The organism is Acidovorax sp. Root275 (genome assembly GCF_001428965.1).
GTDB classification, from domain to species: domain Bacteria; phylum Pseudomonadota; class Gammaproteobacteria; order Burkholderiales; family Burkholderiaceae_C; genus Acidovorax; species Acidovorax radicis.
In genome coordinates, this window is sequence record NZ_LMJH01000001.1 from 1221347 (window position 1) to 1277032 (window position 55686).

Here is a 55686-nt window from a genome sequence, read left to right on the forward strand (position 1 = left end):
CACGCGCGGCTGCAGCATGCTGTGGCCCAGGCGCACGGCCTCTTCGGCGTCGTTGCCCAGCAGGGGCACTTCAATGTCCATGAACGCCAGGCTGCGGTAGGCCGGGGGCACAAAGTCTTCGCGGCGCACCACGGCCAGCAGGTCGAGCACATCGGCGTCGAGCACGTTCCAGGGGCGGATCTGCTGCTCGATCATGTTGTAGCGGGCCTGCGCAATAGGATCGCTGATGTTGGCGGACGTGTTCAGGGGCATGTTCATGGAATTTCTCCGTGGGAGGCAGGTGTCGGGACGATCAGGACAAACCCTTGATTTTAGGCGCTGCCGGGGCCCGGCCGAACTTGCGCAGCGCCCACTGTGCCAAGTCGTCCATGTAGCAATACACCACCGGCACCACCACCAGCGTCAGCAAAGATGAGGTGATCACCCCGCCAATCACGGCCTGGCCCATGGGCGCGCGCTGCTCCGAGCCTTCCGATAGCGCAAAAGCAAGCGGCACCATGCCGAAGATCATGGCCAGCGTGGTCATGAGGATAGGGCGCAGGCGCACACGCGCGGCCAGCAGCAGGGCGTCCGCGCGGGGCAGGCCGGGCACGGTGCGGCCCTCGTCGTCCACATGTTCCTCGCGGGCACGGATCGCAAAGTCCACCAGCAGGATGGCGTTCTTGGTCACCAGGCCCATCAGCATCACCACGCCGATGATGGAGAACATCGACAGCGTGGAGCGGAACATCAGGAGCGCCAGCACCACGCCGATCAGCGTGAGCGGCAGCGAGGTCATGAGCGCCAGCGGCTGCAGGAAGCTCTTGAACTGGCTCGCCAGGATCATGTAGATGAAGATGATGGCCATGGCCAGCGCCGAGATGGCGTAGCCAAACGATTCCGCCATGTTCTTGGTGGAGCCGCTGAACTGGTAGCGGTAGCCGGGCGGAAAGCTCACGCTCTCCAGCGCCTTCTTGATGTCATTGGACACCTCGCCCGCCGAGCGCTGGGCCACATTGGCGTTCACGGCCACTTCGCGGGTCAGGTCGCGCCGGTTGATCTGGTTGGCACCAGTGGATTCGGTCACGCGGGCCACCTGGTTCAGGCGCACGATGCGGGTGGTGCCATCGGTGGCCGTCAGGGCAAAGGGCAGGCGCTCCAGGTCGGCCGGGGCGGTGCGGGCCTCGGGGGCCAGGCGCACATTCACGTCATAGGTCTGGTCGTCCGGAGCACGCCAGTTGCCCACCGTGGTGCCTGCCACCAAGGTGCGCAGCGATGCGGCCATGGGTGCCACGGAAAGGCCCAGGTCGGATGCCACTTCGCGCCGCACGTCGAGGGCGATCACGGGCTTATCGGGCTTTGCGCTGGTGTCCAGGTCCACCAGGCCGGGGATGTCGCGGATCTTTTCGGTGACCACCTTCGTCAGGCGCTCCAGCTCCTGCAGGTCAGACCCCTGCAGCGAAAACTCCACCTGCTTCTGGCCACCCACCGCATCGAGCAGGCCCACGTGGGTGATGGTGATGCCCGGTACCGTCTTGAGGCGCTCGCGCAGCACGTCAGACATCTGGTCCACGCTGCGGCTGCGGTCCTTGCGGTCCACCAGGCGCACATAGATATTGGCGTAGATCTTGCCCTGGGCATTGCCCGTGTTGATGGTGGCCAGCGTGTAGCGCACCTCGGGCATCTCGCGCAAGATACCTTCCACCTGCCGCGCTTTGGCCTCGGTGGTTTCGAGCGACGAGCCCACGGGGGTATAGAAATTGAGCGATGTTTCCGAGAAATCGGCCTTGGGCACGAACTCGGTGCCCAGCAGCGGCACCATGAAGACGCTCAGCACAAAAATGGCCAGCGCAATGCCCATCGTGGCCAGCTTGTGCACCAGCGACCAGCGCAGGATGCGCTGGTAGCCCTCTGCCAGCGCGTCGGTGGCTCGGTCGAACCAGCCGGTGACGCGGCCGATGGTCTTGTCGTAGAAGGTGACAGGCTCTGTCTTCTGGCCGTGGGCGTGGATGCTCGGGTCATGCCAGATGCTCGACAGCATGGGGTCGAGCGTGAAACTCACAAACATCGAGATCATCACAGCCGCGACGATGGTGATGCCGAACTCGTGGAAAAACTTGCCGATGATGCCGCCCATGAAGCCGATGGGCATGAACACCGCCACGATGGACAGCGTGGTGGCCAGCACCGCCAGGCCAATCTCCTGCGTTCCGTCCATGGCGGCGGCGTAGGCGCCTTTGCCCATCTGCACATGGCGCACGATGTTCTCGCGCACCACGATGGCATCGTCGATCAACAGGCCCACGCACAGCGAGAGCGCCATCAGCGTGATCATGTTGATGGTGAAGCCAAACATGTTCATGAACAAAAACGTGCCGATCAGTGCAATCGGCAGCGTCAGCCCGGTGATCACGGTGGAGCGCCAGGAGTTCAGGAACAGGAAGACGATCAACACCGTGAGGATGGCGCCCTCGATCAGCGTCTGGCGCACGTTGTTCACCGCCACGCGGATGGGGCGGGCGCTGTCGCCAATGGTCTCCAGCCGCACGCCAGGGGGCAGCTGGTTTTTCAGCTCCACCACGGCGGCGCTCAGGCCATCCACCACTTCAATGGTGTTTTCGCCCTGCGACTTCTGCACCGACAGCAGCAGCGTGCGCTGGCCGTTGTACAGGGCCAGGCTCTCGACCTCCTGCGCGCCATCGTTCACACGGGCGACCTGGTCCAGCCGCACAGGGGCCCCGTTTTTGCGGGCCACAATGATCTTGCCGAAATCTTCAGGGCGCTCCATGCGCGCATCGATCTGCACCACGCGCTCCTGCGCGAGAGACCGGATGGAGCCTACGGGCAGGTCCTGGTTCTCGTTGCGCACGGCGGTGGCCACCTGGTCGGGTGTCACGCCAAAGGCTTCGAGCGCCTGCGGGTTCAGGTAGATGTTGATCTCGCGCTTGGTGGCGCCCACCAGGTTCACGGCGCCCACGCCGCGCACGTTCTCCAGGCGTTTCTTCAAGATCTGCTCGGCCCAGGTGGTCAGTTCGACGGCGCTGCGCGGCTTGACACCCGCCGTGTCTTCTGGCAGCACGGCCAACGACCACACGGCCCTGCTGGCGGGGTCAAAGCGCAGCACACGCGGCTCCTTGACCTCGGTGCGCAGCAAGGGGCGCACGGTGGCGACCTTCTCGCGCACGTCTTCAGCGGCCTTGCGGCCATCGATGTGGAGCTGGAACTCGATGATGACAACGGCCGTGCCCTCATAGCTGCGCGAGGTGAGAGCGTTGATGCCCGCAATCGAGTTGACGCCTTCCTCGATCTTCTTGGTGACTTCGCTCTCGACGATTTCAGGCGACGCACCGGGGTAGTCCACGGTGACCACCACCACCGGGAAGTCGATGTTCGGAAACTGATCGACCTTGAGGCGCTGGTAGGAGAACAGGCCCAGCACGACGATGGCGAGCATCACCATCGTGGCGAACACGGGGTTTTTCAGGCTGACTTTGGTGAACCACATGGTGCGTCAGTGCTATCAGGGGGCTGCGCGGGATGCTGCTGGCAACGCCGTGGGGACCGCTGCGGCAGCCACCGCCACGGCCGTGCCCTCGCGCAATTGGCCGATCCGGCCCGCAATGACCACCGTGCCTTCGGGCACACCTTCCACCGCCACCAGGGTCTGGCCGCCCACCACGGCACGCGTGCCGGTCTTGACCTCTGCATAGGCCACGCGGCCATCCTTCAGTGTTTGCAGATAGGGCGCGGGCTTGTCGGTGCGCACGGCATCCAGCGGCACGGCCAGCACGTCGGCCCGCCCGGTATCCAGCGTGCCCTGCACGAACAGGCCTTGTCGCAGTGGCGTGGCGCCGGGGGCCTGCTCCACCCGCAGGTAGACGGGCACCGTGCGGCTGCCGGCCTGGGCGCTGGGGTTGATGCGCACCACGGTGGCAGGCACCGGGGCCGCGATGCCCTCGATGGTGAGTTGCGCCTTTTGGCCCACCCGCACCGCGACCGAATCCGCCGGATTGAGCAGTGCCTCGAGCTCCAGCCGCGACAGGTCCACCACCTCGATGATGCGGGCGTCCACCGCCACGCGCTCGCCCGGCTGGGCCAGGCGCTGCGCCACCAGCCCGCTGATGGGGCTCTTGAGCACCGTGTCCTCCAGCGCCTTGCGTGCCACGTCGGCCGCTGCCACGGTGGCCTGGTAGCTGGATTGGGCCGCCTCGAGGCTGGCCTGCGAGGTGACCAGTGCTGTGGCCGAGATAAATCCCTGGTCCACCAGTGCCCGGTTGTTGGTGTACTGGCGCTGGTTGATCTCCACCTGGGATTTGGCGGCGTCGGCCTGCTGCTGCGCCTGGCGCAACCGTGCGCGGGCTTCGGTGGGGTCGATGCGGGCCACTTCCTGCCCGGCCTTCACGCTGTCGCCCTCGCGCACCGTGAGACCTTGCAATTCACCGCCCACGCGGGCCTTGACCATGGCCGAATCCACCGCCCGCAAGGCCCCGGACACCGGCACCCCGAGAGAGAGGTTCTGCCGCCGCACTGGCAACACCTCGTCGGCGGCCACTTGCAGCGGCGCCTGGGCGCGCTGCGCCGTGGCTTCGGTCAGCGCCTTTTGCTGCGCCTGCCGCGCCGCCATGGCACGCCACACGCCGCCACCGAGCAAGACAACAACGACGGCTGCCGCCATCCAGAGAATCCAGCGTTTCATGGTCAGGTACCGCGTGAGGGCGGCAAAGAAGGAGAGGAAGGGGAGGGGATGGGAGGCGACGCCGGGGGCCGCACCAGCAGCCCATGCAGCACGTTGTCGATCTGCGCCTCGATATACAACTCAGGCCGCAGGCCCAGCGAGTCTGGAATGCAGGCCCCCACCGAGTGCTTCCACATCATGAGGAAGATCATGGGCGCCAGCACCACGTGCACGATGTAGTCCAGTGGCACGGGGCGGAACTCGCCGCGCTCGATGCCGCGCTCGACGATGCGGCGGATCAGCGCCTGCCCCGGCAAAATCACTTCCTGCTGGTAGAACTCGGTAATCTCCGGGAAATTCTGGGCCTCGCTGAACATCAGCTTGGTGATGCCCGAGGCCTTGGTGGCGCCGATGCGTTCCCACCACACCTGGTAGCAATACTGCAGCAGTTCGCTTGTGTTGCCCTCAAAGGACTCCAGCTCCCCACGCCACTCTTCAAAGCGGCCCGCGATGTTGTGGCGCACCACGGCTTTGAACAGCTCTTCCTTGCTGGGGAAATACAGAAACAGCGTGCCTTTGGACACCCCGGCCCGCGCCGCCACTTCATCCACCCGCGTCGCAGCAAACCCCTTTTCCACAAAAAGATCCAGCGCGGCCTCCAGCAGCTCACCCGGGCGGGCTTCCTTGCGGCGCTCGCGTTTGGTGCCAGCAGGGGCATTGGGTGGGGTGGATGTGGGGGACAAGGGGTGAATTTCGTTAATGACTGACCGGTTAGTAATGTAGCAAGCATGAACTGGAGCGTCAATTCATAATCTTCAGGTTTTGTACCCAAGGACCACCATGACTTTGCAAACCATCACCCTGGGCGGCGGCTGCTTCTGGTGCACCGAAGCCGTGTTCGACCGCGTGCGCGGCGTCACCGACGTGGAAAGCGGCTACACCAATGGCCACACCCTCAATCCCAGCTACGAACAGATCTGCCAGGGCGACACCGGCCACGCCGAGGTGGTGCGGCTGACGTTCGATGCCGATGAGATCAGCCTGGAGGAGATCCTGGAGATCTTCTTCCATACCCACGACCCGACCACCCTCAACCGCCAGGGCAACGACGTGGGCACGCAGTACCGCAGCGGTATCTATTACGAAACCCCCGAGCACGGCGACATCGCCAACGACATGGTCCGCCAGATGTCACAAGACAAGTTGTTTGGCGCGCCCATCACCACTGAGGTGAAGCCGCTGGCCAACTACAGCACGGCCGAGGCCTACCACCAGGATTACTTTGCCAACAACCCCAACGCAGGATATTGCGCGTTTGTGGTGGGGCCGAAGGTGGAGAAGTTCAGGAAGACGTTTGTGCGGTATTTGAAGGACCAATGACTGCACTGGTGGCAGCCGGCTGCTCCGCCACGCCCGCAGGGTGGCGACAACCATCCCTGGTTCCCAAGTGCAAACTGCATATCCAACAGCCAACAGCCAGTGGCATCGGCCAGCCATCTTGTCATCTGGCGTGCCGTGGCCTGCTAACAATCCGACTCAGGCACTGGCTGCCCGGCGCTCCCGCAGCAGGCCCACGGTCAACACCACGAAGACCGCGACTGCCATGGCGAAATAGAGCGAGACCGCTACCGGGCTGCCCGTGAGTTGGGCTCGGCGGGTGTCGTAGTCAATGACTCGCCGGCCACCGGATTCCAGCTGGTAAATGGTGTTGAGGTAGTCCGGCTCAAACCAGACCCTGACGCTTTGGCCGTTCAACTGCTGAAGCGATTCCCCGGCGGCATCCCCTTTGTTCACAAAGTATTGCGCCTGGGTAACCGTCCGGTCTTCGCCGCGAAGGGTGAGCCGCACCGCGTAGCTCGACTTCACGTTGTTCTCGATTCCTAGTTGCTCGACCTTTGCGTCCAGCACGGTGAGCCGGGCCAAGGGAGGAGGGCCGCTGAAAAAATGCAGCACTACGACAAGTACGGCCACCAGTCCGGAAAAGGCGGCGATGCGCCCCTTTTTGGATGCGCTATAGAGCAGAAACCAGGATTTCAAAACCATCTCGATCCGCCTCAAAGGATTGCCGCCTATACACCAAGGGCTGGGCAGTATATTGCTCCGAGAGGCCGGCGGACAAAGCCAGAGGACGCGATTCTTCGTGTCGACAGTCGCTCACCAGACCGCGGGGACCATGCGCGAACGTCAACTTGGCGCGTAGCGTACGTTCGTTCAATTGATTGGCTCCGCAGAGACCGGGTGGGTCCGGGCATAATGCAACCCAATTGCGTTACAGGCCTTGCCTGCTCGCTGCATCCCGCCATGCCCCTCGCCCCAACCTCTTCATCCCCACACCGCCAGCCCTGGTCGCTCCCGCCCGGTATGCGCGCCACCCGCGCCACGCGGGCGCTGGCGGCGCTGTACGAAGCGCGTCCTGACGCAGCGCTCTCCGAACCCGAGGTAGAGACCGCCCTCGCCATGGCTGGCGCCCCCATCAACAAGGTCACCGTGTACCGCATGCTCGACCGTTTTGCCGCTGCGGGCCTGCTTCACAAGCAGGTCGATGCCGCCCGCGTCACCCGATACGCACGGGCCCCCCAAGGTGAAGAGGGCGCCGCCCCACGTTTTGAATGCGACGACTGCCACCGCCAGTTCCGCCTGTCGCAGGGCTCCGCCAAGGTGCAGACCGCTCTCAAGCAGGTGCTGCAGGCGCTGGCCACGGCCGGGCATGAGAGCCTGGCCGTGGACATTGCGGTCCACGGGCGCTGTGCAGACTGCGCGCACCCTTCCGAGAGCGCCGCCGCATGATCCGCACCCGGGGCCTTGCTTATACCTACGCCACGGGCGGCGCTGCGCCGCTGCGCTTCCCCGACGTGGACTTGCGCCAAGGCGGCACCTTGCTGCTGCGCGGGCGTTCTGGCTCGGGCAAATCGACCTGGCTTTCGCTGATGGCCGGGCTGCGCGGTGCCAGCGGGGGCGACCTGTTTGTGGCGGGCACCCAGCTGGGCACGCAGCGCGGGGCCGAGATCGATGCCTGGCGCGCGCGCAACATTGGTTTTCTGCCGCAGAAGCTGTACCTCAGCAGCGCGCTTTCGGTGGCCGACAACCTGGCGCTGGTCTACTTTGCGGCCGGGTTGCCGCGCGACGATGCAGCCATCCGCCGCGCTCTGGCGCAGGTGGGCGTAGCCGAGCTGGCGGCACGCAAGCCGCACCAGCTTTCGGGCGGGCAGGCGCAGCGTGTGGCGCTGGCGCGGGCCGTGCTGCTGGCGCCACAACTGCTGCTGGCCGACGAGCCCACGGCCAGCCTGGACGACGAGGCCGCTGCCGACGCGCTAATGCTGCTGCAGCAAAGCGCTGCCGCCTGTGATGCCAGCCTGGTGATTGCCACGCACGACCAGCGTGTGGTGCAAGCCCTGGCCGATGTGCAGACGCTGGATTTGAATGAAATGGGCGTCCAGCGCTTGATAGATAAGCGCGAGCAGCTATGAATTCAGGAGTCTTCAAACTGGCGCGCCTGTCATGGCGCTACTTGTGGTCCCGCCCGCTGGCGGCGGTGCTGAACCTGCTGGTGCTCACGCTGGGCCTGGCCGCCATCACCCTGGTGCTGCTGGTGGCCACGCAGCTCGACAAGGCGTTCGAGCGCGACCTCTCGGGCATCGACCTGGTGGTGGGCGCCAAGGGCAGCCCGCTGCAGCTCATCCTGGCGGGCGTGTTCCACATCGACGTGCCCACGGGCAATATCCCGCTGCAGGAGGTGCAAGCGCTGCAGAAGAACCCGCTGGTGGCGCAGGTCATCCCCTTAAGCCTGGGCGACAGTTACCAGGGCTTTCGCATCGTGGGCACCACGCCCGACTATCTGTTGCACTACGAAGTCCAATTTGCCAAGGGCGCGTTGTGGCAGCAGCCCATGGATGCGGTGCTGGGCGCCATGGTGGCCCGCAGCATCGTCAAGGCCGACCATGGCGGTACGCCGCTGGTGGGGGCCCCGTTCGTCGGCAGCCATGGGCTGGGGGGAGGAGGGCATGCACACGGCGACCACCCCTACCGCGTGAGTGGCGTGCTGGCGCCCTGCGGCTGCGTGCTCGACCGGCTGATCCTCACCAGCACCGAATCCGTCTGGATGGTGCACGAGACGGCCACAGCCAACGACGCCGAGGACCTGGAGATCCTGAAAGAAGAGCGCGAAGTGACCGTGGCCCTGGTGCGCTACCGCACGCCCATGGCCGCCATCACACTGCCGCGCCAGATCAATGCCGACACCGCCATGCAGGCAGCGGCGCCCGCCATCGAGGTCACGCGCCTGCTGCGCTTGCTGGGCGTGGGCGCCGATGTGCTGCGCGCCTTCGGCGGCGTGCTGCTGGCCGTGGCCGCGCTGAGTGTGTTCATCGCCCTGTGGAACGCCGTGCGCGAGCGCCGGGCCGACCTGGCCATGCTGCGCATGCTGGGCGCTCCCCCGGGCCGCGTGGCGGGGCTGGTGCTGTGGGAGGCCCTGTGGTTGGCCGCAATGGCGTCTGTTTTGGGCCTGCTGCTGGGTCACGGCCTGGCCCATGGCCTGGGCTGGGCGCTGCAGGCGCAAGGGCTGCTGCCCGTCACTGGCTGGGTCTGGCTGCCTGCCGAGGCGGGTGTGCCCCTGCTGGCGGCGGGTGTGGCGGCGCTGGCAGCATTGTTGCCGGCCATGCAGGCGTACCGCACCGATGTTGCCGACCTGCTAGGCCAGCCCTGACACAACCATTGACTTCCGACCTCTAAAAACCATCCACCGACTCAACCTGAAAGCCTTCCATGAAAAAACTCCTCACCGCACTCGCCCTGGCCCCCATGCTCCTCGTCGGTGCCCTGGCGCACGCCCAGGCCCACAACGACAAAGAGACCAAAGAGGACATCGCCCGCCACCGCGCCATGGCCGCCGCGCACGAGGCTGCTGCCAAGTGCCTGGAATCCGGCAAGGGCGAGGACATCTGCCAGAAGGAACTCCAGACTGCCTGCAAGGGTCTTGGGATTGGCAAATACTGCGGCATGAAGCACGCGCACTGAGCACGACTTACAGGTCACGGCACAGGTCACTGAGGCGATAGGCCTCCCGGCCCGCTACCATTTCTGAGAACGCAACAGGTCAGGTTTACCGCCATGGCAATCCCCCGCATCCACCGTCACCCCGCCGCATCGCCCGATTCCGAAGCCAGCCGGCCCCGCGCTGCACGGCGCGCCTGGGCGATGGTGGTGCTGGCATGGGCCGGTGCGGCACTGGCCCAGCAGCAGCCCACCAAGCCGGAGCCCGGCGCTTTCGAGCGTGCCACGGGCAAGACCCCCGCTGCGGCCCCGGCCTCCACCACCGCACCCGCGCTCTCTTCACCCTTGCCTGCGGGCGCGGGCACCGCCATGCCATCGGGCTCCGGCGCGGGCTACCACAGCCCCAACAGCCCGATTGCCCCGCTGCCCCAGCGCAATGACGTGGTGCCTTGGTCCGTGCTGACCGACCTGACCAAAAAGACCACAAAGGATGGCATCCTGCCCGTGTTCAACGACGCACAAAAGGGCATGGACAAGACCACGCAGCGCATCCAGGGTTTCATGGTGCCGCTGGATGCCAAGGGCACGCAGACGCACTTTTTACTCACCTCCGTGCCGCTGACCTGCTCGTTCTGCCTGCCCGGCGGGCCCGAGAGCATGGTCGAGGTCAAGGCCAAGACCCCCGTGCGCTACTCGCTGGAGCCTGTGGTGGTGGAGGGCAAGTTCTCCGTGCTCACGAACGACCAATACGGCCTGTACTACCGCGTGGTGGAAGCCGTGCCGGTGAAGTAGCTCTCCTAGAGCCTGCTCAAAGTCTTTTTTCCACCCGTGAACCCGTTGCTCCCCCCCCGGCTGACCGCGCTGTGGCGCCGCTTGCGCCAGCAGCTGCCCGCGCAGGCGGCCCTGGCCTGGCTGCTGCTGGCCCTGGTCGTGGTGCCCACGCTGGGGCGCCTGCACCAGGTGGAGCATGCGGGGGCGCTGGAGCAGATGCGCGCAGGCCACGCGCTGCAGGGTGCGCAACAAGCCACCGTGCGCCACGGGCTCTCTGCCGTTTCCCTCGCAGAAGCGGCAACGCCCGCCGCTGCATCCCCAGAGACAGGCCACGCCCACGGGCTGCTCTCACTGCTCTTGGCGCCCCACGCCCCGGTGGATTGCCTTTTGCTCGACCAGCTTGCGCTGGGCGATGCCCTGCACAGCGCACCCCAGGCGCTGCCCGCACAGGTGCCCGCGCAGGCACCACCGGTACAACATGCCGGGCGCTCTACAGCCCCGCACGTTGCGCTGTTCCAGGCGCGTGGCCCGCCCACGGCCTGACAAAGCCGCATCCGAGTCCAGCGCCGGCTGGCCCCCCCTTTTCGCCGCCTTGCAGGGCTGCGTAAGGAGCCCGTGGCGCCTGCGGCGCATTGCGCACCCGCCCCTGAATTGCTCCTGAATTAATAGCTATCAGCGCTTTATGGAAAAGCGCTGGAAGTCATTTTCATTCCTATTTTTGCGCCCCGTGCGTGGAAACCATGTGCCTGCCTGGCCCCGCCAGCACCGGCCCATGCGCCACGCCCCACCCGACCCCATCGACGTACACGCACCCGTTGCGACACCGCACCATGACACACACCGCTCCCGATACCGCGCGCAATGCCACCCGCACCATCCGCACTTCCCGCCACCTGGCTGCAGTTCTTCGCGGCCGTCCCGCCCTCCACCCCGTGGCCCTGGCTGCCATGCTGGCGCTGTCTGGCACCGGCGTGGCGCACGCGCAGGCCGCACCGGGTGCCGCGCCTGCCGACAATAGTGCCGCCGCGCCCAGCCTGCCTCCCGTCACCGTCTCTGCCAGCGGCCTGCAACTGGGTGCCAACGACATGACCACCCCCGTCACCGTGCTGGAGGGCGACGAACTCGTGCGCCGCCGCGAGGCCACGCTGGGTGAGACGCTCAACAGCGAGCCCGGTATCACCAGCAGCCACTTCGGCGCGGGCGCCAGCCGCCCCATCATTCGCGGCATGGACGGCCCGCGCGTCAAGGTGCTGAGCGACGGTGCCGAGCTGCATGACGCCTCCACCATCAGCCCCGACCACGCCGTGGTGTCCGAGCCGCTGCTGGCCACGCAGATCGAAGTGCTGCGCGGCCCCTCGGCCCTGGTGTATGGCAACGGTGCCGTGGGCGGCGTGGTCAATGTGCTCGACGGAAAAATCCCCACCGCCATCCCCCAGAAGGGCTACGAGGGCAGTGCCGAGCTGCGCGCCAACACCGGCGCGGGTGAAAAAGCGGGCGCCTTCTCACTGACCGGCGGCACCGGCAACCTGGCCGTGCACGTGGAAGGCGTGGCGCGCGACGCCGGTGACTACCGCGTCGGCAAAGGCTGGGCGCCCGAGGGCGAACCCACCCGCAAGGTGCTGGGCAGCTTCAACCGCACAGACACCGGCAGCGTGGGCCTGTCGTGGGTGGGCGACCAGGGCTACCTGGGCGCCGCCTACACCCGCCAGACCGCCAAGTACGGCCTGCCGGGCCACAACCACAGCTTTGAAGGCTGCCACACGCACGGCGACCACCTGCACTGCGGTGCGCATGCAGGTGACGAGGAAGACGGCCACGACCACGGCGCCGAGGCGGGCGATGTGCCCGTGGTCGACCTGCGCAGCGAACGCTTTGACATCCGCGGCGAGCTGCGCAACCCGTTCGCTGGCTTTTCGGCCCTGCGCCTGCGCGCCGGCGTCACCGACTACGTGCACGACGAGGTCGAGGACGGCGCCATCAGCACCACCTTCAAGAACAAGGCCTACGACACCCGCATCGAGCTGCAGCACGAGCCCATTGGTGGCTTCAAGGGCCTGATCGGCCTGCAGACCTCGCAGCGCAAGTTCAGCGCCGAGGGCGAAGAGGCCTATGTGGAGCCCACCATCACCCGCAAGCTGGGCTTCTTTGCGCTGGAGGAATACCGCCTGGGCGACTGGCGCTTCGAAGCCGCCCTGCGCCACGACCGCCAGACGGCAGAAGCCCAAACCAGCAGCATCGAACGCAGCCACAACGGAACGTCCGCGTCGCTGGGCGCGGTGTGGAAGTTCACGCCCGGCTACCAGGTCGGCACCTCGTTCACCCGCGCCAGCCGCGCGCCGTCGGCCGAAGAGCTGTACGCCAACGGCCTGCACATGGCCACCAGCACGTACGAACGCGGCAACGCGGACCTGAAGTCCGAGATCTCGCAAAACATCGACTTGAGCCTGAAGAAAACGAGCGGCGACACCACCTTCGGCGTCAGCGTCTTCCGCAACCGCATCAACAACTACATCTACGGCCGCACGCTCGATGAAGTGGAGGGCCTGCAACTGCTGCAGTACAGCCAGGCGGACGCCACCTTCACCGGCATCGAAGGCCAGGTGCGCCAGCGCCTGAACCGCAACCTGGGAATCACCCTGTTCGGCGACACCGTGCGCGCCCGTCTGGTTGGCGGCGGGCTGCTGCCCCGCATCCCCGCCACCCGCGCCGGTCTCCGCCTGGACGGCAACTGGAACGCCTGGGAAGGCCAGGTCGAATGGGTGCAAGTGGCCCGCCAGAACCGCGTGGCAGAGTTTGAAACCGCCACACCCGGCTACGGCATGCTCAACCTGGGCGTCAGCTACAACGGCCAGTTCAGCAGTGGCACGCCGTGGCAGGTGTACCTGAAGGCCAACAACCTGACGGACCGCCTGGCGTATGCGCACACCTCCTTCATCAAGAATGCTGCGCCGTTGATGGGGCGGAATTTGACGGTGGGGGTGAAGGTGGCGTTTTGACGGGGATGCCGTCGTGATGTGAGCGAGCCAGCGGCGGAGGAGGGCGTTACTGGCTCGCACGCCTCCCGGCCCCAAACCACCCAAGCCACCGAGTCCAAAGGTGACTTGGATGCATGCCATACTCGCTTTGACGTGGTTGATTTTTCGATCCGCCAAGGCGACGCTGCCTCAGTCCCGGTGATGACGCGCACCCGATTCGGAAATGGGATTGGCACCGCAGCAGGCCGCCCAACGCCGGGTTGCGCGACGCGCGAAGGACTTGTTCGGCGCGGCCCTGCATGAATCTGACCCATTTGCAATAGCCCTGCATGCCCACCACTCCCACGCCGTCCGCAAAACTGCTGCAATTGTTACCCGAGGCGGTGGTGCAAACCGATGCGCTGTGGGAGATCACTTATCTGAATCCGGCGTGGCACAAGCTCACCGGCCATTCGGTGGCGTCGGCGCTTGGCAGATCATTGCTTGAATTCGTGCATCCCGACGACATCGGCACCATGCGCTCGGGCATGCCAGTATTCCGCTTGCGCTTTGCCGACGCGGACTATCGCTGGGTGCGTCTGCAGCTCCACCCGGAGACGGATGCGGCGGATCGGGTGATAAGCCGCCAGGGTGTCCTGATCGAGATCACCGAGGTCACCGAGCAGGTGCTGGTGGAAATTCGCCAGCGCTTTCTGCGCTTGCTGGAAACCATTGATGGCGTGGTGTGGGAAGCTGAAATCGGCGTGGGCAATACCTTCCTGAGCCCGCAGGTCGAACGGTTGTTCGGTTACTCCGTGGAGGAGTGGCGGTCTGACCCGGGCTTCTGGCGGGCGCATGTGCATCCCGATGATCTGGAGCAGGCCCTGCTGATCGACGATGCCGCATACAACGCCACGCACAGCCATGCCTACGAGATGAGTTATCGGCTGATTGCCAAGTCCGGCAAGGTCGTGTGGGTGCGTGATCTGTGCCGTGCAGTGGTCGAGCCGGGGCGGCCGAACCGCATGATCGGCCTGATGATCGACGTCACCCAGCAGAAGAACACCGAACTCGAGTTGTTGCGCTCCGAAAACCGCTATTCGCTGGCGACGCGCGGATCCAATGACGGCATCTGGGATTGGGACTTGCGAACGGACGCCCTGCATGTGTCCGGGCGTTTTCTCCAGATCGTCGGGCTGGGTAGCCGCGATCATGTGCATGACGGAGGCTGGCGCTTTCTCGAGCAGCTTATCGATCCCGAGGATCGCGTGCGCGTGCAGGAGGCCTACCGCAGGCACCTATCGGGGAACAGCCCGAACTTTTCGGTGGATTTCCGCGCGTTCCACGGGGCGGGGCGGCTGGTGTGGGTCAATTGGCGCGGGCTCGCCGAGTTCGAAGACGGCGTTGCGGTGCGCATGGCAGGGTCGTTGAGCGATCTGGCCGAACGTGGCAGTTCCTACGATGCGCTGACCAACTTGCCCGGCCGGCCGTTGTTCCGCGATCGCCTCGCGCATCTCATCGCACTGCACCAGAACGAGGTGGTGAACGGTGATGGCGTGCCGGCACGCGATGGAGCCACGATGTTCGCCGTGCTGCTGCTGGATCTCAACAGTTTCAAAGCCGTCAATGACAGCTACGGGCACCATGTGGGCGACCAGCTGTTGCAACAGGTGGCACGGCGGCTCGAATCCTGCGTGCGGGCGGTGGATCTGGTCGCCCGCATGGGTGGCGACGAGTTCAATGTGCTGTTGGAGTCCATTGATCCCGCTGAAGCCAGCCAACGCGCTGGGCAGATTGCCGCCGCCCTGGAAGTGCCTTACGTGATTGGCAGGCACACCGTGATCAGTGGTGCGAGTATCGGATTGGCCAGCAGCGCATCCAGGCTGGCGACGGTCGACGACTACCTGCGCGCTGCAGACACCGCCATGTACCGGGCCAAAAGTCAGTCATTGGGCGTGTGCGTGTTTCAATAAAGCGTGTCAGGGACAATTGCCTGCGAGGCTGTCGCATGGCTTGCCTTCCTCATCCCCTTCTGGTTTTCGGTGGTTTCGCTGGGGTGCTTCCAGTGCGCTTGTGCCTGGGACCAGGGGGTTATTGCTGGTCGATGGCTGCTGCCTCCATTGGATGCCGGTAATCGAACATGTTTTTGGACTTCTGCGCTTGTTCATCAAGCGCCATTAGCTATCGTAAACATAGCAAACAATAGTACCCCGGCTTTGCGTTGACCGTGGCAGGCCTTGACGGATGGGGCACGCTTGGCGCCAGTCAACCCAAGGGGCCTTGCCTTGATCAGAACAAAACGGGCTTCCAGAGTTTGGCGCGCTGACACCTGAATACCAGCACGTCTGTGACGAATTCAAAGATGCTGGTTGGAAGCCCGGTCACGATGCCCAGAGCAGAGGCGGGTCAAGCGGGATACGCCGAGCCCGAATCCGGAGGGGCACGCGCGCGGCCCGCACGGGTAACATATTGAGGCGCCGAGGCTGGCAGGGGCAGCGATCGGAGCAGTCAACGGGGACCAAGTACCCGGGGCGGCGCAACGTGCTCACAACCGTGGAAACCAAAAAATGTTCAAAAAAAGTGTCTGGAAGTGGCTGGGATCACTTGCTTGTTTGCTGGGCGCAGTGGGGGCTGCCCAAGCGCAGTCCACCACTTACGTGGCCACCGCTGCAGGCAACTACACGGGTTTCACCAACTTCACGGTGTGCGGCACGCCACCGTGCCAGAACTTCACCGCGGCGATGAGCACGTCTGGCTCGTTCACCACCACCGCGCCGCTGGCAGCCAACCTGGCGTCTGCGCAGTTGGGCGCCTTGGTGTCGGCCTTCAGTTTTTCAGATGGCCTGACCACATACACCCATACAGACCCGAATACCCGGGTCTGGAACTTCCGGGTCACGACCGATGCGAGCGGGGCAATTACGGGTGTGAACATTCTTATCCAGCGCTGGATTTCGGGCGCAGCGCCCCACAACATCGGCGACCGGTTTTCCTTCTTCGAGACCAGCACCACAGCTGCAAGGCACAACATGTTCTGCAGTGGGATCGCTGTTTCCACCGCCGGCGTGGCAGATTCATGCGGCTTCGCCGGCAGCGATACCAGCACCTCTTCTGCAATCCCTGTTTCGCTGGTGTGGTCTGCTGCGGTGGCAGCTTCCTCCATACCGACCCTTTCCGAGTGGGCGTTGATGGCCATGGCGGGGTGGATGGTGATAGTTGCATTTCAGCGGCTGCAGCGCCGTGACGGAAAGCGCTTGGCGCATGGACAGCACTGACAACAACAACAACAACACGGTGCTGGTCGCACATCCGTTCAGCGCACCTCTTTTGGCGGAGCTGGTGGCTCGACAGGTGCAAATCATCGAAGCTCGGCGGAGCGATCCCGCCGTACCTCGCCCAAAAACGCCATGTTTCGGAGAGGCTGTCCCGGCCTGTTAAGCGATCTCCCCCGTTCGTCCTCACCACCACCCATTTCCGCACATGACCGATCCACAGATCCCCACCCTCTATGAATGGCTTGGCGGCATGGAGGCACTCACCCGCTTGACCACCCGTTTCTACGAGCGTGTTCACGACGATGCGGTGCTGGCGCCGGTCTTCGCACACATGGGGGCCGAGCATCCGGCCCATGTGGCGGCATTTCTGGCGGAGGTGCTGGGTGGCCCGGCGGCCTATTCGGCGCACCACGGCGGGCACCCCCACATGATCCAGCAGCACCTGAACCGGCACCTCACGCAGGCGCAGCGGCGGCAATGGGTGGGCCTTCTGCTGGACACGGCAGACGAGTTGGGCATGCCGGAAGACCCGGAGTTCCGGTCCGCGCTGGTGGGCTACCTGGAATGGGGTTCGCGCTTGGCCGTGATCAATTCGCAGCCGGGCGCATCCGTCGACGAGAACGCCCCGATGCCCCGGTGGGGATGGGGCGAAGTCAAAGGACCCTACACCGGCTGAGCGGCGCGGCCTTGCAGACCGGGTGCGACGCAAGGAAGTGCTTTCCCGGGGACGGTTGGCGCAGATCGGCCGTTTCGTTCATGCGCCAGTGCCAAATTGCGGGACCGATGGAGTGGGTTTCCCCCACGGGCATGGCCTTTCGCACCCGCTCACTGCATGTTTTCGGAGTATTTGCGCCGATCTTTCGGATAACCAAGAGATGATCTGCAGTGAGGCGGCATGTTATATTCACACTGGTAACTATCTGTTTTATAAAATCAACAATGCTGATTGATAATTTTATATTAATGCGAATTGATATAAATATCGCATGAATATATGATTTTCTTCATTTCTTTCTTGTTGATTATATGGCCTTCGCAGCGTTGGGCCTCATGCTTTGCCAGGTCGCCGGCCGACGGTTTCTGGATTTTTATTGCAAGCGTGATGCTTCAGGTTGGCGCGCTTGCAAGCCTGACTTCCCTGGTTCACAAATTGAATCCAGCGGCGTGGATGCTGCTTCAAGTGCTTGTTTGTATTGCCACCTTGCAATTCACCAAGAGTATGGGCCGGCCCACGCTTCGTGGTTTTCTGGAGGCGTGGGGAGGGCAGCGCGCAAGGCTGGCAGCATTTTGGATGGGATTGTCACAGCGGGGAGTGATAACACTGGTTGCCATTTGCGCGATCCTCTTCGTGTCGCTGGTGATGCAGGCCGCAGCCCCTATTCAAAATTACGACGACAGGATGTACCACGCCTCACGGGTCATCTACTGGATTCAGCACCAGACGGTATTCCCGTTTGACACGCACAACATCCGGCAGACGATGATTCCCTTTGGCAGTGAGTTGTTTTTTCTGTGGCCGGTGCTGCTGACGAAAGCCGAGGCCGTGGGCCGCCTTGTGTTTTGGCTGGCATTCCCGCTGGCCGCAATGGGCCAATATTACCTATTGCGTGCGTTGAAATTAAGCCAGACGGTTGCTCTGGTGGGTGTGCTGATTTTGATATCCACGCCGCTTGTAGCATTCAGTGCAACGGGGCTCAAGCCAGAAATCTGGTCCATCGTCACCTTGCTGGGTGTTGCCTATTGGGTGGTTTCCATTTGCACCCAGCCTGACGGATCGAAGCTCAAGTATTTTTTCCTGGGGATTTTTACGGTATTGAGCATCAATGTCCGGTCTTTTCCTGTATCGATCATCCCCAGCTTGCTGCTGATCTTGTGGTGGGCACCGGGTCCATTTTCATTCACGGTGCGATTCAAGGCCCTCGCCGCAGGATGGGTGTGTGCGGGTGTTTTGAGTTCGCTGCTCATTCCATTGGCATTCAACACGGCGCTTTACCAGCATCCCCTGGGCCCCCAGGAAGTCCGGCGGGTTGTGCAGGCGGATATCACACCGCAGGTGATTTACACGCACGCCGTTCGTTTTGTATTCTTGCTCCTGGAATTGCCGGACGTTCCGGCTTCGTCCGAAACACGGTCCCGCATCAGCAGCGCAGCCAACCAATTCATTTATTCCGTGGGCGCAGGCGCCCCCCTGGCGGGTGAAAACAAGGGCTCGTGGCCAGGTAGTTTCGTGTATTCGTTGCCAGAGCACTCCACACGGTTTTCGTTGTGGGGGCTGCTGTGGATTCCTGTGTTGCTGATCGCCGCGCCGCTTCTGATTCGCAACGTGGTGACAACCTGGCCACACGTGAGGCTGACTGCGGTTTCAGCACAAACGCTGCTGGCCGTTCCGTTGCTGGGAGCCGTTCTTTTTGGCGCGCGGTGGATGGCCCAGTCTGAAGTGCCTGGGCGATTTCTCATCGGCCCTTATGCATTGCTGCTGCCCATCGGCATTGCCTTGGTCGCACCGCACCTTTCGACAAAGAAATTTGCCCAGGCCCTCGTTGCGATGGTGGTCGCCTATTCTGCATACCAACCCATGAGGGCTCTGGCTTACGACGCCGTACAGGCGATTGCAGCACCCGCGTCGGAAAAACTGCGCAGCGAGCCTTTCGAGGAAATTACCGGGTCGATGATGCCGACGGGCTCCCGCATTCTTTTCGTAGGAAACCAGGATGCCCGCGACTATTCACTCTTTTCACCAGAAACAGGTTTTTCCAATGCGGTGATCCCTTGGGGCACGGGGCCTTTTGATCCGGAACGAATGGGCCGGTTGATTGCAGCGGAAAAAGTGACCCACGTCTTGATCCAGAACGACAACCAAGTGTTCTTCGAGTGGTTCCCGACCGTCGATACCCGCGAAATGGTGAAGTGGCTGACCGTACAAGCCGGACTGAAGGCCATCCCCCTCAAGACACCCCGCATGCGGTTGTTCGAAGTCAGCGGCACCGCTTTGGTGAACGAGCGGCCCTTCCAGACGGCGGAAGCCCCCCCCGCTGCGCCATTGATCAGGATCGACGACGCCCTCAAAACCAAGGTGGGGATCGACCCAGCCTCACTGGAGACACCGTGGCCCATTGAGAATCTTGGGCGCAGAGAGCATGGGTTCCTGTGGATGGGGCAGGGGCATGCCGAGGGCATCGAGTTCGCGCTGTGGTCCCGGGAAGACCGCGATGTGGACATCCGGTTCGATGTATCCCCGGGCCACGGACTGACGGCGCCCGACCGCCGGGTCATGGTGCTGCATGGCGGCATCCCTGTGGGTGGTGAACACACCTTCCGGGGGAAGGCTTCCGTCGTGGCACGCACCCGTCTCCATGCGGGGCGGAACACCCTCAGTTTCTTTGCAACGGATACCGCCACGATCAAGCCGCTGCCCAATGGAGATACCCGGAACCTGGTGATCGGCCTTCACGAGATTCGCATCGAACAGGCGCAAGTTGCGGCCGCGGGCGCGACGCGGTCAACTTCGCCCGACAGAGGGGGGCAAGACCCCAGCCCCACGCGCCACGGCGAATTGGCACACAGCGCGCTCAAGGCGGTGGGCCTGATCAGCCGCCGCCAGCAGGTTGAAGGCTACTGGCTGACCTCCTACACCAGCGAAGAGCGCTTTGAAAAGACGAAGCTGGAGATGAACACCTACGTCACATCGATGGTGGTCGATGTTCTCGGCCCAAAGCCTGGCCCCGCCGGGCTGGGAGGAAGCCTGGAACGGGCACGCACCCATCTGCGCAACCAGATCGAGGCCAACGGACTCGTTCGGTACCACGGCCGGCCTGACGGCGCTGCCATGACCGCACACGGGCTGTGCCCCATCACGCCCGATTCCGACGATACCGCCCTGGTTTGGAGGCTGGCGCCCGGCGCCGATGCACTGCGATCACCCGCCCTGGCGGCGCTGATGCAGTACCGTACCGCCGAAGGCCTGTACAAAACCTGGCTGGGGCAACGCAATGAATACCGGTGCATCGACCCGGGCGTCGACCCGAATCCCACCGACGTGGCCATCCAGATGCATGTGCTGATGTGGCTGGCGCAGGCCGACCCACCGGCGGCCCAGTCGCTGTGCAGCGCACTTCGCCACGCCATCGACCAGGACCGCCTCTGGGTTTATTACCGAAGGGCTCCGCTGGTACCCGCCATGCGCCAGGCCGACATGAAAGCCGTTGGCTGTGATGTGCAACTGCCCCCATCGCGTTTGCAAACGGCCGTACCAGGGCAAGAAATCTGGTTGAACGCGGGCCACATGCTGCAGCGGCTGGAGGAAGGCACCGGCAAGGCACCCACGTCAGCGGAGGTTCTTGGGTTGTTGCAGGAGCTGTCGAAAAATGACTTCTCGCTGGTCAAGCTGAATCCACCCTTGCTGTACCACAACGATCTCACCGCCTCGGTACGCAGGTTCTATTGGTCGGAAGACGTGGGGTATGCGATCTGGCTGAGGCTGTATCTGGAAAGCGTGCGCCTGGGCCTTCTGGCCGCCAATGACAGCAACAACAACAGCAACGCAGCCGATGGCGAGCGCACGGTTCAGAAAACGCCATGATGGACAGTCCCAAAAGAGCCCGGTGGTTTTTGCGCTTGTTGTCGTGCATTCGATTCGACGAGGTGCTGGTGCTCCAGGGTGCGCCCTTGCTGGGCGCCGTGTTTGCCATGGGCCACTTCACGCACCAGAGCGCGGCGCTGCTGTTGCTGCTGGCTGCTGGAAACGCCTTCCTGGTGGCCCACGTCTTCATGCTCAACGATTGGTCTGGCGTTCACCAGGATCTTCGGGACCCGACCCGATCGGCAGGGGTTTTTCTGAATCGTGGTATCCGGCGCAATGAGATCGGGGCGTTGCTGCTCATCCTGCTCTTGCTGAGCCTGATGGCTTTCAACCAGTTGGGCCGTACAACGCTGGTGATTGGGCTGATGATCGCGGTCGCGAGCGCACTGTATTCCGTCCCCCATGTCTACATGAAGGGCATCCCGCTTGCGAACTCACTGCTCCATGTGGTCAGTGGGTTGCTGCACTTTTTGCTGGGCTACTCGGTATTTAAAAACCCTGACATGAATGGCCTGCAGATCGGATTATTTTTTGCCACCATATTCAGTGCAGGACACCTGACGCAAGAAGTACGCGACTGCGATGCAGATTTCCGCAACGGCATTCAAACCAATGCCGTGAAATTTGGCAAGAAACAGAGTTTCATTGCCAGCTTCGTGCTTTTCACGCTGGCCGATGCCCTGTTGATCGCGCTGGCCATGAAGGGGACGGTCCCGCAGTTGCTGGCCCTTCTTGTTGCAGCGATCTACCCCGTGCATTTGTATTGGATGCTGCAGGCGCTGCACGAAGGCCTCACGTTCGAGGCTGTGCGTCGCCTACAGGCGCGCTATCGCGTGCTTTACGCGGGCATCGGCATCGGCATGGTCGTTTTTGTGATTTTGGCGTAAAAAAATCGCTGCCATTTTTGGTAATGGCCTATTGTTGCCAATGAAAATAACGTGCAAACAAAAATAATCTCAAAAATGCAACGCATGCCTTCCTCGACGAAGCTGACGATTGTCATTCCGTGCTTTAACGAGAAAAACACAATTCGGGCCATTGTGGATGCGGTCCGCGCGGCACCTTTTCCGTTGAAAGAAATCATTGTTGTCGATGATTTTTCAACGGACGGAACCAGAGAGATACTTGCGAATGATTTGGCTGGCAAGATTGACAGGCTTGTCCTTCATGAAACCAATCAAGGCAAGGGGGCGGCGCTCAGGTCTGGCATCCAACATGCCACCGGGGATATCGTCATCATTCAGGATGCCGATCTTGAATACAACCCAGATGAATATCCTATTTTGATAGAACCCATTTTATCCAACAGGGCTGACGTAGTGTTCAGCTCGCGTTTCATCGGTGGAAATTGCCACCGCGTTTTGTACTTCTGGCATCGCGTGGGCAATGGGTTCCTGACATTGGCCTCCAACGTATTCACCAACTTGAATCTGACGGACATGGAGTCCTGCTACAAGGCTTTCCGACGCGAAATAATCCAATCCATCCGCATTGAAGAAAACAGATTCGGATTCGAGCCGGAGATCGTGGCCAAAGTCTCGAAATTGCGCTGCCGCATCTACGAGGTGGGAATTTCCTATTTCGGAAGAACCTACGATGAAGGCAAGAAAATCGGATGGAAGGACGGTGTAAGAGCCCTCTACTGCATCGTAAAATACAATATCTTTCGGTGATTGTGTTGATCAACGTCGATGATTAATCTTTCACTCCGAATATCTTTGGCGACCTTTCCCCAAACCAGCGTGGCCAAGAATAATTGGTTCGCCCGGCAATGCAGGATGTCGCGCTGATGGAGGGGTCTGTGGTGATCGGTGCGCAGAGTGCCAGGATTTCCCCCCACGGGGCTACGCGCCTTGTGCTTTTTGGAGGGCTCCCAGGTTCAGGCAAGTCTCATGCAGCCAGGCGCCTGGAGGCTCTGGGCTGGATGCTCTACGACGACTTTCAGGATCAGGCGGCGGGGGATTCTCCCCATTTCAGGGATTCCAGGCACTACACAGGCCTGGTCTCCAAGCTCCGCGCAGGCCATCGGTGCGTGGTCATCGACCTTCGCATGCTCCACAAGGCCTATCGCAAAGGGGCCGCCACCGCGCTGCTTCGAGATGCCGGGCACATCGCCTCTGAACTCCATCTTTTCGAAAACAACCCCGTGCAATGCGCCCAGAACGTCCGCCATGCGGGTGATGCATTGCGTGAAAGCCTGCGCCTGCGAGAGATCAGCCACTGGACAAAGCGCTTCTCCGCACCGTCCCATGCGGTGGTGCACCCGGTTTGGCGGCTACCAGATTCGGTGGTGTGACCCGAGAGTCTGGCCTCGGCGCACTGCGGCTTTCGACTTGCTTTCATCCCCCCTCGGTAAAAGCACAGTGGCCGGAGCCCGCCCGCAGGCGGCATGATCGCAGCATGAAACTGCTGTTGGTCGAAGACGATTTTGATCTGGCCGGTGCCTTGAGCCGCAGCCTGGTGGCGCGCGGTTTTGAAGTGCTGTGCTGTGCCGACGGCAAAGAGGCCCTGGCGGCGGCGCGGCGCACGGCTTTTGATGTGATCACGCTCGACCTGTCCTTGCCGGGCCTGGATGGTCTGGAGGTGCTGCGGCGCCTGCGCGATGGCGGCAGCACCACGCCCGTGCTGGCGCTGACGGCCCGCGCCGCGGTGACCGACCGTGTGGCGGGGCTGGAGGCGGGGGCCGACGACTATCTGGCCAAACCTTTTGATCTGGACGAGCTGGTGGCGCGCCTGCGGGCGCTCACGCGCCGGGTGGGGCGCGACGGGCAATTGCGCTGCGGCACGCTGTACCGCGACCCGGCCAGTGGCGTGTTCTACAACGATGCGCTGCCGCTGGAGCTGTCGCAGCGCGAGGCCGAATTGCTGCGGCTCCTGATGTCGCGCATCGACCGGGTCGTCAGCAAGGAAGAGCTGCGCACCCAGGTGTTTGCCAACACGGATGAGCAGGTGCAGGCCGATGCGGTGGAGGTGGTGGTGCACCGGCTGCGCAAGAAACTGGTGGGCACCAATGCCGAAATCGTCACGCTGCGCGGCGTGGGCTACCTGCTGTGCGATGCCGACAGCATGGCCGCGCAAAAAGGGGAGAAAAGCGACAAGGGCGACAAAGCCGAAAAAGGAGGGTCCCCCCGGTGAGCGTGCATTGGAGGCACTGGCACCCGCGTGGCGGCTCGCTGCAACGGCTGCTGCTGGTGTGGCTGCTGGGGCCGCTGTGGACGCTGGTGGCCCTGATCACCGCCGCGCACGTGGTGCAGCAGGTGCGGCATGGCGCCGCAGCGCAGGACGAAGCCCTGCGCACCGCATTGGCGCACTGGCCAGAGGTCTCGCCCGGTGCATCCGATGAATCCCTCCTGGGGCCGGCCCCTGCGGCGTGGTTTCGCGAAAGCCGCGTGGATGGCGAGCGCCTGGCCGGCAGCGCCGCCTTGCCGCGTGTGCCACCCACCGAGGCGGCGCAAGGGCAGGGCAGTGTGCATTTCTACCTTGCGCAAGTGGGGGATCAACTGGTGCGGGTGGCGGTCACGCTGCACCAGCCTGAGGCAACTGGGGACGGGCAGGGCGCCGACGAGCCCGTGGTGCGCCAGGTCGCCCGCCCATTGAGCGAACGGGTGCCCAGCGTGTCCCGCCTGCTGGGCGGCAGCGCCGGTTTGCGCACGGTGTACCTGCTGGCGCTGGCCATGACCGCCGTGGTGGTGGTGCTGGCACGCACGGCCTCGGGATGGTTGCGGCACGCGGATGTGTCACTGACCCAGCCGGGTGCAGGCAGCCCGGGCCATGGGTATGAAGGCCCGTCCGAACTTGCGCCGGCCGTGCAGCATTTTGGCGAGCTGCAGCAAAGCCAGAACCGCTGGATCGAGGAGCAGCGGCGCTTTCTGGCCGATGCCACGCACCAGCTGCGCACCCCCATGGCGGTGCTACGCACACAGCTGCAGTCGGCCATTTCTGGCGACATGCTGGTGGCCGATGCCCTGCACCAGATGCTGCACACGGTGGACCGGGCCTCGGGCCTGGCCAACCAGCTGCTGAGCCTGAGCAAGGTGGAGCAGCTCAAGCGCATGGGCGAGCTGCCCAGCGTGGACCTGAACGCCATTGCGCGCGAGGCCGTGATGGAGCTGGCGCCGCTGATCGCCGCCAAGCGGCTCGACTTTGCGCTGGAAGGCCCCGAACTGTCGGCCCCCGGCGATGCGGCCTTGCTGGGGGAGCTGATGCGCAACCTGCTGGCCAACGCCATCCACCACACGCCCGCGCACGGGCGGCTGGGGGTGCTGCTGCGCAATTGCACCGGCCGGCGGGAGGTGCTGGTGTGGGACGAAGGCCCTGGCATAGACGATGCCGTGCGGCAGCGGTTGTTCCAGCCGTTTTCTGCGGGCAAGGGCGGCGTGGGCCTGGGGCTGTCGATCTGTCGGCAGATCGCGGAGTCGATGGGTGCCGAGGTCACGCTGTTCAACCGCCTTGATGGAGGCCAGGTCATTGGCGTGGACGCGGTGGTGGCGTGGAACTAAGCCCCATTCACTCACAGAACCCATCCGCAGCATGCCGCCCCGCATTTCAAGTCCGTTTTTCATCCACCGCTTTTTACCCTTCCGTGTTTGACGCATTCACCGCGTGCCCCATGACGAACCCCGCTGCTTCCTACGGCATTGAATTCCAGGGCGTGTGCAAACGCTACGGCGCTTCTGAAAGCGACCCGCTGGTGGTGGACCACATCAGCTTCACGGTGCCGCGTGGCACGCTCACCACCATCCTGGGGCCGTCGGGCTGCGGCAAGACCACCACGTTGCGCATGATTGCCGGGCTCGAATCACCCACGGCGGGCCGCATCTTCATCGACGGCCAGGAGGTCACCACCCTCGGTCCGGCGCAACGCAATGTGAGCCTGGTGTTCCAGAGCTATGCACTGTTTCCGCACATGAATGTGATCGACAACGTGTGTTACGGGCTGCAAACGGCCCACTCCGACAAAGAGCAGGTGCGCGACAAGGCCCGCGCCATGCTCGACACCGTGGGCCTGCATGGCCTGGACCTGCGCAGGCCCCACGAACTGTCCGGCGGGCAGCAACAGCGCGTGGCGCTGGCGCGGGCACTGGCGCTGGAACCCGCCGTGCTGCTGTTTGACGAACCGCTGTCCAACCTGGACGCCCGGCTGCGGCGCTCCATGCGCGAGGAAATCCGCGCACTGCAGCAGCGCCTGCGGTTGACCGTGGCCTATGTCACCCACGACCAGAGCGAGGCGCTGGCGGTCAGCGACCAGATTGTGGTGATGAACAAGGGCGCCATCGCCCAGCGCGGCGCGCCCAGTGAGCTGTATGAGCAGCCTGCGTCCGAGTTTGTGGCGGGCTTCATGGGCGAGGCCATGCTGTTCGAGGGCCACAACCACGCGGCAGATACGGTAAACCCGGCAGGCGGCAGCTATGCCCAGCTCGGCCCCTTGCGCGTGCCGTCGTCCGCCGCGCTGGCGCCTGGCCCCGTCAAGATCGCGGTGCGGCCTGAGGCCTGGGTCATCGGGCCTGCCACGTCTACCGGGGTGGCGGCGCGGCTGACCAAACGCACCTACCTGGGCAGCATCATGGAATACACATTTGCCAGCGCGCTGGGCGAGATCTTCGTGGTCTCGCCCCAGGTGCAATTGGAGCTGGATGTGGGGGCCCCCGTGAGCCTGACGCTGGCCGACCACGGTGTCTCCGTGGTCGGCAGGTGAGGCGCAGTGCCATTCGTCCATTCCATTTTTCTATTGGAGCGCTATCCGCATGCACTACGCCGTTGCGATCTTTGACCTGGACAACTGCCTGCTCGACGCGCGGGCCGTGGGGCCGTTGTTCGAGCCTGCTTTTGAAGCCATCCGGCAGGCCAATCGGCACACGCTGACCCCCGCCGTGCTGGAGCAGGCCCTGCACCAATGCTGGTTCACGGCGTTTGACCTGGTGGCGGAGCGCTACCGCTTCACGCCGGCCATGCGCGCGGCGGGCTGGCAGCAGTTCAGCCAGATGCAGGTGCGCGCGCCGCTGCAGGGCTACCCCGACGTCGGTCTGCTGCCGCGGATTCCCTTGCGGCGCTACCTGGTCACCAGTGGATTTCGGCGCCTGCAGGACAGCAAGATCGATGCGCTCGGCATCCGGCCGTGGTTTGAACAGGTGCTCATCGACGCCATTGATGACCCCCTGGACAAAGTCGGTGCCCTGCACGGCAAACGGCCCCTCTTCGAGCAGATCCTGGCGCGCGAAGGCTGCACACCGCAGCAGGCCCTGGTGATTGGAGACAACCCTCTGTCCGAACTGGCAGCCGGACGCGCTCTGGGGGCCACCACCGTGCAGACCGTGCGGCCCGGTGTGCAGCCCTGGGAGCTGGCCGACCACCAGGTGGAAGGGCTGGAAGGCGTGTTGAAGCTGTTGTCGCCGGCCAGCCAACGGCAGGCGGACGCCTTGCCCGCGCGGGCCTGAACGCAGCGGCCATCGCGCAAACGCAGGCCCTGCCTCAGCCAAATTTGCGGACCAGCCGGGCCACCGTGCCCCAGGTGCGCGTGGTGGCGGGCAGGCCCAGCAGCTGTTCGGCAAACACGTTCGGGTTTCCCGGAGTCTTGCCGGTCAGGTGGCTCAGCGACAGCAGCTCGGCGTCGGTGTAGAGCAGCACCTGGACGTCTCTGCGGGCATTGCAGGTAGGCAGCGCGGGCAATACCTTCGCGTCGTCGTGCAGAAAGGTCACGTAGAAGTCGTAGATGGGCGGCGCCTTGTCCATGCCCACAAACGGATCGCGAGCCATCAGCGTGTGCAGGTAGGCCATGGTCCGCACAAATACGGGTTCGTCAAATCCATGCGCGTTGGCCAACGCCTGCTGCACCGTCCGTGCAATCTTGCGCGCGGGCCGTACGCCGCGCGCGCTGAAGGCGACCGTGCCATTGGTCTGGAACGAGGCGGCTTCATCGGCCCCGGCTTGCACAAATGCGCTTTCCAGCGCGGCACGCGACGGCGCATTGCCATGGCCCAGGTTCAGATTGCGGAAGAAGGCGGCGAACTTCATGGGCGGAAGGAACAGGGCGGTGTTTCAGAATACCTCACAGCGCCACATCGGCTGCCATCGGTGCAAGTGCCAGCGGGTCCTGCTTCCAGTTCGAAGAGGATTGGATTGGATTGAATTGGAAGAAAATAGCCGCCCAGCGCTTTATGGTATTGCGCCAATAGCTATTAAAATAATAGCAAATGGAGGCGGTGCTTCGCCAGTCAAGCCACAATAGGGGCCCGCCCATTGTTCGCCTGCCGGTTTGTACCTTGAACTCCGCTGTCTTCACCTCGCTGATCCCCGTCATCCTGTTCATCGCCATCGGCTTTTACGTGGGACGGCGCGGCTGGATCCGGGCGGCGGCGGTGAAGGACCTGGCCAACCTGGTGTTCATGGTGCTCACACCCGCGCTGCTGTTTCGCACCATGAGCACGGTGCACATCCAGGACCTCGACTTCGGCCCTGTGGGCATCTACTTTGTGGCATTTGGCATGGTGTACGCGGCCACGCTGGCACTGCAGGGCTTTAACACGCTGGCAGCGGCGCGAGCGCTGGCCAACACCTTCAGCAACACGCTGATGATCGGCGTGCCGCTGGTGGGCCTGGTGTTTGGCGACGCGGGGCTGGTCACGCTGTTCACGCTGATCTCGGTGCACTCGCTCATCCTGCTGACCGCTGCCACCGTGGTGTTTGAACTGGCCGCCGCACGCGAACATGCAGGCCGCGAGGGCGGGGCGCAGCAGCCCCTGTGGCGGACCGTGCTGCAGGCCATGCGCAACGGCATCGTGCACCCGGTGCCACTTCCCATCATTGCGGGCCTGCTGTTTGCACAGACCGGTCTGGTCGTGCCACAGGTGGTGGACAAACCCTTGCTGCTGCTGGGCCAGGCGCTGGGGCCGATTGCACTGCTGCTGGTGGGGGTGACGCTGGCGTTTACCAAGGTCGGCCACCACTTCAAGGCCGCCCTGCGCATTGCACTCGTCAAATGCGTCCTGCACCCCATCGTGCTGGCCGCGCTGGGCTGGGCACTGGGCCTGTCAGGCATGCCGCTGGCGGTCATGATCGTGGCGGCCTCGCTGCCGGTGGGGGCCAACGTGTTCCTGTTTGCGCAGCGTTACGCGGTGGCCGAGGATGAAGTGACGGCGAGTGTGGCGGTGTCTACGGCATTGGGGCTGGTGACGATGCCGGTGGTGATCTTGGCAGTGACGCGCTGGGTAGCGAACTGAATTTGAGGGGATGATCTGCACGGCGGTTTTCCGCTGCCCCTTGCCTCCGGGAAACTCTGCGCATTCAGGCGGTTCATGCTGCCCTCACTTTTGCGGCAGCAGGAGGTCCATCAGGCGCTGAAACCACAGCAGGCCGCACGAATGCGGCTGGACGCTCCGGTCACCAGCGCCCATTTCCCGATGTTGCTGGTTGAGCAGGTACCCAAAGCCTTCTCCTTGTCGTGTAGAACGGCCCAGGAATCCAACGGCCTGCCAGCGCAGTCGGGAACGCTGGATGCGATGCTCAACCTGCGAGCGTCGGATAGTCCGTGTAGCCCTTGGCACCGGGCGTGTAGAACGAGGCGGGGTCGGGTGCGTTCAAAGGCGCGTCTTGGCGCATGCGTTCGACCAGGTCTGGGTTGGCGATAAAAGGCCTGCCCATGGCGACAAGGTCTGCGCGGCCCTCGTGCAGAGACTGTTGTGCGCTCGCCTTGTCCTGTCCGCCTGCGAGGATGAAAGGGCCGTCGAACGCAGCCCTCAAATTGGCCTTTAGCTGCGACGGAACCGGCGGGGCACCCATGGCCGAATGGTCCAGAACGTGAACGTACATGAGGCCGAGGGCGGAGAGTTGCTTGGCCAGCGCCAGGTACTGCTCGTCCACGCCCTCGAATGCGCCAGTGCTATTGACCACACCATGGGGCGAAAGGCGGATGCCGACGCGCTCAGCACCGATCTCCTTCACGGCCGCGTGGGCGACCTCCAGCACCAGCCGGTTGCGCCCTTCGGCCGTGCCGCCGTAACCATCGGTGCGGCGGTTGACATTGGCGTTCAGGAATTGCTCCAGCAGATAGCCGTTGGCTGCGTGCAATTCGATGCCGTCGAAGCCAGCCTGGATGGCAAGGCGCGCGGCCGTGGCGTACTCGCCGACCACGGTCTGAATGTCGGCCTCTGTCATGGCGCGCGGCGGCGTGTGTGGCTGGCTGCCTTGCGCATCGGTCCACATTTCGCCAGGGCAGGTTTCGGGCGATGGTCCAAGCACCTCGGCACCTGCCGGCAGGTTGGCCTGATGCGACACCCGGCCGGTGTGCATCAGCTGCACGACGATCTTGCCGCCCTTTGCATGAACCGCATCGGTCACCAACTTCCAGCCTTGTACCTGGGCGTCATTGAACAGCCCCGGTATGCGGGCATAGCCCAAGCCGTTGGGTGACGGTGAGGTTCCTTCCGTGATGATGAGGCCAGCGCTTGCACGCTGGGCGTAGTAGGTGGCCATCAGGCTATTGGCTGTGTTGCTGTCGCTCGCGCGGCTGCGCGTGAGTGGCGACATCACCGTGCGATTGCTGAGCGGGGTGGCACGCAGGGAGAAGGCTTCAAAAAGCATGGGCTGTCCTTGGAAAATGCAAAGAGCGGAAGGGAGAGAGAAGGGGAAAAGCAGCCAGCGGTCAGTTCGCTGGCATCAAGCGATCTGGTAACGAGGGGCGGGCTTTCCAGCTTGGGTGCCAGCAAACAGTGCGGAGCGAGCGGCCTCGTACTTTTCCCACAGACTGGCATCGGCGACGGATGGCCAGGTGATCGTTTCGCCCTGGTCCAGGCCCGCGAGCGCCGCATCGACCATGTGTTCGGTCGTCATCAAGGTCTCCTTGTTGAGGGCAGCCAGCGGGACGCCTGAAAGATCCCAGATCTCGGTGGCTGTCGATGCGGGCAGGAGCAACTGAACCTTCACTCCAGTTTCCGCCAGTTCTTGCTGCAGGCCTCTGCTGTATTGCAATACGAAGGCCTTGGTGCCGCTGTAGATGGCGCTGATCGGTAGCGCGTGGACGGCGAGGGCGGATGCGATATTGATGATCAGGCCCTGCTTCCTCGCCACGAAGGCAGGCACCGCAGCTTGCGTCAGGCGCGTCAGGGCTGTGATGTTGAGGGCAATTTGGGACAGCACGTCGTTTGCCTCCATCTGGGCGGCCGGTGCCAGGCGCGCAAGGCCGGCGTTGTTCACCAGGATTTGCACATCCCCATTGGTGGCCAGAACCGTTTCGATGCGCGCCACATCGTGATCTTGGGTCAGATCGGCCACGATGGGCTCGGCCGTGACGCCATGCGCCTTTGCGATCTGGGCGCAGAGGGCTTCCAGGCGGTCGGCGCGCCGGGCGACAAGAATGAGGTCGTATCCACGCGCGGCGAGGCGGTCTGCATAGACGGCCCCGATGCCGGAGGAGGCCCCGGTGACAAGGGCGAATTTTCTAGGATGGTGATTTGTCATTGATAGCTTTCCAATTGAATTGATTTGATTTGAGCGTTTGACCAGCGAATGCTTCGATCTGATCTATCGGGCAAGGAATTCGAGCGAGCTGGATACGAAGTCAGCATGGAACTGGAAGACCCCTCCATGACCCGCGTCTGGATAGATGATCAGTTGGCTGTTCGGTAGGCGCCGGGCCAGGTCGTGCGAGTTGATCGTCGGGACCATCCGGTCGTTGTCTCCGTTGGCGACGAGCACCGGCTGTCTGATCCGGGAGAGATCGGCGGGCGCCTTCTTGCCCCAGGCGCTCAGGGCCTGTAACTGGGCCACGTAGGCACTCACCGTGATGTCCTTGTCACGATCGTCTATGCGCTCCGACAGCCGTTTCAGGAATGCCTTGCCGGCTTCGATGCCGCCCGGCGTGCGGGTGAAGAACAGGAACTGTTTGGGATCTTGGCCCGTGAGAAGGCCTCGCAAGAGATCCAGATTGGCGACCCCCGCAACGGAGCTGATGCCTTCACCACCCGCTGGGCCCGTGCCGGCGAGGATCATCTTGCGAACCAGATCTGGCTCCTTCAAGGCAATCTCCTGGGCAATCATTCCGCCCATCGAGAAACCGAACAGATCGACCTGCTGGTAGCCCTTGGCCTTGATGAAGGTGATCGCATCGTCGGCCATCTGCTCCACGGTGGTCGATGGCGCGCCGCTGGATGCGCCCACCCCCCGGTTGTCGAATGCGATCACATGGCGCTGCGCTGCCAGCCCGTCCACGACCCGTGGGTCCCAGTTGTCCAAGACCGCAGCCAGATGGACCAGCAGAATCAGAGGTGTCCCGCCGTGGTGCTTGCCCAGTTCACGGTAGGCAAAGTCAACCCCGCCCGCCGAGATGGTCTGCGTGGGAACCTTGACCCAGGTCGGCCGCTCTTGGCTTGCGACTGGCACGGCACGGCTTGTGCCATCGGGCGCAGCCTGTTGGGCATGCGATGGGGTGGAGGCAAAAGGGGCGGCCAGCGCAAGCAGCGTGGCGGCCGCTTTTTTCAGCAGTGGAGTCATGGGAGGGCTTTCGCTAGGCCAAAGACACAAGGGCGGGGTATCGGGGCATGCTCAGCCCAGTGGGTGGAGGTAGCTCGGCCTGGCTGCCGTCATGCCGTTTTTGACCAGCATGGTGAGTTCGTCCGCAAGGACTTCATCGAGACCCGCCTCGAGTCCATCCAGCGCACGCTGAACGATTTTTTCAGGGCTTGACTTGGGCACATCGAATCCCCGGGTGAGGTCGGTGTCCACGTACGCCATGTGCAGGCCGAGCACCTGGGTTTTCTGGGCCAGCAACTCGTTGCGCAGGGCATTGGTGAGCGACCAGGCGGCAGATTTGCTGGCGGAGTAGGCGGCCAGCTCTCCGCCGTTCACCCAGGAGGCAACGGACAGCACATTCAGCAGGGCGCCGCCGCCATTGCTCTTCAGGATGGGCGCAAAGGCCTTGCTCATGCGCAGCACGGAGAAGAAATTGGTCTCGAAGATGCGGCGTGCGACCTCTTCGCTGTCGTCAGCGAGAAATCCCCCTGGCTGGGCGATGCCCGCGTTGTTGATGAGCAAGGTCACGTCCCCGGCCTGGGCGACAGCGTTTGCGACTTCGTCGGGCTTGGTCACGTCGAGCTTCAGCGCATGCACACCGGGCAGGGTGACAGAGGCGGGGTCCCGGGCGGCGGCATAGACTTTGCGCGCACCACGGTTCAACAGTTCACGAGCAAAGGCCAGGCCGATGCCACGGTTGGCGCCCGTCACGAGGGCTACAGCGTTTTCAATCTTCATAAAAAACTCCAGTCCAAAAATCAAGAATTCGTTGCGCAGGGCAAAGCCAAACCAGGCGAGCCATGTCTGCCTTTGGCCCTGCTTGGCTTTGCTCTGATTGGTTTTTTGGGTGACTACCGCACCTTGATCACGACCTTGCCTTTGGCGCGGCCCCCCTCGACGTACGCAAGTGCGTCATTGGTGGACTCAAACGAGAAGACCCGGTCCACCACAGGCCGTATCACCCCGGCCTCCACCAGGCGCGTGATCTCGCGCAGCTGACTTCCGTTGGCCCTCATGAAGAGAAACGAATAGCCGACCCGGCGCGCCAATGCCCTGCGCCTGACGCCTGCACTCAGCAGCCGCACGACCAGCTTCACGAACCAGGGGGCCTTGATCGCGCTTGCGAAATCGGGATCCGGCGGGCCGGAAATGGAAATGAGTTTTCCACCCCCCTTGAGCACTCGCAGGGATTTTTCGAGGGTCTTGCCGTCCTGGCTGTTCAATACAACGTCGTAGTCGCGCAATACGTCCTCAAAATCCTGCGTCTTGTAGTCCACGGCGACGTCGGCCCCAAGGGCCTTCACCAGTGCGGCATTGGCCGTGCTGGTGGTCGTGGCCACCGTGGCACCAAGATGCTTGGCCAGCTGGATGGCAAAGGTCCCCACGCCGCCAGAGCCCGCCTGGATAAAGACCTTCTGGCCCTTTTTGATTTGGGCCTTCTCGACCAGCGCCTGCCAGGCCGTCAGCGCCACCAAGGGAAGGGACGCTGCTTCTTCCATGGTGATGTTCTTCGGCTTGAGCGCCAGCGAGGCCTCTTTCACCGGCACAAATTCAGCAAACGTACCGATGCGAAAGTCGTCCGGCCGTGCGTAGACCTCATCACCCACTTTGAACTGCCGCACGCGGGGGCCCACCTGGGTGACCACGCCAGCCACGTCGTGGCCCAAGACGAGGGGCAGTTTGTAAGGCAGGATGAGCTTGAACTCTCCACTGCGGATCTTCGAGTCCAGAAGATTCACACCCGCAGCGTGGACCTGGACCAGGACTTCGTCGTCGCGCAGCTCCGGGGTTGGCAGCTCGGCCAATCGAAGATCCCCTTTTTTGCTGTAGCGATCAATGACAAATGCTTTCATGGTTTTCCTTACTCCTGGCGTATCCAGGTTGGTGAACGGCCCACTGGCGACGGTCAAATTGTGTTTATATGATTTTCGTCATATTTCAAATCGAGACAAGGACCGCATCACCTTCGTCAAGTTAGCGCGCGCCAGTCTCGCCAGAGGAGATCTGGCCAGTACGGACTGCATCTGCCGCCTGTGACCGGATGGCTGCGCGGTCAGCCACAGACTTGTAAGACTCGGCTTTGGAGCCCGAAGGGATCTGGCTTCGGGTCATGGGTACTTGTGCAGCTTCTGCGGCGACTTCAGCCCGCGTGCGGTTGCCCTCAAACTGGGTGGCAAATTGCGCTGGATCCAACTCAGCAGCTTGTGCGCCGACTGAGGTGAGCGTTGCGACTACTGCGAGGGAGAGAAAGCGAGAGAAGGTGTTCATGGTGGATATCTCCTAGGAAATGAGGCTCAGGCGCCTCGGAAAATGCTGAATGCCAGGCTTTTCGGCGAGTCACTCAGCGTGGTTTGCTGTGGAAGGGTTGGTGGTCAAGGCAATCAATAGGGCGTTTCAAAGTTCGACGGCTGAAAAATTTCATGATGATCATCATATTTCTGTGCAAACAAGAACGCCGAAACAGGCCAGAGAACAAGCCATCGATAGGCTGATTTTCGACTTTTCCAATTCATCTCAGTTTATAATATGATATTCATCATAATTTAACCCCAAAAAAAATGGAAGCTATTTTTGCGACTCTTCACCACTGGAGCGGGCGTACTTGAAAGCAGCTTTGCTGAGCCTTCCAGCCAGCGAAGGATCGTCTACGGCGCGCGCCAGGGAAACGGCTCCCACCATGGTGGCAACCAGAAAAAGTGCTCGCTCGTGGGCTTCTGGTGTTCCCCAGGTGGGCAACTGTCGTGCGATCACATCCACCATTTCTTTCATTCGCCGGGTGGCTGCACGCCGCACCTCGGGGGCTTGGCGGGCCAGCTCCGAACTGAGGGCTGCCATAGGGCAACCAACATCCGGATTGTTGATATGCTGTTCCGACAAATAGGCCTCTAGCATGGCCTCCAGCGCTTGATCGGCTGGAACCGACGCAGCTGCAGACTCGGCGAGCCCAACGGTTTCTGCGCCCGCTCTGTCTGTGGCTTCCGCAAGCATCGCTTCCCGAGAAGGGAAGTGGGAATAGAAGCCACCATGCGTGAGGCCTGCGTCCTTCATGATGTCCGCCACTCCCGCTCCGCTGAATCCATTGCGCCGGATGGCGCGTGCAGCAGCCGCCACGATGCGCTCGTGGCTCAGTTCTTTGCGAGAGGGGACAGCGTTTTTCACACCGCAACTATAACAGAAATTATTACGATCATCATATTTTCTAAGCCTTGTTCGTCCACGGATCATTCTTGGGAACGACTGCGGCGTCCAGCGCCCAACGCTCCGGACTGCTGGGTCGAGAGATTTCGTGGCGACGAGATAGTCAAAAAAACGCCGGGGGCGCCTTCGGCTCAGGCGTCTACGGCCCCATGGAAGGCCACGCAGAGTTTGTTCCCGTCGGGATCTCGGAAGTACGCGCCGTAGTAGTTGGCGTGGTACTCCGGCCGCAGGCCGGGTGGCCCGTCGCAATGGCCACCGTGCGCCAAGGCCGCAGCGTGCACGGCATCCACCTGCGCACGGCTGCTGGCGGCAAAGGCCGTCATTGGGCCATTGCCCGGCGCGTGCTCACCTTCAAAAGGGCGGCCGATAAGGAAGAGGGGGCGCGGGTCGGGGCTGCTTTGCCAGCCGGCCCAAGGACGGGATGGGTCCACAAAGCGCTGCGCGATACCCAGGGTAGCCATGACTGGCCGGTAGAACGCCATGGCGCGATCAAAATCCGCCACGCCCACAAAGATGTGCGAAAACATGCTGTTCCTCGTCCGTGCTTGTGCCGCCAGAAGCGGCGCTCAGGGCGCCAGCCGCTCCCGCACCCACTCGCCGCCGTCCATCCGGTACCGCAGCCGGTCATGCAACCGGCTCTTGCGCCCTTGCCAGAATTCCCACTGATCAGGCTTCAGGCGATACCCGCCCCAATGCGGTGGGCGGGGTGGCTTGAGCAAAAACTGCGCGCCGTACTTGGCCGCATTGGCCACCAGCACGCCCCGCCCGGAGATCACCTGGCTTTGCGGGCTGGCCCAGGCGCCGATGCGGGAGTCCAGCGGGCGGCTGGCAAAGTACTCGTCGCTCTCTTCATCGCTGACCTTTTCCACAACGCCTTCGATGCGCACCACACGTTCCAGCTCCACCCAGTGGAACTGCAGGGCTGCGTAGGGGTTGCCCGCGATCTGGCGGCCCTTGCGGCTGTCGTAGTTGGTGAACCAGACGATGCCGCGCTCGTCATAACCCTTGATCAGCACGATGCGGGTGCTGGGGCGAAGGTCGCTGCCCACGGTGGCCAGGGTCATGGCGTTGGGCTCGGGCACTTCGGCGCTGATGGCTTCTTTGAGCCACTGGTCAAACTGCTGCTGGGGGGCGGCGTGCGAGGCGTCTTCGTTGAGTTCGGCGCGCTCGTAGCTCTTGCGAAGGTCGGCGATGGAGGTGGTCATGGGCCGATTGTGCATGCGGGGGCAGGGCGCTTGCCAGCAAGGGTGGGCACGCTGCAAAGAGCGTGACGGCTAGGCGGGATCTGGGTAACGTGGGGTCTTCGATGACCCCGGTTGTCGCCGAATAACTATTCGCTTATATTGCTGCATCGATGAAACCCAAAGACGACGAAAAACAGCGTGCCATCGCCCAGGCCACCTTCGAGCTGGTGGCTCAGACGGGCCTGAGCGGCCTGACCCTGGCCGACATCGCCCGCGCAGCGGGCATTGCCACCAGCACGCTGTATGTGTATTACCCGTCCAAGGATGAACTCATCAGCCAGCTCTACCAAGATGCCAAGACGGTCACGGCCGCCCGCATCATGGAGGGCATCGCGCCTGGTATGCCCTACCGCGCCCGCGTGCGGCGTGCTTGGGGCAACCTGTTGCGGCACCGGCTGGACCAGTATGCCGAAGTGGTGTTCCAGGAGCAGTACTACAACTCGCCCTGGTTCACCGATGGGAACCGCGAATTCTCGACCCGCCTGATGGCCGGTTTTTTTGCGTTGATGGAAGAAGGCCAGCAGCAAGAAATATTGAAGGCCGTGCCGATCCCGCTGCTCACGGCCAGCCTGGTGGGGTCGGTGCGCGAGACGGGCAACCTGATCCGCACCAAGGTGCTGCCCGACGAAGAAGCCGTACACCAGATGGCTTTTGGGCTGTGCTGGGACGCATTGAAGGCCTGAGTGGGAGACAGCGAAGCTTTTTTTGCCCGAGGTTGATCTTTTAATCGAATTTATATTCTCTTAAAAATGCCACGCACCACGCTCCAACCCTTTCATGGCCGATGGCGTCGCTGACGCCATCCCTGTCTACCCAACCGCCCCCAACACAACAACACCTTTCCCACGGAGAACCCCACGATGCCCACCCTCAACATCAATGGCAAAGACACGGCTGTGGATGCCGATGAATCCACCCCCATCCTCTGGGCCCTGCGCGACACGCTGGGCATGACCGGCACCAAATTTGGCTGTGGCCAGGCTTTGTGCGGGGCTTGCACGGTGCACCTGAACGGCGCGCCAGTGCGCTCGTGCATCACGCCGATTTCGGCGGCAGCGGGCCAGAAGATCACCACCATCGAGGCTGTGACGGCCAGCGACAAGGTGGGCAAGGCCGTGCACGCGGCCTGGGTGAAACACGATGTGGCGCAATGCGGCTACTGCCAGAGCGGCCAGATCATGAGCGCCACCGCCTTGCTCAAGGGCAAGAAGAAGCCCAGTGACGCCGACATCGACGCGGCCATGGCAGGCAACGTGTGCCGCTGCGGCACCTATGTGCGCATCCGTGCGGCCATCCATGACGCAGCCAAAACCCTGGCTTGATTGAAGGAGAACACCATGCACTTTGATGCTCATGCCCTGCAGGGCCAAGCCCATATTTTTATGCCAAAACACCTGCTAGCGCTTATGGATAAAGCGCAAGCAGCTACCAATTCAGGAGTAAACGATGCAATACAGGGTATTGAAGGCCTGGCTCGCCGCACCTTCCTCAAGGTGTCGGCGGCGTCGGGCTTTGCCCTGGGCGCGTTTCCGCTGGTGGCTGCCGCGCAGGGTGCCGCAGCAGCAGCCCCCGCAGGCCTCAAGCCGTTCGAGCAGCCTTCAGCCTTTGTCCGCATCGACGCCGATGGCACGGTCACCGTCACCATCAACCGCCTGGACTTTGGCCAGGGCGTGCAGACCGGCCTGCCCATGATCCTGGCCGAGGAGCTGGATGCCGACTGGAGCAAGGTGCGCAGCGTGCACGGCGATGCCAACCAGGCCTATGCCGATCCGATGATGGGCATGCACCTCACGGGCGGCTCCAACTCCATCAAGAACTCGTACACCCAGTACCGCGAACTGGGTGCGCGCACCCGGGCCATGCTGGTCTCGGCCGCTGCCGCGCAGTGGGGCGTGGATGCCTCGGCACTACGCACCAACAACGGCTTCGTCGTCGGCCCCGGGGGCAAGAAGCTGGGCTACGGCGCGCTGGCCGAAGCGGCCATGAAGCAGCCGGTGCCCGAAAAGGTCACCTTGAAGGACCCGAAGCAGTTCCGCCTCATCGGCAAGCCCACCGGGCGGCTGGACGCCAAGGCCAAGTCGAGCGGCCAGCAGGACTACGGCATTGACGTGCGCTTGCCTGGCATGCTGACGGCCGTGGTGGCGCGCCCGCCGGTGTTTGGCGCCAAGCTGAAGTCGCTGGACGACAGCGCCGCCAAAGCCATCAAGGGCGTGAAAGCCGTGCTGCGCGTGCCCACCGACCGGGGTGGCGAAGGTGTGGCCATCGTGGCCGATGGTTACTGGCCCGCCAAGCAGGGGCGCGATGCGCTGAAGGTGGAATGGGACACCAGCGCGGTGGGCAAGCCCGACACCACGGCACTGCTGGCGCAGTACCGCGAACTGGCCACCAAGCCCGGCAACGTGGCCATGCAGGCCGACATGGCGCCGCTGGCGAGCGCTGCCCACAAGATCAGCGCCGAATTCGTGTTCCCGTACCTGGCGCACGCGCCCATGGAGCCGCTCAACTGCACCGTGAAGCTGGATGGTGACAAGGCCGAGCTATGGATGGGCACGCAGATGCCCGGCCTTGACGCCATGGCCGCCGCCAAGACGCTGGGCCTGCAGCCGCAGAACATCAAGGTGAACACGCAGATGGCGGGTGGTGGCTTTGGCCGCCGTGCCATTCCCACCAGCGACTACGTGGTGGAAGCCTGCGGCGTGGCCAAGGCCGCGCGCACGGCGGGCATCACCGCCCCGGTGCGCACCCTGTGGAGCCGCGAGGACGACATCAAGGGCGGCTACTACCGCCCCATGCACGTGCACCGCGCCGAAATCGGGTTCGACGCACAGGGCAAGATCCTGGCGTGGGACCACACCATCGTGGGCCAGTCCATCACCAAGGGCTCGCCGTTCGAGGCCTTCATGGTCAAGAACGGCATCGACGCCACGACCACCGAAGGCATGGGCGAGCCGTACAACGTGCCCATGAAGCTGTCGGTGCACCACCCCGACGTGAACGTGCCCGTGCTGTGGTGGCGCAGTGTGGGCTCCACCCACACGGCCTATGCCATGGAAACCCTCATCGACGAAGTGGCGCGGACCACGAAGCAAGACCCCGTGGCCTACCGCATGGCCCTGATGGGCGACAAACACCCGCGCCACAAGGCCGCGCTGCAGCTGGCGGTGGCCCAGTCGGGCTATGGCAAGAAGAAGCTGGCCGCTGGCCGCGCCTGGGGCGTGGCGGTGCATGAGTCGTTTGAGTCGGTGGTGGCCTATGTGGTGGAAGCGTCCGTGAAAGACGGCACGCCCAAGCTGCACAGCATCACGGCCGGCGTGCATTGCAACCTGGTGGTCAACCCCAAAAGCGTGGAAGCCCAGGTGCAGGGCGCGGCGCTGATGGGCCTGTCGATGTGCCTGCCCGGCGGCGCCATCACGCTCAAGGACGGCGTGGTGGAGCAAAGCAACTTTGGCGACTTCGCCGTGCCGCGCATCACCGACATGCCGCAGGTGACGGTGCACATCGTGCCCAGTGCCGACCCACCCAAGGGCATGGGTGAGCCCGGCCTGCCACCGCTGGCACCGGCTTTTGCCAATGCCATTGCCCAGCTCACGGGCAAAACACCGCGCGAGCTGCCGTTCAAGCTGGCTTGAGTGCGGCGCGCACCCGGGGGGAGGGCGCGTCACCCCCGGGCGCTGCTGATGCGGTGGCCGTCTTGACCAGCGCCAGAAACGCCCGCAGCGTGGCCGTGGGCTGTCTGCGGCTGGGGTAGTACAGGTAGAAGCCCGGGATGGGCGGGCACCAATCGTCCAGCACGCTCACCAGTGCGCCGCGGGCCAGGGCTTCGCGCGCGTAGGGTTCGTACAGGTACGCAAAACCCACGCCCGCCAGGGCCGCCTGCAGGATGAGCGGCATGTCGCCCACGGTCAGGCGCCCTTGCACATCGACGGCAATCTTCTCGCCGGCTTTTTCAAACTCCCACGCATAACGCGCCCCGCTCGGAAAGCGGATGCGCACGCAGGGCATCTGCAGCAGATCGTGCGGGGTGTGCGGCATGCCCACGCGCTCCAGCAGGGCGGGTGCGGCCACCACCATCAGCCGCTGCGGTGGCCCCAACGGCAGGGCCACCATGTCCTGCTGCAGGCGTTCGCCATAGCGCACGCCGGCGTCAAAGCCACTCTCTACGATATCGACCAGCCCGTCGTCCAGCACCAGCTCGACCTCGGCCTGCGGGTGCTGCGCCAGAAACTGCGCAATCAGCGGCCCCAGCACCAGGTCGCCCGCGGAGCGCGGCGCGTTGATGCGCAGCTGGCCCTGCGGGGTGTCGCGAAACGCGTTGATGTCGTCGATGGCCGCAGCAATGTCCTGCAGGGCAGGCCCCACGCGGTCCAGCAACTGGCGCCCCGCTGGGGTCAGCGCCACGCTGCGCGTGGTGCGGCTGAACATGCGCACGCCCACCCGCTCTTCCAGCGAACGCACAGCATGGCTGATGGCCGAAGCCGACAGGCCCAGGTCCTGCGCGGCGGCCCGAAAGCTCAGGTGGCGGGCGATGGTGCTCAGGAGTTTGAGATCGGCGAGGTCCAGGCTCATTGGTGAAATTCATTCATTGATATGTGTATTCTCAGGCCATTTATCTATTCTGACTTCAACAATAAGCTGCCCGCTGACTTGCAAAACCACAGGAGAGAACATGCAAAACAGCGAATGGAACCTTGCCGGCAAAACCTATTGGGTGAGTGGGGCGTCCTCGGGCATTGGTGCCGAAACCGCCCTGGCGCTGGGGCGCCACAAGGCCAACGTGGTGCTGGCCGCGCGCCGCACGGCCGAATGCGAGGCCGTGGCCGAGCGGGTGCGCGCCGCCGGTGGACAGGCCTGGGTCACGGCCCTGGACGTGACCGATGAGGCGAGCGTGGAGCGCAGTGTCGAGGCCACGGTGGAGCACTTTGGCCGCCTGGACGGCACCTTCAACAACGCAGGTGCCCTGGGGGTCGCCGGCCCCCTGCACACCCTGAACGCTGCGGATGTGCAGGCGGTGCTGCAGGCCAACACGATGGGCATCTTCTATGCCATGAAGCACCAGATTGCGGCCATGCTGAAGACCGGCAGCGGCGCCATCGTGAACAACCTGTCCATCTCGTCCCAGGTGGGGTTCAACGGCATCAGTGCCTATACCGCCAGCAAACACGCGGCCCTCGGCCTCACGCGCAACGCGGCGATGGAATATTTTCAGCAAGGCATCCGCGTGAACGCCGTGAGCCCAGGGCCCACGGTCACGCCCATGGCACTGGCTGCCTTTGGCAATGAGGATGCGATGCGCAGCACCTTGCAGGCATCGGTGGCGGGCCGTCCAGCAGCACCGGCCGAGATGGTCGGGCCGGTGCTGTTTTTGCTGTCGGACGCGGCCAGTTTTGTGAGCGGGCACAACCTGGTGGTGGATGGTGGGTACACGCTGGCCTGAGTCAAGTCGCAGTGCGGCGAACGGCCTAGAATCGCGCCCGCTGTGCACCGCACGGCCCATTGCCCAACGCAGGTTCTATCTCCATGTCTCTCAATCCCTCGCCTCCCGTGGTGCTGGTGCTGGCCTCTGGCCGGGGCGAGCGTTTTGCAGCATCGGGCGGCACGGTGCACAAGCTGCGCACCCCCTTGGGTGACAAAACGGTGCTGGAGCACACCCTGGCCGCCGTGCGTGCCAGCGGGCTGCCCTGGCATCTGGAGGATGCCGGGCACCCGGGCATGGGGGATTCGATTGCGGCAGCCGTGCGCGCCACAGCGGATGCGCCGGGCTGGCTGGTGTTGCCGGGGGATCTGCCGCTGGTACTACCCGAAACCTTGCGCACCATTGCTGCCGCCCTTGCGGAGGCGGACTGTGCCGTGGCCATGCCGGTGTACCAGGGCGAGCGCGGTCACCCCGTGGGTTTTGCCGCCGAATGCCAACCGGGGCTGCTGGCATTGACAGGCGAGCACGGCGCTGCCAGCGTGGTGCGCCAGCAAGCGCAGCAGGGCAGGGTACGGTGGATGGATGTGGACGATGTGGGCACGGTGACCGATGTGGACACTGTGCAGGACCTGGAGCGCGCTGCGCAGTTGCTGGCAGCGCGCGGGTAGCGGCGAAGACCGCGTTACTTGGCTGCAATCACGGCACAGGCCAGGCGCGGGCCCGCATTGCCGGTGGGCTGGGTCTTGTAATCGTCGGGGTCGCGGTGGACGATCAGGCCCTTGCCGACGATGTCGTTGGCGGTGCTGCCCACGCGGATCGTGCTGGATTCAAAGTTGAACGTGGCCACGCCGTTGGCATCGGCCTTGAGGCTGGGCAGGTCGCCCGTATGGTGGTCGCCCATGCCATGGTGGCCGTGGGACTTGCCGCCGGGGTTGAAGTGGCCGCCCGTGCTCATGCCATCGCCACTGGAGCAGTCGCCTTTTTCATGCACATGAAAGCCGTGTTCGGCATTGGGCTTGAGGCCGGTGATGGAGCCCGACACCTTCACCACGTCGCCCGACTGCACAAAGGTGACCGCGCCAGCGGCGGTGTTGCCCCGTGTGGGTTCCAGCTTGGCCGTGGCGGTGGGGCCGGTGGAATACGCGGCGCACCCGGCCAGTGTGGCTACAGCGACCATCGAGAGGACACCAGCAAGACGAACATTCTTCATGACTCAGACTCCTTTGCACGTTAAAAGACGCGGCATTGTGCGGGCCCGCGCGCAGTGACCTGCGCAGGCACCCCTGCCGGGCTGCGGAAAGTGTGCACTATGCCTCTTTTTGGGCCAGTGCAATCAAACGGGCGAGGGCCCGGTCATGGATGCCGTGCCTGCGCAGCTCATCGTAGGTGGCCTGGGCGTAGTCCCGCGTGGTGCCAAACCTCCCGCAGGCCTGCTCAAAAATACGGCAGTACTCGTGGTCGGGTAGCTCACCCGTGTGGTTGGGGCTTTTGCGCGACAGGGTGAAGGCCAGCGCACGCACCGGGCCGTGCGGGGTGTGGCAGGTGAGCCAGCGCGGGTCGTACACGGCGGTGACCATCTCGCGCTGCCAAAGATTGATCATGACCTGCCGGGCGTGTGCCTTGTCCACCCGGAACACCATGCCCCGGCAACTGCCGCCCGACAGCATGCCGAACACCAGGCCCGGGCATTCGGGCGTGCCCCGGTTGATGCGGCTCCACATCTTGAGCGCCCGGTGCCAGCCGTGCACCTTGGCGGGGCGGCGCTCTGCGTAGTCGAAATCCGGGCGCCAGATGAGCGAGCCGTAGCCAAAGATCCACAGGTCCGCATGGCCACCCCATTCATTCAGGGCACGCTCCAGCATGGGGGCCGGATCGCGCAGCGGAGCGGGAAGATTCGTCATGGGTTCACTCTACAATCGAAAGCTTTGCTTCAGCGCCCTGGGGACTTGTGCTTGCAGGTCCCGCAGCTGTCCCACCATTCTTTCTTAATCACTGCAGGAATCTCCAATGTCTAGTTCTGACGACGATAGCCAACAACGTTTTGCCCTGGGTTTCCTGTTTGCGCTGATTGCGCTGGTGATCTCGGTGGTGGTCGGCACCGTGGTGGTCAAGCGCGTGGGCGCTTCGGGCGCCGCCAAGCCTGCTGCAACCGCTGTTGCAAGCAACGCGCCAGCGGCAGCAGTCGCTGACGACGCCGCCAGCGTGCGTGTAGAAAACGGTGTGGTGAAGTTCTACTTTGCCACGGCAAAGGCCGAGCTGGCCACTGGCGCCAGCGAAGCCCTGGCCGACGTGGTCAAGGGTGTGGCCGAAGGCAAGAAGGCTGTGATCTCCGGCTTTCATGACGCCACGGGCGACGCTGCCCTGAACGCCGAGCTGGCCAAGCAGCGCGCTTTTGCGGTGCGCGACGCCCTCAAGGGCCTGGGCGTGGCGGAAGACAAGATCGAGCTGAAGAAGCCCGAAGAAACCACCGCCACCGGCAGCAACGCCGAAGCGCGCCGCGTGGAAGTGGCCCTGGGCGCCTAATGCCTGTGCAGTGACCTCCAGCAGGTCGCCCCATAAAAAACCCGGCAATGCCGGGTTTTTTTATGGGGAAAACGGGGCTCTAGCGCTTATCCATCATGCGCAAAAAGCTATCCATTTAATAGCAAATGGTTAACGCAGGCCTGCGCCACCAGTCCCCTCGGCGCGCTGGATCAATTCAATCTTGTAGCCATCGGGGTCCGTCACGAACGCGATGACCGTGGTGCCGCCTTTGACCGGGCCCGCTTCGCGTGTCACGTTGCCGCCCGAGGCCTTGATCTTCTCGCATGCGGCGTAGGCGTCGGGCACGCCCAGGGCGATGTGGCCATAGGCCGTGCCCATCTCGTAGCTTTCGGTGCCCCAGTTGTAGGTCAGCTCGATCTCGGCCTGGCCGGGGTTGCCGCCGTCAAATCCCAGAAAAGCCAGCGAGTATTTGTACTCGGGGTTCTCGGACTGGCGCAGCAGTTGCATGCCCAGCACCTGGGTATAGAAATCAATCGAGCGTTGAAGGTTGCCAACGCGCAGCATCGTGTGGAGGAATTTCATCCCTTCGATTGTGCAGGGATGTCAAAAACCAGGCAGGTGGTGGTGGCGTGGGCATACAGCGTGCCGTCGGGCCCCACCAGGCGCGCCTCGGCCGTGGCCAGCTGGCGCCCGCTGTGGATCACGCGGCCTTCAGCGCGCACGCGCGGCACCTTGGGCGTGATGGCCTTGACCAGGTTGATGCCCAGCTCGGCCGTGGTGTAGCCGCGCCCGGGCTCCATGCGCGTATGGATGGAGCAGCCCAGGGCAGAGTCGAGCAGGGTGGCAAACCAGCCGCCGTGCACCGTGCCCATGGGGTTCAGGTGCTCGGCGCGGGGCGTGCCCTGGAAGACGGCCGTGCCTTCACCGACTTCGATGATCAAGAAGTCCAGCGTTTTGGCGATGGCGGCGTAGGGCAGTTCGCCACGCAGCATGGCCTGCATCTGCTCCAGGCCGTTCAGATGGGCGATCTGTTCACGCCGCGCCACGCCCGGGCCAGGGCCTGCATCCAGCCGCGCCAGGATGTCGCGCTCTTGGGCCAGCCAGTGTTCAAGGTGGTTGTGTTGGGTCATGATTTTTCCGGGTCAGTGGTGGGGTCGAAACGGATGAGTTGCATATGCAATTATTGCAGATACAATTAAATCCATGCAAGCCGACACATCCACCATGGACTTTGCCGCACCACCCGTTGCCCGGACGGTGCCACAGGGGTGCACCAACTTCAAGCTGCGCCAGCTGATGCGCCGCGTGGCCAACCACTACGACGCCGAAATGGCGAAATGCGGGCTCAAGACCACGCAGTATTCGCTGCTGTCGCATGTGCTCACGCTAGGGCCCATCCGGCCGGGCGACCTCGCTGTGGCCATGAAGATGGATGCCTCCACGTTGACGCGCAACCTGCGTCCCCTGGTCGATGCGGGCTGGGTGACGCTGGAGGCAGGCGCAGATGCCCGCAGCCGCCTGGCCCACATCACCGACACCGGCCGCGTAAAACGCGCCGAGGCACAACGCCACTGGAAAGCCGCGCAGCTTGCTCTGAATGAAACGCTGGGCGTGGAACGCGTGATGGCGCTGCATGCGCTGGTGGACGACTCACTGGATTTGCTGGCAGCGCTGCCAGTGCAGGAGGCTGGGCATGACGAATAGCAACCCCCCTCCAGCCACCACCCAGTCCGCCGCACCGCTGGCCCTGTGGCTGGTCCTGCTGGCTGCTGCAGGTGCTTTAGCGCTCACCATGGGCACGCGCCAGACCATGGGCCTGTTCCTGTCGGCGCTCAACACGTCCACCGCGCTGGGCATTGGCAGCATCAGCCTGGCCTTTGCGTTCGGCCAGCTGTGGTGGGGCCTGACCCAGCCGTTTGCCGGGGCGGTGGCCGACCGCATCGGCACTGGCCGCGTGATCCTTCTGGGCGTGGCGCTGGTGGCGCTGGGCACCTTCATCACGCCCTACATGACCACCACGGCCGGGCTGATTTTTGCGATTGGTGTGTTGGCTGCAGGCGGTGCAGGCATGGCCGGGCCGTCGGTGCTGATGGCGGCGACCGCGCGGCTGGTACCCGCCAACAAGCGCGGGCTGGCCAGCGGCATCGTCAACGCGGGCGGGTCGTTTGGGCAGTTTGTGATGGCGCCTGTTGCCATTGGCCTGACCGCCGCGGTGGGCTGGGCCAGTGCCATGCAGTGGCTGGGTGTGCTGGTGCTGCTGGCGCTGCCTGCGGTGTGGGTGCTCAGGGGCAATTCGAACGCCTTGGCCGCGCAGGCCGCCGCCGCATCGGGCCAGAAGGCGCTGACGGCGCGCCAGGCCATTGCCCAGGCGCTGGCCACGCCGAGCTACCGGTATCTGGCGGCGGGCTTTCTGGTGTGCGGCTTTCACGTGGCATTCCTGGCCACGCACCTGCCGGGCGTCATCGCCGCATGTGGTCTGCCGCCTGAGATCGGCGGGTGGTCGCTGGCCATGATCGGCTTGTTCAACATTGTCGGCAGCCTGGCCATGGGCTGGGCCGTGGGGCGCTGGCGCATGAAGTCGTTGTTGTCACTGCTGTACGCCACGCGTGGCCTCGCAGTGCTGATCTTCTTGTTTGCGCCCAAGACGCCCACGGTGGTACTGGTCTTTGCCGCTGTGATGGGCGTGACGTTTCTCTCCACCGTGCCGCCCACGGTCGGGCTGGTGGCCAAGATGTTCGGCACGGCCAACATGGCCATGTTGTTTGGCATCGTGATGCTGGCGCACCAGATTGGTGGCTTCTTTGGTGCCTACCTGGGCGGCAGCGTGTTCCAGGCCACGGGCAGCTATGACTGGGTCTGGTACATCGACATCGTGCTGGCCGTGGGCGCGGCCCTGGTCAACCTGCCGATCCGCGAAGCCCGGCTGGTGCGCCCTGCAGCCGCCTGACCCTGCCAACACCCGTCCACCATCCCCTCATCTCCTAATTTTTTTGCCATGACCGCTCACCTTGTTTCCACCGCATCCGCCCCCACCGACATGCAGCCCGTGTACCTGGACGACCTCGCTGTGGGTGACCTGTTCAAAAGCGGCGAACACGCCATGGACGAAGCGCAGATCACCACCTTTGCTGCGCAATTCGACCCCCAACCGTTCCACCTGGATGACACTGCTGCCCGCGCCACGCTGTTTGGGGGGCTGGCGGCCAGCGGCTGGCACACGGCGTCCGTGACCATGCGCCTGCAGGTCACCACGGGCCTGCCGATTGCGGGCGGCATCATCGGGGCAGGGGTCGAGTTGAGCTGGCCCCGGCCCACGCGCGCCACCGACGTGCTGCACGTGGTGAGCGAGGTGCTGGAGATCCAGCCCTCCAAATCCAAGCCCGACCGTGGCATGGTCACCGTGCGCAGCGAAACCCGCAACCAGCACGGCGATGTGCTGCAACTGTCCACCGTCCGCATCGTGGTGCCACGCAGGCCTGTGGCCAACGGGGCAGGGGCCTGATGTGACCGAGCCCCTGAACCCACGCACCCGCATGCTGCTGGAGGCGCCGATTGCGCCCACGCTGCTGCGGCTGGCGGCGCCCAATGTGCTGGTGATGCTGGCGCAGGCGGGCGTAGGGCTCATCGAGACCTACTTTGTCGGCAAGCTGGGCACCGATGCGCTGGCGGGCATGGCGCTCGTCTTCCCGGTCGTCATGCTGATGCAGATGACCTCTGCGGGGGCCATGGGCGGCGGTATTGCGTCGGCCATCGCCCGCGCTCTGGGTGCCCGGCGGCGCGACGATGCCGATGCGCTGGTGTTGCACGCGCTCGCCATTGCGGCGGTGTTTTCGCTGGTCTTCACCGTGGGGGTGGTGGGAGGAGGGCGCTGGCTTTACACCCGCATGGGCGGCACGGGCGGCGCGCTGGACGCGGCGCTGGTCTATTCCAATTGGGTCTTTGCGGGCGCGTTTCTGGTGTGGCTGTTCAACACGCTGTCGGCCGTGATCCGGGGCACGGGCAACATGGCCGTGCCGGCCTATGTCACGGTGCTGGGCGCCTTCGTGCTGGTGCCGTTGTCGCCACTGTTCATCTTTGGCTGGGGTCCCATCCCCGGCCTGGGCATTGCCGGCGGGGCCATCGCGCTGATGGCGTACTACCTGATCGGCAGCGTGGTGCTGGCAGCGTATTTGTGGTCGCCGCGCAGCCTGCTGCAGCCATCGTTCGCGCACATCCGGTTTCGCTGGGTGCTGTTCAAGGACATCCTGCGGGTCGGGTTGGTAGGCACTGTGTCGACCGTGGCCACCAATGTGGCGATTGGGGTGACCACCGCGTTGGTCGGCGGTTTTGGCACGGCGGCCATTGCCGGGTATGGAACCGCATCGCGGCTTGAGTACCTGCTGGTGCCCCTGGTATTTGGCCTGGGCGCGCCGTTGGTGGCCATGGTAGGCACCTGCATTGGCGCGGGCCAGCGCGAGCGCGCCTTGCGCGCCACCTGGATCGGCGCCGGCATGGCGTTTGTGATGGCCGAGGCGATCGGCCTGTGGGCAGCGGCGTTTCCCAACGCGTGGCTGTCGCTGTTCAACAGCGATCCGGCGATGCTGGAGGCGGGCGCGCTGTATCTGCGCACCGTCGGACCGGTGTACGGCTTTTTCGGTCTGGGCCTGGTGCTGTACTTTGCCTCGCAAGGGGCAGGGCGCCTGCTCTGGCCGGTGATCGGCAACATCGTGCGCCTCGCCATTGCGGTCACCGGTGGTTGGCTGGCGCTGCGCTGGGGCGGTGGTTTGGCGGCGGTGTTCGCCGCACAGGGCGTGGCGCTGGTGCTGTATGGCGTGGTCAACGCCTGGACGATTGCGGGTGGTGCCTGGTTTGGCCCGGTGGGATGGCCGCGCAGCATGGCGGGCTTGCTGCGGCGCATGCCGCAGGCATAGAAATAGAACCAAAATGGCTGCTAGCGCTTATTTATCAAGCGCTCACAGCTATCAATTTGGTAGTACCTCGTTGAATCAAACCGGAACGGTGTAGTTCAGCGTCATGCGGCCACCATCCACGGTCACGATCTCGCCGGTCACATAACTGGCGGCGTCGCTGGCCAGCCAGGCCACCACATCGGCAATCTCCGATGGCTCGCCCAACCGCTTCATGGGGGTGCGGCTCATGATCTTCTGCTTGGCCTCGTCGCTGGTCAGCACGGCCTTGGCGGCCAGCTCGGTGGCGATGGTGCCGGGCGCCACGGCGTTCACCCGGATGTTCTTGTCGGCCAGCGCCAGGGCCATCACGCGCGTGAGCTGGTTCACGCCGCCTTTGCTCACGTTGTAGCTGGAGATGTTGGGAATGGTGAGCACGCCGTTGACCGAACTCATGTTGACGATGGCGCCGCCGCCACCACCGCCATTTTGTGCCACCATGGCCCGCGCCACGGCCTGACCGACGAGGAACGAGCCCTTGAGGTTGACCCGCAGCACGGCGTCAAAGTCGGCCTCGGTCACGTCCAGAAAGTCTGCAGCCCGAAAGATGCCCGCGTTGTTCACCAGCACGTCGATGCGGCCGTGGGCCGCCACGGTCTGGGCCACGAGCGCATCCACCTGCGCCTTGTCGCCCACATCGCAGCGCACATACAGCGCGCCCAGTTCCTGTGCCAGCGCCTGGCCCCGCGCATCGTCCACATCGACGATCACCGGTTTGGCGCCTTCAACCGCAAAGCGGCGAACGCAGGCTTCGCCAATGCCTTGGGCACCACCAGTGACGATGCAGACACGGCCTTGGTGGCCAAAGTGGATGGAAGACGCTGAAGGAGCTTGGGAAGAAAGGGTCATGGGCACGGATGGTAGCGGCTGAGGGAGATCACGGCCCTGTGCGGCCCCACACTGTTCAAGTAGATACGATGTATATTATGTTAAATGACAAATCTACCGATATAGATCAGCAGTTCACCAAGGCGTCTTGTTGACACAAAGCCAGTACGCGCCAGCCTGGCAGACCATGTCCGCCATCACATCGAAATCCATGGGTTTGACCACGTAGCTGTTGGCACCCAGGTCGTACGACTGCACCACGTCCCGCTCTTCCTGGGAAGACGTCAGTATCACCACGGGAATCCGCCGTGTGCGCTGGTCGCCCTTGATGGTGCGCAGTACCTGCATGCCATCCACCCGCGGCATTTTCAGATCGAGAAGCACCAGCTTCGGGCTGGCTTCATCGTGCTGCGAATATTCTCCAAGCCGAAACAGGTAGTTGATGGCCTGTTCGCCATCTTTGACCCACAGCATCTTGCTGGCGAACCCTCGCTTCTTCAGCGCGCGAATCGCGAGTTCTGCGTCGTTGGGACTATCCTCCACCAAGAGAATATCGACTTCTTCAAACAGCTTCATTGCAGCCCTCCCGTGGGACGGTGAAATAAAACGTGGCGCCTTCACCCACATTTCCGTCAGCCCAGACGCGCCCGCCATGGCGGTGCACTATCCGCTGGACCAAAGCAAGACCCACGCCGGTTCCTGGGAATTCCTGGGCATCGTGCAGCCGCTGAAAAACCCCAAACAACTTGTCTTTGTACTTTGGGTTGAATCCGGCTCCATTGTCACGCACGAAAAAAGTGTGTTCCTGGTCATCAGAAATAGCCCCGATCTCAATGCGAGGATCGCTCTGCTTCGAACTGAACTTGAGGGCGTTCGACAGTAGATTTGTCCACACTTGCCCCAAAAGCACGCGGTCGCCTGTCGCGATAGGCATTGCCCCGATATGCAGGTTCACGCGGCTGAAGTCCTCGTGTTCGTTCAGTGCGTTCCAGGTGGTGAGAGCCAGCTCCCCCATCGCCAACTCCCCTACTTTGAGTGCCCGGCGGCCCAATCGTGACAACGCCAGCAAATCATCGATCAGCACCCCCATGCGCCGCCCCTCGTTCTGGATGATCTGGACTTTTCGCCGGGCTTCATCGTCCAGACTCTCGCCATGGTCTTCGACCAGGGCCTCGGAGAAACCGACTATCCATCGAAGTGGCGCACGCAAATCATGAGAGACGGAATAACTGAAGCTCTCAAGCTCCTGATTCGCTGTCTGCAATTGCATTGTGCGCTGGGAGACGCGTTGTTCCAACTCGGCGTTGAGTTCGCGGATTTCCTGGTCAGCCCGTTCACGTTCCTGGGCTTCGCGTTCCAAGGCCTTGTTGGCTGCCTGCAGATCTTCGGCGCGCCGCCCAATTTCCGACAACATGTCATTGAACGCATCCGCCAGGTAGCTCAGCTCGTCCTTCGTGGTCTTCTTCACCCGCAGCGAAAAGTCCTTTTGCTCAGTGACCTGCCGTGCCAGTTTTGTGACGGCAAGGATGGGCTTCGTCAAGGCCGACTGCAGCCATACCGACATGCCGCCGGCCACGAGCAAGCTCAGGCCCATCACGCTGGCGAGGATGCCCAGGTAGCTCCAGAACCGCTGGACGAGTTCGTAGTCCGCGCTCATATAGACGGTGCCCACGATCTCGTTGTTTTCGAGAATTCTCTTGAAAACCGCCAGTTCGTTGTCTTCCAAACGCACCCCATCTGACTGGGGCAGCTCGGGGATTTTGTGCCCCGTGAAACTCCCCTCGCCTCGGTATTGCGCCACCATCTTTCCGCGCGCGTTGTAGATTGCGGCCGCCCGAATCTGGCGCCGGGTTTTCAGCAGGGAGAGGTTTTCCTCTGCGGATTTGTGATCATCAAAAGCCAAGGCGGGACCGGTCGCTCGGCCCAGGATTTCTGCCTGCGTCTGTAGATCGCTGACCACATTCTGTTTGTACGTCTGAAGTTCATACCAGGCGAGCGCGGCGCCTGCCACTGTCAGTGAAACGAACGTGGCCGCGAGCATGGCCAACGCGAACTTGTAGCGGAGTGAGCGAGCGATGGCGTTCCACATCTAGCGCCCCTCGCCATGCACCTTCTGGGCCACCGCGAGCAATCGGGAGCTCAGGCGCAGTCCACCTTTTTTGACGGAATCGAGCGAGACCTCGAAGCGGACATTTCGATCCACGGGCAGAAAATTGATCATGCCTCCCAGCGCCAGCCCTGCTGGCTCTTCCGTGACGACAAGTACCGGCCGGGCTTGCAAGGCGCCCCTCAAGGGTTTCAGCTGTGTGGCATCACCCTTGCCAACGAACAGGATGGCGACATCGTCCAGGGAGTCTCCAGCTTTGAGGCGGCGAACCGCAAGGCCCCGAGATTGAATCTTGCGGCCCTGAACGATTTGCATCAGTTCCTCGGCAATGGGATCGGCTCCCAGGACGCCAATCGTGAGAGGTGCATCCACGGGGCCCGGAGATCCTTCAGGCCACTCAACGTAGCCTGCAAATTTATAGAGAAAAGCTGCTTTGATTTGGAACTCATCGTTCGGCCAGTCTGGCTGAGCTGCACACGGGTTGATGAGCACACCGAGCAGCAGCAATGCAAGGACCAAGCCCCGCTTCAACGGCAGCGAAGACAGCCAGGTTTTCACAAAGTCCACCTGATTCGCAAGGCAACGTTGCGGGGGATTTCTTTGCGGTTCATCGGCGCATTGAACTCCGGGTGAGCGCCATCAAACAGATTCTGACCCACGATCGAAAATTCGACCCCGGGCCGCACTGTCCAGCCAAAACGCACATCCAAGGCCGTGTATGCAGGCACTGCGGGGTCGGGCAACGCCCCTACCCTTCGCACAATGACGTCGAGTTCCTGGCGATGGGGCAGATTGAATCCGGCACGCAACATCCACTGGTGGCCAGGATCGTTGCCCAGCGCGCGGGGCCCTTCTGGATCGGTACTCCCGGGCATGACGCGCAGGTTCTTGCGCAATACCGACAATCCGCCCGCCAACCGCAGATTGCGTGCCGCGTGCCACTCGCCCCAGGCTTCCAATCCCCAGGTCTTTCCTTCGATCATGTTCTGCACCTGCGCACCAGGCGCTCGCTGCCCGCTGCGCAATTTGTCCCAATGGTGCTGAAATGCAGTGACCGAATAGGACAATGTTGACGATGGCTGGGATCGGTATCCAAGCTCCAGGACCTTGGCGACTTCAGACTCGAAGTCAGGTCCTCCAGCGATGATGAATGGGGGGTTGGGCGGCAGCCGTATGTCGCGGTCCAGGCGCGCTGGCGCCCGCACTGCCCGTGACACAGCGCCCCACCAAAGCTGGTGTGGAGAAGGTTTCCACTCAAAGCGCGCGCTTGGAAGGGACTCCATTCCTGTGAAATCATTTCTTTCCAGTTTGGTGCCAACCGTCAGGTTGAGATGCTCGGTCACCTTGAATTCGTCTTGCACAAACAGATTCGCCCAGTGCAGCGACGCTTGTGCCGGAGCAAACCCGAAAATCACGCCCGGACGAATGACATCACTGGCCTGCCTGTAACCGCCGCCCCAGAGCAGCCGGTGCGACTCCAGTGGCACACCGTGCTGAAACTCCACATCAAGAACACGCTGCCGTGGTTGGTACAGAAACGCGTCTTTCCGGTCCGTGTAGTCGTAGTAGGCCTGCAGGCGAACGTCCTGCCCTGCTTCCAGCTTTCGCGTCAGGCGGCCGAGGATGTTGGCACCGGATGCTTCCACCCGTCCTATATCAAAACGCCCAAAGAACCCGCGGTTGTCTGTGGCGCCCTCGTACACGTCGCCTTGCAAGGTCAGCTCGGTGTTTTTATCCGCCCAATCAGCCCTCCACCCCAGTTGCCCACGCGAACGGCCATCCGTGGCTGCTGCGTTCCCTATCGACACAACCGGGCGCGTCACATCCCCTTTTGCATAGACGCGAAAAGTAGCGCCCTCGCCCAGCACGCCACCGTATCTGAAAGACGCTTCCCGCCCCTGATTGCCCGCGCCAACCACCAAAAGTCCCCCTTGGGTGTGGGCAGAGGATTTGGTGATCACGTTGATCACACCGTTGACTGCGTTGGCGCCCCACAGGGTGGCGCCAGGCCCGCTGATGACTTCTATTCGATCGACGTCTTCCAGCATGACGTCCTGCTGGTCCCAAAAAACCCCTGAGAAAAAAGGTGTGTAGACCGTGCGCCCATCGATCAAGACCAGGAGTTTGTTCCCAATGGCATTGTTAAAGCCACGTGCACTGATTGCATATTGGCTTGCGTCAAGGCGGGCGACCTGAAGATTGGGCGCCAAGCGCAAAGCTTCCGGAAGGGTGGCAGCGCCCGAACGGCGGATACTGTCGGAAGTGATCACAAAAATCGCGGCGGAAGCGTCCCCCAGAAACTCGGGATGCCTCGCAGCGGAAGTGATCTGAATGTTGGCCAGCTCTTCGATGGAAAGCTCGGCAAGCAAGGAGGCCTTGTTATCCTGTGCCTGCACAGAAGACAAAGGCAGCAAAGACAGGGTCAACCACGCTGTCAGGTATGTTCGGATCTGTATCACGGCCAGCCTCCCCCATGTTTGCGTGGCAAGCTTTCGTAGCCAGCCATTCAAAGCATGGTAGGTTGAAAACCTTTTGGTGCAAACCTTTCAACGGGGGTTGCGCATCCAAACGACGGAAATTAAGAATTTCTTGATGCCCAGGGTGCTGCACCCTAGACTACTTTCAGCACGGCAGTGTTCCGCAGGCATCGTCTGCGGAAGGAGGAATACTTGCAAGCCGCCCCCCTGAACATCCTGATGGTCGAGGATGAGCCCAACGATGCAGAACTCGTCGCACATACCT

The 55686-nt window shown here is 63.3% G+C and carries 56 protein-coding genes (2 of these 56 only partly in view); 30 read left to right on the plus strand and 26 right to left on the minus strand.

Annotated features, from left to right (window positions below; all coding sequences use genetic code 11):
* The 4 genes in view from ASE52_RS05520 to ASE52_RS05535 are tightly spaced (at most 34 nt apart) and all read right to left on the minus strand, a layout consistent with a single transcriptional unit that may run on beyond the window.
* Positions 1 to 258: the 5' portion of a protein-L-isoaspartate O-methyltransferase gene (locus tag ASE52_RS05520; protein ID WP_010458285.1), read on the minus strand. Its footprint begins 456 nt before the window's first position; only the first 258 of its 714 coding nucleotides appear in the window; it begins with the start codon at positions 256 to 258; its stop codon lies beyond the left edge, outside the window.
* Between the two features lie 34 nt (positions 259 to 292).
* The gene (locus ASE52_RS05525; RefSeq protein WP_057224396.1) at positions 293 to 3484 is read right to left on the minus strand and encodes an efflux RND transporter permease subunit; all 3192 of its coding nucleotides are present in this window, start codon (positions 3482 to 3484) and stop codon (positions 293 to 295) included.
* A gap of 15 nt (positions 3485 to 3499) precedes the next feature.
* Complete coding sequence (locus tag ASE52_RS05530; protein WP_057224398.1) at positions 3500 to 4675, minus strand: efflux RND transporter periplasmic adaptor subunit; 1176 nt, start codon at positions 4673 to 4675, stop codon at positions 3500 to 3502.
* Positions 4676 to 4677: 2 nt separating this feature from the next.
* Complete coding sequence (locus ASE52_RS05535; protein ID WP_010458279.1) at positions 4678 to 5397, minus strand: TetR/AcrR family transcriptional regulator; 720 nt, start codon at positions 5395 to 5397, stop codon at positions 4678 to 4680.
* A gap of 97 nt (positions 5398 to 5494) precedes the next feature.
* On the opposite strand from ASE52_RS05535, the gene msrA reads away from it, so the two are divergent.
* Entirely contained in the window at positions 5495 to 6034 is a 540-nt protein-coding gene (msrA, locus tag ASE52_RS05540) for a peptide-methionine (S)-S-oxide reductase MsrA (RefSeq protein WP_057224399.1), read from the plus strand.
* A 156-nt stretch (positions 6035 to 6190) separates the two neighbouring features.
* On the opposite strand, the gene ASE52_RS05545 is transcribed toward msrA, so the two are convergent.
* Positions 6191 to 6697: a hypothetical protein gene (locus tag ASE52_RS05545; protein ID WP_057224401.1), complete on the minus strand. Its 507-nt coding sequence runs from the start codon at positions 6695 to 6697 to the stop codon at positions 6191 to 6193.
* A gap of 318 nt (positions 6698 to 7015) precedes the next feature.
* Between ASE52_RS05545 and ASE52_RS05550 the strand changes: the two genes are divergently transcribed.
* The 8 genes from ASE52_RS05550 (at position 7016) to ASE52_RS05585 (ending at position 15341) form a co-directional block, all read left to right on the plus strand.
* Entirely contained in the window at positions 7016 to 7441 is a 426-nt protein-coding gene (locus ASE52_RS05550; RefSeq protein ID WP_057224402.1) for a hypothetical protein, read from the plus strand.
* On the plus strand, positions 7438 to 8121 hold the full coding sequence (locus ASE52_RS05555) for an ATP-binding cassette domain-containing protein (RefSeq protein ID WP_057224404.1): 684 nt from the start codon (positions 7438 to 7440) through the stop codon (positions 8119 to 8121). The genes ASE52_RS05550 and ASE52_RS05555 overlap by 4 nt, the downstream gene beginning before the upstream one ends.
* Positions 8118 to 9356 (plus strand): FtsX-like permease family protein, encoded by a 1239-nt coding sequence (locus tag ASE52_RS05560; RefSeq protein WP_057224406.1) that lies wholly within the window; start codon positions 8118 to 8120, stop codon positions 9354 to 9356. Before ASE52_RS05555 ends, ASE52_RS05560 begins: the two co-directional genes overlap by 4 nt.
* A 59-nt stretch (positions 9357 to 9415) precedes the next feature.
* The gene (locus ASE52_RS05565; RefSeq protein WP_057224408.1) at positions 9416 to 9667 is read left to right on the plus strand and encodes a hypothetical protein; all 252 of its coding nucleotides are present in this window, start codon (positions 9416 to 9418) and stop codon (positions 9665 to 9667) included.
* A gap of 180 nt (positions 9668 to 9847) precedes the next feature.
* Positions 9848 to 10435 (plus strand): DUF3299 domain-containing protein, encoded by a 588-nt coding sequence (locus tag ASE52_RS05570; RefSeq protein WP_057225243.1) that lies wholly within the window; start codon positions 9848 to 9850, stop codon positions 10433 to 10435.
* A 36-nt stretch (positions 10436 to 10471) separates the two neighbouring features.
* Complete coding sequence (locus ASE52_RS05575) at positions 10472 to 10957, plus strand: hypothetical protein (protein WP_181147561.1); 486 nt, start codon at positions 10472 to 10474, stop codon at positions 10955 to 10957.
* A 404-nt stretch (positions 10958 to 11361) separates the two neighbouring features.
* A complete protein-coding gene (locus ASE52_RS05580; RefSeq protein ID WP_241776950.1) occupies positions 11362 to 13410 on the plus strand; it encodes a TonB-dependent receptor in 2049 nt (682 codons plus the stop codon).
* Between the two features lie 308 nt (positions 13411 to 13718).
* Positions 13719 to 15341: a sensor domain-containing diguanylate cyclase gene (locus ASE52_RS05585; RefSeq protein ID WP_010458260.1), complete on the plus strand. Its 1623-nt coding sequence runs from the start codon at positions 13719 to 13721 to the stop codon at positions 15339 to 15341.
* A 704-nt stretch (positions 15342 to 16045) separates the two neighbouring features.
* Here the strand turns inward: ASE52_RS05585 and ASE52_RS26200 are convergent.
* Positions 16046 to 16564, minus strand: coding sequence for a hypothetical protein (locus tag ASE52_RS26200; protein WP_010458257.1), 519 nt, complete (start codon positions 16562 to 16564; stop codon positions 16046 to 16048).
* 284 nt (positions 16565 to 16848) lie between these two features.
* Here ASE52_RS26200 and ASE52_RS05595 point away from each other — a divergent pair, with 284 nt between their 5' ends.
* From ASE52_RS05595 to ASE52_RS05635, 9 genes are all read left to right on the plus strand, one after another.
* Complete coding sequence (locus ASE52_RS05595; RefSeq protein WP_010458255.1) at positions 16849 to 17319, plus strand: group II truncated hemoglobin; 471 nt, start codon at positions 16849 to 16851, stop codon at positions 17317 to 17319.
* Positions 17320 to 17637: 318 nt separating this feature from the next.
* Positions 17638 to 21222 carry a glycosyltransferase family 39 protein gene (locus ASE52_RS05600; RefSeq protein WP_140426139.1) on the plus strand — a complete coding sequence of 1195 codons (3585 nt, stop codon included), beginning with the start codon at positions 17638 to 17640 and terminating at the stop codon, positions 21220 to 21222.
* Positions 21219 to 22109 (plus strand): UbiA family prenyltransferase, encoded by an 891-nt coding sequence (locus ASE52_RS05605; protein ID WP_082606764.1) that lies wholly within the window; start codon positions 21219 to 21221, stop codon positions 22107 to 22109. The genes ASE52_RS05600 and ASE52_RS05605 overlap by 4 nt, the downstream gene beginning before the upstream one ends.
* Before the next feature lie 75 nt (positions 22110 to 22184).
* A complete protein-coding gene (locus ASE52_RS05610; RefSeq protein WP_241776926.1) occupies positions 22185 to 22895 on the plus strand; it encodes a glycosyltransferase family 2 protein in 711 nt (236 codons plus the stop codon).
* A 251-nt stretch (positions 22896 to 23146) separates the two neighbouring features.
* Positions 23147 to 23518 carry a hypothetical protein gene (locus tag ASE52_RS25500; RefSeq protein WP_140426140.1) on the plus strand — a complete coding sequence of 124 codons (372 nt, stop codon included), beginning with the start codon at positions 23147 to 23149 and terminating at the stop codon, positions 23516 to 23518.
* 104 nt (positions 23519 to 23622) lie between these two features.
* Complete coding sequence (locus ASE52_RS05620; RefSeq protein WP_010458244.1) at positions 23623 to 24357, plus strand: response regulator transcription factor; 735 nt, start codon at positions 23623 to 23625, stop codon at positions 24355 to 24357.
* Positions 24354 to 25721 (plus strand): HAMP domain-containing sensor histidine kinase, encoded by a 1368-nt coding sequence (locus ASE52_RS05625; RefSeq protein ID WP_057224416.1) that lies wholly within the window; start codon positions 24354 to 24356, stop codon positions 25719 to 25721. The genes ASE52_RS05620 and ASE52_RS05625 overlap by 4 nt, the downstream gene beginning before the upstream one ends.
* A gap of 110 nt (positions 25722 to 25831) precedes the next feature.
* Positions 25832 to 26917 (plus strand): ABC transporter ATP-binding protein, encoded by a 1086-nt coding sequence (locus ASE52_RS05630; RefSeq protein WP_057224418.1) that lies wholly within the window; start codon positions 25832 to 25834, stop codon positions 26915 to 26917.
* A gap of 49 nt (positions 26918 to 26966) precedes the next feature.
* On the plus strand, positions 26967 to 27656 hold the full coding sequence (locus ASE52_RS05635) for an HAD family hydrolase (protein WP_057224420.1): 690 nt from the start codon (positions 26967 to 26969) through the stop codon (positions 27654 to 27656).
* Between the two features lie 34 nt (positions 27657 to 27690).
* On the opposite strand, the gene ASE52_RS05640 is transcribed toward ASE52_RS05635, so the two are convergent.
* Positions 27691 to 28233, minus strand: a complete 543-nt coding sequence (locus ASE52_RS05640; protein WP_057224422.1) for a DUF1697 domain-containing protein — start codon at positions 28231 to 28233, stop codon at positions 27691 to 27693.
* Between the two features lie 248 nt (positions 28234 to 28481).
* Here ASE52_RS05640 and ASE52_RS05645 point away from each other — a divergent pair, with 248 nt between their 5' ends.
* Entirely contained in the window at positions 28482 to 29438 is a 957-nt protein-coding gene (locus tag ASE52_RS05645) for an AEC family transporter (RefSeq protein ID WP_057224425.1), read from the plus strand.
* A 283-nt stretch (positions 29439 to 29721) separates the two neighbouring features.
* On the opposite strand, the gene ASE52_RS05650 is transcribed toward ASE52_RS05645, so the two are convergent.
* The 9 genes from ASE52_RS05650 to pdxH form a co-directional block, all read right to left on the minus strand.
* Entirely contained in the window at positions 29722 to 30798 is a 1077-nt protein-coding gene (locus ASE52_RS05650) for an alkene reductase (protein ID WP_057224426.1), read from the minus strand.
* 75 nt (positions 30799 to 30873) lie between these two features.
* A complete protein-coding gene (locus tag ASE52_RS05655) occupies positions 30874 to 31674 on the minus strand; it encodes an SDR family oxidoreductase (protein ID WP_057224428.1) in 801 nt (266 codons plus the stop codon).
* Between the two features lie 63 nt (positions 31675 to 31737).
* Positions 31738 to 32706 (minus strand): alpha/beta hydrolase, encoded by a 969-nt coding sequence (locus tag ASE52_RS05660; RefSeq protein WP_198928062.1) that lies wholly within the window; start codon positions 32704 to 32706, stop codon positions 31738 to 31740.
* A 51-nt stretch (positions 32707 to 32757) separates the two neighbouring features.
* Positions 32758 to 33462: an SDR family oxidoreductase gene (locus tag ASE52_RS05665; RefSeq protein ID WP_057225252.1), complete on the minus strand. Its 705-nt coding sequence runs from the start codon at positions 33460 to 33462 to the stop codon at positions 32758 to 32760.
* Between the two features lie 113 nt (positions 33463 to 33575).
* Entirely contained in the window at positions 33576 to 34577 is a 1002-nt protein-coding gene (locus ASE52_RS05670; RefSeq protein ID WP_057224430.1) for an NADP-dependent oxidoreductase, read from the minus strand.
* Positions 34578 to 34698: 121 nt separating this feature from the next.
* Positions 34699 to 34992 carry a hypothetical protein gene (locus ASE52_RS24940; RefSeq protein WP_082606765.1) on the minus strand — a complete coding sequence of 98 codons (294 nt, stop codon included), beginning with the start codon at positions 34990 to 34992 and terminating at the stop codon, positions 34699 to 34701.
* Positions 34993 to 35289: 297 nt separating this feature from the next.
* Positions 35290 to 35949, minus strand: a complete 660-nt coding sequence (locus ASE52_RS05675) for a TetR/AcrR family transcriptional regulator (RefSeq protein ID WP_082606766.1) — start codon at positions 35947 to 35949, stop codon at positions 35290 to 35292.
* A gap of 104 nt (positions 35950 to 36053) precedes the next feature.
* Positions 36054 to 36449 (minus strand): VOC family protein, encoded by a 396-nt coding sequence (locus tag ASE52_RS05680; protein WP_057224434.1) that lies wholly within the window; start codon positions 36447 to 36449, stop codon positions 36054 to 36056.
* 39 nt (positions 36450 to 36488) lie between these two features.
* The gene (pdxH, locus tag ASE52_RS05685; protein WP_057224436.1) at positions 36489 to 37142 is read right to left on the minus strand and encodes a pyridoxamine 5'-phosphate oxidase; all 654 of its coding nucleotides are present in this window, start codon (positions 37140 to 37142) and stop codon (positions 36489 to 36491) included.
* A 134-nt stretch (positions 37143 to 37276) separates the two neighbouring features.
* On the opposite strand from pdxH, the gene ASE52_RS05690 reads away from it, so the two are divergent.
* From ASE52_RS05690 to ASE52_RS05700, 3 genes are all read left to right on the plus strand, one after another.
* Complete coding sequence (locus tag ASE52_RS05690) at positions 37277 to 37849, plus strand: TetR/AcrR family transcriptional regulator (protein WP_010458216.1); 573 nt, start codon at positions 37277 to 37279, stop codon at positions 37847 to 37849.
* A gap of 177 nt (positions 37850 to 38026) precedes the next feature.
* Positions 38027 to 38488 (plus strand): (2Fe-2S)-binding protein, encoded by a 462-nt coding sequence (locus ASE52_RS05695; RefSeq protein ID WP_010458214.1) that lies wholly within the window; start codon positions 38027 to 38029, stop codon positions 38486 to 38488.
* Between the two features lie 15 nt (positions 38489 to 38503).
* Entirely contained in the window at positions 38504 to 40795 is a 2292-nt protein-coding gene (locus ASE52_RS05700; protein ID WP_057225254.1) for a xanthine dehydrogenase family protein molybdopterin-binding subunit, read from the plus strand.
* Here ASE52_RS05700 and ASE52_RS05705 read toward each other — a convergent pair.
* Positions 40782 to 41732: a LysR family transcriptional regulator gene (locus ASE52_RS05705; RefSeq protein ID WP_057224438.1), complete on the minus strand. Its 951-nt coding sequence runs from the start codon at positions 41730 to 41732 to the stop codon at positions 40782 to 40784. The two genes, ASE52_RS05700 and ASE52_RS05705, sit on opposite strands and share 14 nt — an antisense overlap.
* Before the next feature lie 100 nt (positions 41733 to 41832).
* Between ASE52_RS05705 and ASE52_RS05710 the strand changes: the two genes are divergently transcribed.
* Both ASE52_RS05710 and ASE52_RS05715 read left to right on the plus strand, forming a co-directional pair.
* Positions 41833 to 42600, plus strand: a complete 768-nt coding sequence (locus tag ASE52_RS05710) for an SDR family oxidoreductase (RefSeq protein WP_057224440.1) — start codon at positions 41833 to 41835, stop codon at positions 42598 to 42600.
* An 83-nt stretch (positions 42601 to 42683) separates the two neighbouring features.
* Positions 42684 to 43247 (plus strand): NTP transferase domain-containing protein, encoded by a 564-nt coding sequence (locus tag ASE52_RS05715; protein WP_057224442.1) that lies wholly within the window; start codon positions 42684 to 42686, stop codon positions 43245 to 43247.
* A 14-nt stretch (positions 43248 to 43261) separates the two neighbouring features.
* Here ASE52_RS05715 and ASE52_RS05720 read toward each other — a convergent pair whose 3' ends face one another.
* A complete protein-coding gene (locus ASE52_RS05720; RefSeq protein WP_057224444.1) occupies positions 43262 to 43789 on the minus strand; it encodes a superoxide dismutase family protein in 528 nt (175 codons plus the stop codon).
* A 97-nt stretch (positions 43790 to 43886) separates the two neighbouring features.
* On the minus strand, positions 43887 to 44480 hold the full coding sequence (locus ASE52_RS05725; RefSeq protein WP_057224446.1) for a gamma-glutamylcyclotransferase: 594 nt from the start codon (positions 44478 to 44480) through the stop codon (positions 43887 to 43889).
* A 106-nt stretch (positions 44481 to 44586) separates the two neighbouring features.
* Here ASE52_RS05725 and ASE52_RS05730 point away from each other — a divergent pair, with 106 nt between their 5' ends.
* Positions 44587 to 45102: an OmpA family protein gene (locus ASE52_RS05730; protein ID WP_057224448.1), complete on the plus strand. Its 516-nt coding sequence runs from the start codon at positions 44587 to 44589 to the stop codon at positions 45100 to 45102.
* Positions 45103 to 45231: 129 nt separating this feature from the next.
* On the opposite strand, the gene gloA is transcribed toward ASE52_RS05730, so the two are convergent.
* Both gloA and ASE52_RS05740 read right to left on the minus strand, forming a co-directional pair.
* Positions 45232 to 45645, minus strand: coding sequence for a lactoylglutathione lyase (gene gloA / locus ASE52_RS05735; RefSeq protein WP_010458830.1), 414 nt, complete (start codon positions 45643 to 45645; stop codon positions 45232 to 45234).
* Positions 45642 to 46193: a PaaI family thioesterase gene (locus tag ASE52_RS05740; protein ID WP_010458833.1), complete on the minus strand. Its 552-nt coding sequence runs from the start codon at positions 46191 to 46193 to the stop codon at positions 45642 to 45644. The genes gloA and ASE52_RS05740 overlap by 4 nt, the downstream gene beginning before the upstream one ends.
* 73 nt (positions 46194 to 46266) lie before the next feature.
* Here ASE52_RS05740 and ASE52_RS05745 point away from each other — a divergent pair, with 73 nt between their 5' ends.
* The 4 genes from ASE52_RS05745 to ASE52_RS05760 are packed head-to-tail and all read left to right on the plus strand — an operon-like array spanning position 46267 to position 49973.
* A complete protein-coding gene (locus ASE52_RS05745) occupies positions 46267 to 46767 on the plus strand; it encodes a MarR family winged helix-turn-helix transcriptional regulator (RefSeq protein WP_057224451.1) in 501 nt (166 codons plus the stop codon).
* Positions 46757 to 48010 carry an MFS transporter gene (locus tag ASE52_RS05750; protein WP_057224453.1) on the plus strand — a complete coding sequence of 418 codons (1254 nt, stop codon included), beginning with the start codon at positions 46757 to 46759 and terminating at the stop codon, positions 48008 to 48010. Before ASE52_RS05745 ends, ASE52_RS05750 begins: the two co-directional genes overlap by 11 nt.
* Positions 48011 to 48058: 48 nt before the next feature.
* Positions 48059 to 48565: a MaoC family dehydratase gene (locus tag ASE52_RS05755; protein ID WP_057224455.1), complete on the plus strand. Its 507-nt coding sequence runs from the start codon at positions 48059 to 48061 to the stop codon at positions 48563 to 48565.
* A 31-nt stretch (positions 48566 to 48596) separates the two neighbouring features.
* Entirely contained in the window at positions 48597 to 49973 is a 1377-nt protein-coding gene (locus ASE52_RS05760; protein WP_057225256.1) for an MATE family efflux transporter, read from the plus strand.
* Positions 49974 to 50048: 75 nt separating this feature from the next.
* Here ASE52_RS05760 and ASE52_RS05765 read toward each other — a convergent pair whose 3' ends face one another.
* The 5 genes from ASE52_RS05765 to ASE52_RS05785 all read right to left on the minus strand — a co-directional run bounded on the left by ASE52_RS05765 (position 50049) and on the right by ASE52_RS05785 (position 55370).
* Positions 50049 to 50858, minus strand: a complete 810-nt coding sequence (locus ASE52_RS05765; RefSeq protein WP_057224457.1) for an SDR family oxidoreductase — start codon at positions 50856 to 50858, stop codon at positions 50049 to 50051.
* 114 nt (positions 50859 to 50972) lie between these two features.
* On the minus strand, positions 50973 to 51413 hold the full coding sequence (locus ASE52_RS05770) for a response regulator (protein ID WP_010458845.1): 441 nt from the start codon (positions 51411 to 51413) through the stop codon (positions 50973 to 50975).
* Positions 51400 to 52926 (minus strand): HAMP domain-containing histidine kinase, encoded by a 1527-nt coding sequence (locus ASE52_RS05775; RefSeq protein WP_057224459.1) that lies wholly within the window; start codon positions 52924 to 52926, stop codon positions 51400 to 51402. Before ASE52_RS05775 ends, ASE52_RS05770 begins: the two co-directional genes overlap by 14 nt.
* Complete coding sequence (locus ASE52_RS05780; protein WP_158004142.1) at positions 52927 to 53502, minus strand: YfiR family protein; 576 nt, start codon at positions 53500 to 53502, stop codon at positions 52927 to 52929.
* The gene (locus ASE52_RS05785; RefSeq protein WP_158004143.1) at positions 53499 to 55370 is read right to left on the minus strand and encodes a TonB-dependent receptor; all 1872 of its coding nucleotides are present in this window, start codon (positions 55368 to 55370) and stop codon (positions 53499 to 53501) included. The genes ASE52_RS05780 and ASE52_RS05785 overlap by 4 nt, the downstream gene beginning before the upstream one ends.
* 243 nt (positions 55371 to 55613) lie before the next feature.
* On the opposite strand from ASE52_RS05785, the gene ASE52_RS05790 reads away from it, so the two are divergent.
* Positions 55614 to 55686, plus strand: partial view of an EAL domain-containing protein gene (locus ASE52_RS05790; RefSeq protein ID WP_140426142.1) — the start only. It continues 2957 nt past the right edge of the window; 73 of the gene's 3030 nt are visible here — the first part of the coding sequence; the start codon lies at positions 55614 to 55616; its stop codon lies off the right edge, out of view.

What these genes read in the sequence shown, in the direction of transcription:
- ASE52_RS05525 (WP_057224396.1), bottom strand. Translation starts at nt 3,484, where the DNA reads ATGTGGTTCACCAAAGTCAGCCTGAAAAACCCCGTGTTCGCCACGATG.
- ASE52_RS05530 (WP_057224398.1), bottom strand. Translation starts at nt 4,675, where the DNA reads ATGAAACGCTGGATTCTCTGGATGGCGGCAGCCGTCGTTGTTGTCTTG.
- msrA (WP_057224399.1), top strand. Translation starts at nt 5,495, where the DNA reads ATGACTTTGCAAACCATCACCCTGGGCGGCGGCTGCTTCTGGTGCACC.
- ASE52_RS05545 (WP_057224401.1), bottom strand. Translation starts at nt 6,697, where the DNA reads ATGGTTTTGAAATCCTGGTTTCTGCTCTATAGCGCATCCAAAAAGGGG.
- ASE52_RS05550 (WP_057224402.1), top strand. Translation starts at nt 7,016, where the DNA reads ATGCGCGCCACCCGCGCCACGCGGGCGCTGGCGGCGCTGTACGAAGCG.
- ASE52_RS05555 (WP_057224404.1), top strand. Translation starts at nt 7,438, where the DNA reads ATGATCCGCACCCGGGGCCTTGCTTATACCTACGCCACGGGCGGCGCT.
- ASE52_RS05560 (WP_057224406.1), top strand. Translation starts at nt 8,118, where the DNA reads ATGAATTCAGGAGTCTTCAAACTGGCGCGCCTGTCATGGCGCTACTTG.
- ASE52_RS05565 (WP_057224408.1), top strand. Translation starts at nt 9,416, where the DNA reads ATGAAAAAACTCCTCACCGCACTCGCCCTGGCCCCCATGCTCCTCGTC.
- ASE52_RS05570 (WP_057225243.1), top strand. Translation starts at nt 9,848, where the DNA reads ATGGTGGTGCTGGCATGGGCCGGTGCGGCACTGGCCCAGCAGCAGCCC.
- ASE52_RS05580 (WP_241776950.1), top strand. Translation starts at nt 11,362, where the DNA reads ATGCTGGCGCTGTCTGGCACCGGCGTGGCGCACGCGCAGGCCGCACCG.
- ASE52_RS05585 (WP_010458260.1), top strand. Translation starts at nt 13,719, where the DNA reads ATGCCCACCACTCCCACGCCGTCCGCAAAACTGCTGCAATTGTTACCC.
- ASE52_RS26200 (WP_010458257.1), bottom strand. Translation starts at nt 16,564, where the DNA reads ATGGCCATCAACGCCCACTCGGAAAGGGTCGGTATGGAGGAAGCTGCC.
- ASE52_RS05595 (WP_010458255.1), top strand. Translation starts at nt 16,849, where the DNA reads ATGACCGATCCACAGATCCCCACCCTCTATGAATGGCTTGGCGGCATG.
- ASE52_RS05600 (WP_140426139.1), top strand. Translation starts at nt 17,638, where the DNA reads ATGATTTTCTTCATTTCTTTCTTGTTGATTATATGGCCTTCGCAGCGT.
- ASE52_RS05605 (WP_082606764.1), top strand. Translation starts at nt 21,219, where the DNA reads ATGATGGACAGTCCCAAAAGAGCCCGGTGGTTTTTGCGCTTGTTGTCG.
- ASE52_RS05610 (WP_241776926.1), top strand. Translation starts at nt 22,185, where the DNA reads ATGCAACGCATGCCTTCCTCGACGAAGCTGACGATTGTCATTCCGTGC.
- ASE52_RS25500 (WP_140426140.1), top strand. Translation starts at nt 23,147, where the DNA reads ATGCTCTACGACGACTTTCAGGATCAGGCGGCGGGGGATTCTCCCCAT.
- ASE52_RS05620 (WP_010458244.1), top strand. Translation starts at nt 23,623, where the DNA reads ATGAAACTGCTGTTGGTCGAAGACGATTTTGATCTGGCCGGTGCCTTG.
- ASE52_RS05630 (WP_057224418.1), top strand. Translation starts at nt 25,832, where the DNA reads ATGACGAACCCCGCTGCTTCCTACGGCATTGAATTCCAGGGCGTGTGC.
- ASE52_RS05635 (WP_057224420.1), top strand. Translation starts at nt 26,967, where the DNA reads ATGCACTACGCCGTTGCGATCTTTGACCTGGACAACTGCCTGCTCGAC.
- ASE52_RS05640 (WP_057224422.1), bottom strand. Translation starts at nt 28,233, where the DNA reads ATGAAGTTCGCCGCCTTCTTCCGCAATCTGAACCTGGGCCATGGCAAT.
- ASE52_RS05650 (WP_057224426.1), bottom strand. Translation starts at nt 30,798, where the DNA reads ATGCTTTTTGAAGCCTTCTCCCTGCGTGCCACCCCGCTCAGCAATCGC.
- ASE52_RS05655 (WP_057224428.1), bottom strand. Translation starts at nt 31,674, where the DNA reads ATGACAAATCACCATCCTAGAAAATTCGCCCTTGTCACCGGGGCCTCC.
- ASE52_RS05660 (WP_198928062.1), bottom strand. Translation starts at nt 32,706, where the DNA reads ATGACTCCACTGCTGAAAAAAGCGGCCGCCACGCTGCTTGCGCTGGCC.
- ASE52_RS05665 (WP_057225252.1), bottom strand. Translation starts at nt 33,462, where the DNA reads ATGAAGATTGAAAACGCTGTAGCCCTCGTGACGGGCGCCAACCGTGGC.
- ASE52_RS05670 (WP_057224430.1), bottom strand. Translation starts at nt 34,577, where the DNA reads ATGAAAGCATTTGTCATTGATCGCTACAGCAAAAAAGGGGATCTTCGA.
- ASE52_RS24940 (WP_082606765.1), bottom strand. Translation starts at nt 34,992, where the DNA reads ATGAACACCTTCTCTCGCTTTCTCTCCCTCGCAGTAGTCGCAACGCTC.
- ASE52_RS05675 (WP_082606766.1), bottom strand. Translation starts at nt 35,949, where the DNA reads ATGATCCGTGGACGAACAAGGCTTAGAAAATATGATGATCGTAATAAT.
- ASE52_RS05680 (WP_057224434.1), bottom strand. Translation starts at nt 36,449, where the DNA reads ATGTTTTCGCACATCTTTGTGGGCGTGGCGGATTTTGATCGCGCCATG.
- pdxH (WP_057224436.1), bottom strand. Translation starts at nt 37,142, where the DNA reads ATGCACAATCGGCCCATGACCACCTCCATCGCCGACCTTCGCAAGAGC.
- ASE52_RS05690 (WP_010458216.1), top strand. Translation starts at nt 37,277, where the DNA reads ATGAAACCCAAAGACGACGAAAAACAGCGTGCCATCGCCCAGGCCACC.
- ASE52_RS05695 (WP_010458214.1), top strand. Translation starts at nt 38,027, where the DNA reads ATGCCCACCCTCAACATCAATGGCAAAGACACGGCTGTGGATGCCGAT.
- ASE52_RS05700 (WP_057225254.1), top strand. Translation starts at nt 38,504, where the DNA reads ATGCACTTTGATGCTCATGCCCTGCAGGGCCAAGCCCATATTTTTATG.
- ASE52_RS05705 (WP_057224438.1), bottom strand. Translation starts at nt 41,732, where the DNA reads ATGAGCCTGGACCTCGCCGATCTCAAACTCCTGAGCACCATCGCCCGC.
- ASE52_RS05710 (WP_057224440.1), top strand. Translation starts at nt 41,833, where the DNA reads ATGCAAAACAGCGAATGGAACCTTGCCGGCAAAACCTATTGGGTGAGT.
- ASE52_RS05715 (WP_057224442.1), top strand. Translation starts at nt 42,684, where the DNA reads ATGTCTCTCAATCCCTCGCCTCCCGTGGTGCTGGTGCTGGCCTCTGGC.
- ASE52_RS05720 (WP_057224444.1), bottom strand. Translation starts at nt 43,789, where the DNA reads ATGAAGAATGTTCGTCTTGCTGGTGTCCTCTCGATGGTCGCTGTAGCC.
- ASE52_RS05725 (WP_057224446.1), bottom strand. Translation starts at nt 44,480, where the DNA reads ATGACGAATCTTCCCGCTCCGCTGCGCGATCCGGCCCCCATGCTGGAG.
- ASE52_RS05730 (WP_057224448.1), top strand. Translation starts at nt 44,587, where the DNA reads ATGTCTAGTTCTGACGACGATAGCCAACAACGTTTTGCCCTGGGTTTC.
- gloA (WP_010458830.1), bottom strand. Translation starts at nt 45,645, where the DNA reads ATGAAATTCCTCCACACGATGCTGCGCGTTGGCAACCTTCAACGCTCG.
- ASE52_RS05740 (WP_010458833.1), bottom strand. Translation starts at nt 46,193, where the DNA reads ATGACCCAACACAACCACCTTGAACACTGGCTGGCCCAAGAGCGCGAC.
- ASE52_RS05745 (WP_057224451.1), top strand. Translation starts at nt 46,267, where the DNA reads ATGCAAGCCGACACATCCACCATGGACTTTGCCGCACCACCCGTTGCC.
- ASE52_RS05750 (WP_057224453.1), top strand. Translation starts at nt 46,757, where the DNA reads ATGACGAATAGCAACCCCCCTCCAGCCACCACCCAGTCCGCCGCACCG.
- ASE52_RS05755 (WP_057224455.1), top strand. Translation starts at nt 48,059, where the DNA reads ATGACCGCTCACCTTGTTTCCACCGCATCCGCCCCCACCGACATGCAG.
- ASE52_RS05760 (WP_057225256.1), top strand. Translation starts at nt 48,597, where the DNA reads ATGCTGCTGGAGGCGCCGATTGCGCCCACGCTGCTGCGGCTGGCGGCG.
- ASE52_RS05765 (WP_057224457.1), bottom strand. Translation starts at nt 50,858, where the DNA reads ATGACCCTTTCTTCCCAAGCTCCTTCAGCGTCTTCCATCCACTTTGGC.
- ASE52_RS05770 (WP_010458845.1), bottom strand. Translation starts at nt 51,413, where the DNA reads ATGAAGCTGTTTGAAGAAGTCGATATTCTCTTGGTGGAGGATAGTCCC.
- ASE52_RS05775 (WP_057224459.1), bottom strand. Translation starts at nt 52,926, where the DNA reads ATGTGGAACGCCATCGCTCGCTCACTCCGCTACAAGTTCGCGTTGGCC.